We start from the raw sequence: 53,139 nt of genomic DNA on the forward strand, positions 1-53,139 counted from the left end.
AGCCTCAATTTTTGACATATCTAAAATATCATTAATTAAACCAAGCACATGCCGACTATTTTGTAAAATAACCCCAATACCATGGTTACGTTCATGGGGTTTTATATCACCGAGCATTATACCGTCCGCATAACCAATTATAGAGGTCATGGGCGTGCGAATTTCGTGGCTAATATTAGCAAGAAAACGGCTTTTCGCTTGGTTAGCATCGCGTAATTCATCAGCAAGTTGTTCAAGCTCTAATGTTCGAGAATGTACTTTTTCTTCTAAGTTTTTGGTCAGTTCAACATTATCATCGTGCAGTAGCCTAAATTTATCAGCAACAGCAAAAGCCAGTAACATAGCATCCATCGCCGTGCCGATTAGACCGAGCAAATATAAGTTAACCGTTGTAGCAGGCAACAAGCCAAGGTTAGTTAAATTACCAACCATATTTGGTAGCATCATCGCAAGGTAAGCCAACACAAAGTAACGCGCGGGTTTAAACCCTTTAAGCATACAGCGCACACCAATGTATAAACCCAAACACAGTGCAATACCCGTGACCACCGTAGACCAGTAGAAACCAAAACTTGGCCATAAAATACAAAAAGGAATACCGAGTGTCGCAATAACACCCACAGTCATTGACAGCTGTGCAAGCTTTGGAAAAGTCTCTTTTAATTTCAGTAGGTTATTATAAAATAATATATTTGTGAGTGGCGTTAGTGCGAAACCGAGCCAATGCAAATGAGGATTGTAATAGCCAAATAATTGGTCAGATATATGAAAAAAATGACTCCACGCGAACACCCATGAAGCAGTAAAGAGCGCATAATAAAGGTGAGTGACATCTCTGGAAACAAGGTAAATTAACAAATTATATAAACCAAGCGCAATGCCAACTCCAAAGCACAGCATCATCACCATATTCTCTACAGTGATAGTATCAAAATAACTCTGGTACGGCGTTAACACAAGTTTTGCAGGCGTATAAAAATAATCACTTTCAAAGTAAGTAATCAATACATACTGCTTTCCCTTTTCTAGGGTTAGCCGATTACCATAATGGAATGCAAACTGGTTTCTCTCGACACCTCCTGTAAGATAGTGCTGAACAGGTTTGCTAGGATCTGTTAGGTCATAGACACGACTTTCAATTTTCGATACAAGCGTATTGTAAGGATAGAGCACCAAATCTTCTCTATTACTTTGGTTATCTATCTTAACGATCAGCCAATAACTCCCGCCCACCGAACTAATGCGAGATTGAGGTGTTTTACTTGCCTGCCACTGGTTAATGTTAGCCGCTGACTGAGGAAACATATTATCCTTTGCCATGAGTACTTGCCCAACATCATGTAAATTCTGCTCAGCTGAGTCATCTGTATAAACATAAGTTTGCGCAGCATTGGCCGAAAACATCATGCTAAGAAGAAAAAGCAGACTGCCTACATAGAACTTAAATCTCATTCATCTATCTCAATTAAGCAAGAACAACTCGATTAAAAATGATAGGCAACATCGAAACCATAACGACGCCCCTCACCTTTGAAATCTTCTAACATGCCCAAGAACGAGCTTAAATCGAACTTCAGTTGGCTATGCTCAGTATCAAATAGGTTTTTCCCCCACAAGATAAATGACCAATTATCGACACCATATTTCACGTTGGCATTTACGATACTAAAACCTTCTTGGTGCGCATAAGGATTCATATTCTGATCAAAGTAAAAATCAGACTGATAATCGTAACTTAGAGAAGCCGTAAGTGGGTTGTTGGCTATATAAGTATCATATTGCAGGCTTGCGGCAACATTCCATTTAGATGTAAAAGGCAAGCGGTTATCAGTAATACTGTTTCCGAGTGGATCAACATACTCTTCAAATTCAGCATGCGGAATATAGCCTACAGTTAAAACCAAGGCTAAATCATTGTATGGCTGGTAATAAACTTCGCTTTCAAGACCATAAATAATTGAGTTACCGACATTTTCAAGCAATTGTACGGGTGGCATTTGCGGTGTTTCTGACGGCTGATTCATAAATACTTGCTGATCATTGTAATCATAATAAAAACCAGCCCAGTTCATTCTCAAGTTCTGCTTCGGCCACCATGATTTTAAACCCACTTCATGCGCATTCAGTCGCTCTTTGCCATAATTAGCTAAAATAGCTTGTTCTTCTGACGATAAAAACCCGCCATTATAGCCACCACTTTTACTCCCATTGGCAAACCGATAATACATATTAGTTGCATCGCTGAGCGCATAGTTAATGGTAAGTTGCCCTGTTACACCGTTATCAGATTGAGAGTCTACAACCTCATAAAAAGGCACATTAACTCCCTCTAGATTGGTAGGGTCTATCACAGTATTTAAGGTTGCCACGGAGTTATAATCGAGTGATTCGTAGTCGTACCTCAGTCCTGCACTTATTATCCAGCGTGTAGCAAACGGTACTTCTATCTGGCTAAAAAGCGCAAGGTTTTGCATACTAATTTCATTGTCGTAGATAAACGTTGCCGTTAAGTTGCTAGGTAAAATGCCGCGCAGATCGCGTAAAATATCGTTAAGATTGTCCTGTTCTATGTTTTCATCTGCAAAATAGACACCACTGGTGAGCGTGTAGTTTTCAAATTCATTTAGTAGCCTAAACTCTTGGCTAAATAGCTGAGTATCTAAACCTAACACCCCTTCGCATAAACGAGCTGGGGAGCCATCACAGTTAAATGCATGGCTGCGTTCTAAATCGTTAAAACTTGACAGTGAAGTAAACGTACTTTGCTCACTAAGATGCCAATTCACTTCCCCAATAAAGCCATAACCATCCGAGCTGTGTGGTGAATCGTTATTTACACTCACAGTAAAGAAGTCGTCACTGCCATCATTAAAACCAAAACTATCAAAACAACGCGTTGAGCCTGCTTCGCTAGGGGAACATAATTCACCAGTGAGTGGGTTAGCTACAATACCAATATTACCAACAGGTTGCACAATTCCATCCCAATCTTCGATGTGTGCTTGTAAGTACACATCAACCTTGTCCCATTGCGTTAAAAATGACACACGGGCATTTTTTTGCTCCATTCCCGCTTCGGGTGAATCACTGAAAATGTTTTCTGTGGAATAGTCATAATCTTGATAATTAACAGCAAAGCGTAGCGCACTTGTATCACTGACTTGCTGATTCCAAATACCATCAATACTGGTCGCATTATTATTGGCTATGCCAAGCGTTAGTGCGCCATAGCTATCAAACTCTGGGCGATTAGTACGGATCAGAATTGCCCCACCGGTGGAGTTACGTCCAAATAGTGTGCCTTGTGGACCTCGCAGTATATCGAGCTGGTCTATGTCATATAAATTAATAATTTGGTTATTGGCAGAGCCAACTGCAACGCCATCTAAATACATACCCACAGGTGAGGTGTTGGCCGTATTATAATCAAGCAAACCGACCCCACGTATACTTACAGCCGGTGGCGTCCCCTCAGCAGCGTTTTGAGTTATTTTTACATTGGGCGCAAATAAGGCGATTTCAGTCGAATCTTTAAAATGTTGATTCTTTAATTTTTGGCCACTCACTTGGCTGACAGCAACGCCCACATCTTCAATTGCTTGAGGACGCTTTTGCGCATAAACACTGATAACTTCCATGTCTTTTTCAGTCTCAGACCCATGAGCAACTTCGCTAGTTACTCCATTACCAAGCAATAATACGAGTAATGTTGGGCCAATAAGATAGTGACGCTTCATATTGGTCAGACCTTAAAAGAGGGAAACTTGTTAAATTCTTGTAATTAACGTAAGTATAGACCATATAAAAGACTAAAGTCGCATAATTCACACATAATTTGTGAAATATCAAACTATTTAGCCCTCATTTAATGCTCTTATCTGTTTTTTCAAATGCATACTCACCACTAATAATTTCTGGATAACCGCATAACGACCTTGAGGTTTGCATTCCGGCCATCACAGCCGCTTCAACACAGCCCGCATTAACACCTGTTTTAATCCAATCTCCTGTAATTCTTAAATTATTAAACATGGTACCATCCGTGGCTAAGCGGTATTGGCTAGACCCTGTCACCGACAAAACATAACGCTCACTCGGGTCAATATTTGCCCGCCAGTACTGTTGCTCGAATACAGGTAAAATGCTGCTTGGGTCATTAAAAAAAACTTGCCAATCAAACTGATTATTACTGTCGTAAGCGTTTGGCCATAAGGCTGACATATCAAGGTTAAATAAATTTTTCATATTCGCTTTAACAGCTTCTTTCATTTTAATTGGAAACTGATGATTTGTTGCTGCTGGGTAGCTATTGCAGCTCAGTGCACTACAAAAGTAAGCGATATTTACAGGGGCATTATGTTTTGGCCAGTCTTCTTTATCGATTAAATTAGCCATCGCTGCCCATGTATCAAATGGCTCAACAAAACCACTAAGAATTGGCTTCTCTTTACTCAGTACGCTGTAATCAAACCCTAACTGCTGATCAGTTTTATTTAGCCATACCTGACAAGCTTGCGTAGCAACACTTTTTACCTGCTGCGATTGCTTTGCTAAATTGCTATCTAACTCAATTAACTCACTGGCAAGGTGCTCAAGTGACGCAACTGATACGCCTAAAATAAGTATATCGAAATCGACCCCATGAGTTAATTTAATACTAGGGAGAGGTTTCTTAAACTGCTCTTCATACACCTCAGGCCAAGAAGTCCAGAAAGACTCTAGGTTTATTTGGTATTCCTGAAGTAAATGAGCCTGGCTTGGCTCAATCTGTGAAAAAATAGGTTCACTTGGCCAGCACGGTAAACCTTTAACGTCGACTAAAGGTTCATACTCTCCTACTGCCAGCTTAACTTGTTGGCATAGCTCAACCTTTGAAACGACCGCCTTACCCTGTGTGTCCTGACCGGCTTCAAGGTTGGTGAGTTGATGGAAAAATTTAAATTTCACACCCCGTTTTTTCAAAAGCTCGTAAACTGGTGCAAATATCACATCTCCCATACCTGCTTGCATTTTCCACATTACCCCGCCTTTATAACAAAGACCTATACGCAACATGGCAAGTGCAGCCACACCTGCTTCAACATCGGGTTTATTAAAATCACCATCTGGATAAGCAAAAACCAAATCGTAAAAGCCTCTGATTGGCGCAGAGTTCACACTATAGGCTTTATTCGCGCCATTTTTCTCAAGCCATTGTCGAAAGTCGTAACAATTAATAACGGCGAAACCATCACGATAAACTTTGTCTTTTATAAGCCCTGTTAGCATTGCAATCGCTAAATCTGCACTAATAAAAAGTCGACGTAGTTCTGGGCTGTCATCCAATAAGTCAATCACTTGGGCTTTAAACCAACGTTTCAGTTTTCGTACGATATACCAGATAACTAAACGATCGGCTTGTGTGTCGGTGTGCGTTGTTTGTTGCGAAGAAAATTGCAGTAAATGCGTCAATAGTGAACGAGGACTTGAGATAATCTCACCAGCATCTGACTCAATATCATTAATAAATTGCTTAGTACTACTTAGGGTATGATCAATATCAGTTTTAATTTTCTGATACATGTATTTAAGTAATGATTGATCCCGCGATTTTTTTGTCACCAATCTTGTTTCAGCGTGATGTTGTTCGCATATTTCTTCGATGTCTTCAGTCCACTTTTTTAACCAAGCCAAAGTCATGGTTACAAAATCCCAAACAGTGATGTCTAAACTTCCATCTGCTGGGTTGCCTGCAACTGTCGGAAAATCAATTGGCCACGTTTGCCACTCGTTATCAATGTACTCCTGCAGGGCAATAAAGCTATGGGGTTTAAATGCTTCTTGCCATGTAGCAAGTGGACGTGTAGCTGGCCTGTTTAATGAGTTATACACTCCTTGCAAAGTACGAAAACTATTTACATATGCACCAAACCAAACATGCAATCCATGCTCTTCAATACGCTCTGCAAAATGGCTATTGCGCCCACTCGCGCCCTTGCCACCTAATCGCCAACCTTGTTGATAAACTGTAATTTCACGCTTTTGTTGCCAATCAGCCTGTTCAGTTAAGTAAACTGCAGCTGTCATTGCAGCTACTCCTCCACCCACTATGGTAATTTTTTCTTTTTGCATACTCTTCCCTTACGCAGATAAAATTTCAGTTGCGCCAAGTTGATCAAAGTCCATGCTGACATAAAACGGTAGGTGTACAGCTTGCTTACCAAGAGCAATACCAAACATATCGTTTAGCGGAAAGCTCGCTAAAAAATTAACATTAAGGCTGTAATCATTTTTTAAAAGCGTTAGCTGATGAATTTTTTTTATCACTGAGGGTGAGTGGACAACAGCTTTATAAACAGAATTTTCCCCCTCACCATCAGGAAATTGTTTATATAAAATTTGGTCCATTTGAGGATGAATGAAACCATCAAGTAATTGCTTTAACAATGATAAATCAATCCCTGTGTAGTCATCACTTAAAACCGAGGCGACACGCTCTGCAAATTGCCCCACATTATCTAACAAACTCTCGGGCTTTTGCTTTATCACTCGCGTTATAGTGAGCAACTCATGCTGAGCTAACATGGAGTCAGGCGAAAACTTATCAAAACACTGCAAGGACACTGAGAATCGCCCGCTATCATCAATGTTACTGGGCATTTCATAGTCACACAGATATTTATTGTATCCCCATGTTTCACGACCATTGATCAGCGCATAAACATTATTCACACTAATAAATGCAGGGTACCAATACAGATAGCTAATATCGCCATGTAACATTTTAGCGACAGGCAACCAAATGATAATATCCGTTTCCTGCATCCAGCCATGTTCAGAAAAAGGTGCTGCAAGTGACGATATTTTTTCAATATCGGTGAATGTGAGTAAGCAGGTTTCCCCTAAAACATTAAACGTTGTCGAGTCATTGGCAAGTTTATTAAGCGTAAGATCGACATAATGCTGCATTTTTTGCTCAGAAGCGGAAACAAAAAAGCCATACATGTTCGCATTGAGCATCCTGCATGGAGGTTTAGCTACAGGGTTAGATAAAAAGTGGCTGTATGTTTGATTTGTAGACATAGTAATTACTTTAATTATTATTTAGTAATGACTATAGACCAGATTTTCTAATTAGGTATTGATTGCGCTGAGCTTGTCTCATTTGCAAGTAAGTGCGAGGTAAAATACTTATAAGCATTTAAATCAAAATTTTCAGATAAAGCATTCATAAAGCCATGCGCATATTCAGTTATACTGCACTCTACCCTGTCCTTTTCATTTAAAGCTGCCACCACAGGCGCAATATCAAAATGCGCTTCGCTGTGTGGAAAAATAAATCGACAAGGTATATTCGCATTCAACGAAAGGTGGTGTCTCACTTGCGAAGGATAAAAAGCAATGAGCTGCTTTATAAAAGGGTTATGTAGTTCTGCTTGTGCTCGCCACGCTGCTGATGCTCCCGCGCTAAAAGCAATAATCGTTGTAGGACGTTTTATCGTTGTTAATGTAAAGTGGACACGCTCGAAATAGGTGTCATGCCCACACTCATTCAAAAAGTGCTGATATTGGGCTGATTCATTTGTTGGCAATTGTATTTGCCCCATATATGGGTCGCACATTCTAACTCGATTTCTAAGCTGCAAGGCAAGCTGTGTTAAATGAGCTGTTTTACCAAAAATATCTGTTACCAAGAGGTAATTCATGAATCTACTTCTATTATTAAATATTATTTTTGTTGTCCCGATTAGAATACGCCTGTTTCAAAAAAACATCCAGCTATATTAAGCCTGGGCAAGCTATCCCCTTCAAATTGATATGGATTAACTTGAAAGACTGTAGAGACCTTTGCTGACTACTGCATAAAACTAATTAATAAATAAAGATAATCCTGTTGCTTTTGACATATTGAATAATTACTCTAACTGCCGATTTGTACCCAATAAACATCATTTAAACACTTACAAGGAAGTTAAATATGAAATACTTACTTTTACTCTCTACATTAGCATTGGCTGCATGCAGTTCATCACCATCACGTATAGATACGAGTAATACCATGGACGTGATTGCTTTAAGTGAAGCGAGTGCGCCAGACAGTGTTAAAGGCATATTTAAATTTCATATTAAAGCCGCCGGAAAACACAGCGGTGACGTTTTTTTAAATACTGAAGAAGATTACCGTGATAGAAGGTCAATTACAGTTGTCTTAAACTATAAAGTTGTACCTGAACTCACTAAAAAATATGGTGAATCTCCGGAGACATTTTTTATTGATAAAGAAATAGAAGTCACGGGAGAAGCAAAACGCGTGACAATAGACTTCATCTCACAAGGACGAGCTACAAATAAATACTATTACCAAACTCATGTAGACGTATCCTCAGTTGAGCAAATTAAAGTACTTAATTAACAGCAAACATTTAAAAGACAAGTAAATACGTCTATTTGCTTGTCTTTGTATAGCTTGAGTAAACGAGCACTTCCCTTAAAAATAACGCAGTTATAGCACTACATTAAAAGCCACTATTTAAAGTAGATTTTTTAAAAATAAAGCTTGCATAAAAAACATTCGTGAAGTAGTCTAGTTGTCTGGTTTTTAGAAACCTCGCGGTTAACCCCTTACCTTGATCCAGTAATTCCCGCATATTCGTATAAATACTTGCGACGTCGTGTTACCAAATGACAATTTGATGAATTTCAAAATTATCACCAAACTGTCACAAACTTAGTCAACACTGTACGCAAGACAACAAATGTCAGACTGTATTTTTTAACTGCCTTTAAAGCTCTACAGAATCTGACAAACAGAAAGAGTGAGTTTTATTATGTCATATAAATACAATGGATCCCTGATCCAAATTGCACATCCTGTGCAGTCAATATCGGTTAACAAACAGCGTGTAATTTTTAGTGACACGCAAGGCTTGAAAAACGCCATTTTCCAAAAGGCCAGTGATGCCCGCCAATTTGTGAAATGGCTAAAAGCCAACTAAACCGAAAAACGCCAGCTCTGCTGGCGTTTTAGTTTTTACTTCTCTGCATTGAGCTAAAACCCTGCTACACTTATATTTTTAACTATTAATAGGTAGTAAGATGCGCCGTGCCTGTGTTCTTTTACTATTCTTTTTTTGTGCAGCTTCATTCGCCGAAAAACAAACAAAAACCATTCAATGGGTAGTCGTTGATTTCGCACCCTATTACATCATGAATGACCGTTATGAAGGTACTGGACGGGACGAAAGTGTTATGAAAATGATAGAAAAAGCGTTACCCGATTATCGATTCACACATACCCTTTATCCGTCGAGTCGTGTGATACACGAACTTTCGAATCCACAAAACAATTACTGTATGTTGTCGTTGTATCAAAATGAGCATCGTAAACAGCACATTGCTTTTAGCTCTCATACCTCAACAATTGGATTATCCCCATCAATAGCCATACGAAAAGAGCTAATTAAAGCGCTCGATTTAGACCCCAGTAAAGCAATTTCTTTAAAAGCTCTGCTAAATGATAACCACCTTGCACTTGGGGTATCTATGAGCCGCTCGTTTGGTAAAAGTATTGATGACGTGATAAACACCAATCATGATGCCAATATAATATTTCGCCCAGGCAGTGATACTTTAGCGAGCCTTACTTACATGCTAAGTAAAAAACGCATTGATATTCTATTGGGTTATCCAAGCGAGCACTATTATCTAGCTCATTCAATGGGCTTCGAAGACAAACTAACACAACTCACTCTTACGGAGGCACCCAAGTTAAGTGAGGGGTTTATTGGTTGCACCAATAATGAACAAGGCCGGCACATTATTAGCCAATTAGATGTTGCATTAGAAAAAATCGCACATACACAAGAATATCACGATATTTTAGTGCGCTGGTTACCTGATAATTTAAAACCAATTTTAGAGAAAAGGCTCAAGGATAGAAATGAAAGTGCCGCTCATTAAGCGGCACTTTTAAAACAATGTTACTTACGAACACCTTCAATAAATAAACCAATATCCACATGTGTAGATGCAGGTCCAAGGTTGTAATCAATGCCGTAGTCAGCAAGTTTTAGGCTTGTTTCACCTTCAAAACCAACACGGTAACCCCCCCATGGATCTTTACCTTCACCTATTTTATCAATTTCAAAGGTAATCGTTTTAGTGACGCCATTTAAAGTGAATTCACCCGTTACATCAGCTTCATCACCCTCTTCGTCAAATTTAATTGAAGTACTTTTAAACGTCGCTGTTGGGTGCTTATCTACATTTAAAAAGTCTTTACCACGTAGGTGCTTATCACGTTCAGCGTGGTTAGAATCAATACTCTTTGTTTCAATCGTTACATTGATTTTAGAGGCATCAGGCTTTTTATCATCGTAGCTAAAATCACCTGAAAAAGTGTTAAAGCGGCCATGCAGCCAGCTATAGCCTAAGTGTTTAATCTTAAAAGTAACGAATGCATGGGCACCGTCTGTATCAATCACATAGTCTGCTGCATTCGCATTTGCAGTAGAAAATAACGCCGCACTTAATGCCGTGCTTAAAAGTAACTTTTTCATATTAATCATCCTTTAGTGGTTTGATCATTCTAGTTAAGGTTTTATCTTTATCGATAAAATGATGTTTTAGTGCCCCTAATGCATGTAAAACAACAACACCTATTAGCCCGTATGTGGCATAAAAGTGAATTTCACCTGCAATATCTTCTTGATTAGCAATTGAACCTGGCAACGCGGGTACAGCAAATAAATTAAATACGTCAATAGCACGTCCATCTGCTGTCGAGATTAAATAACCCGTTATAACAATGACGATAAGTAATAGATAAATTATTTTATGTACTGAGTGAGCAATAAAGTTCATGGTTTTAGTATTAGATACCGGTTCAGGTTGTGTACCGAGTAACCGCCAACCAAAACGAAAAAGTAAAACAGCAGCTAAGGTAATCCCTACACTTTTATGTAAATCAAGGGAGCCTTTATACCAAGCATCATAATAAGTTAGCTCAACCATATAGACACCCAAGCCAAACAGGCCAAACACCCCAAGAGCCATTAACCAATGAAGTGCAATTGCTACCCATCCGTAGCTGGTTTTAGTGTTGCTTAACATACTCTTTTCCGAAAATCGCTATTCCTACTGATAGAATAGCCTAGCTTATTTGCAATTAAAATAGCGTTAAACAAACATCATCTGTGCATTTACGCACATATTTATACAGCGATATAACTTCCCTTGAATAGAAAGTGTTAATGGTTTTTGTACCAAAGCGTTTTGTCTCTGCATTTACTACATTCACCAACTAAGTGATTTTTGAGTACATGCAACGACACTTTATTACATTTGCCACAGCTTAACTGCGCTTCAACCCATGCTCTTGTTCCTGGGTCAAACCTTAAACGTGCTATTGTTGCAGAATACACAGACACGAAAAATGGTACACAAAAGGTCAGTCCTAGTTTGAGCCAATGAACATCGGCTAATTTCATACTTAGAATGAGATCGCCTTGATTAATTATGTTTAAGAAAATCCCCACAATAAGGGCAGTCTTAAAACCGGTAACTAAGGTTCTTTTGTTAAATGCGACCTTTAAAAATAGAATTGATTTGATCACGATATGCTCTTGTGAGTTTAAAGACTCATTAAATGACCTTTAAAACACAAAAACTATTCCTAATGATTTATTATAAAAGACTGACCGCTTTTATCATCACAACTTAGAACGATAATTAGAGGGCGTTTTTCCAAAAAACTGTTTAAAGGCACTTTTAAAGGAGCTTTCAGATTGATAGCCCACCATCTCTGAAATCGATGTTAAAGAATACTGTGTTTGACTAATTAACTGCTTTGCTTTGAACATCCGTCTCGCCAGCAAGTACTTCATTGGTGTAACGCCTACCGACTCTTTAAAGCGCGCTGTAAATTTTGAACGAGACATATTACATACCTCAGCTAAAGAAGCTAATGTCCAATTTAGTTCTGGGCTTTCATGAAGTAAACACAAAACTTTATTTAGACTGCCACTGTTGAGCGCTGCGATAAAATTCTCTTGTTCTTTATTATGTTCTATATAACAACGAATAATTTGAATAAACAAAACATCTGTCAATCGGTCAATAAGCACCTCTTTTCCGAGGTTATTATTAGCACTTTCACTTGTTAACATTTTAATTGCGGCGTTCAACCAACTATAGCTATGCCGATATTCCTGCGTGATGTGAATCAACTCTGGCAATGAGTCAACAAATGCATGATTAGAGTCACGATCAAACTCAAAATAACCGCAAACAATATTAAATTGACCATCACTCCCTAAGAATGGATTTTCACCCTTGTGAATTTTTTCAACGACCTGCGCCGCTGGTAGGCAATCAGAACTAGGATTATCTAATAACTGATGTTCAGTACCATGAGGTAAAATAACAGCATCCCCTGCCAGCAACTTTATCTGCTCATCACGGCCTTTAATATTTAACCAGCAACTCCCTTTATCAATTATATGAAAAGCAGCTTTTTTACTTGAGGCTACGCTCAATCCCCAAGGTGATTGAAAGCACTCTTTAAAATAAACACTTCCGCGTAAATGAATATCTCTTAAAACTACACTTAATGCATCCATCAACATTTGCCTGTCATTACACTCGATATTCAAATAGTAAGCTTTTGAATACGCAAGTGAAACAACTTAAAGCGCTATAGCACTAATTGTGGACGCTAAGACATTAAGAATTTCTCGTTTAGTAGTGATAATAAATGCGCTAAAACAAGTAAACAAAAAGGTGTAATTATGAAATTTAGTATTAAACAGTTAAGTGTCGCTATCACAATGAGCGTATTGAGTATCTCAACAGCTTATGCTGATGGATTACCAAACCCTGGTATGGAGTATTCTCGAGGTAATACGGCTGTCGTTATTACTGATCCACAAGTGGATTTTTTAAGCCCTAAAGGTGTTACTTGGGGTGTGGTGGGTGAAAGTGTCACGAAAAATAACACTGTTGAAAACCTCGAATCTTTAATGAAGACCGCTAAAAAGAAAGATATTCCTCTGTTTATCTCTCCTCACTACTACTACCCACATGATCATAAATGGCAACATCAAGGTTCATTAGAAGTGCTTATGCACAATATCAACATGTTTGATCGTAAAGATGCATTATCACTTGATGGATTTAAAAATTCAGGGGCTGATTGGCTACCAAAATATAAAAAATACATAAATGATGGTGAAACGATAGTTACCAGCCCTCATAAAATGTACGGCCCTGATTCTAACGATCTTGTCTTACAGCTCAGAAAAAGAGGGATCGGTAAAGTAATACTTGCAGGTATGTCATCTAATTTATGTACAGAATCTCACTTAAGAGAACTTATGGAGCAAGGCTTTGAAGTACAAGTTGTTTCAGATGCAACCGCAGGTGCAATTCTGCCAGGCATGAATGCTTATGAAGCTTCTTTAATTAATTTTCGGATGATTGCAAATTCAGTTCGAAATACCAAAGAAACAGTAAAGCTAATGACAAAAATCTAATCAAACTTTACTTGTAGCGAAAGTTCAAAAGGCGATACTTTTAAAAATCGCCTTTTTTAAAATCATTCATCATTTTTTATATTAATTAATCTCTTTGCGGCAGCATAATCTGGGCGAAAAAGAGTTTACTTTATAGTCTAGAACTTAAGCCGATAAAACCAATCACTATGAATTACTCTTTAATACTCGGATAATTCACTTTCAGCTATAAGACAGATCACTCTTGCACGTTTACAATCCGCTCTATACCTGTACTATATTTTACGAAATCATCTTCACCAAAATTTTCTGCAATCTTCACGTCAATACTCTTGCTATGCATCGTAGAAAGAAATCTAACCAAATATATTCCTGGCTTGCTTACCTTATAAGCATAAGAGATATCATATTTTTCACGAGGTCCTATATCAATAAAAGGCAAAGCAATTTTATTTTTACCTTGATATCTCGAATGCCCTAAATACACGGGTTCGTTGTAGGTAACGTGTCCATCTTTAAAGTCCATTTTTGCAACTAAAATAGAATTATTATCAAGCAAAACTCGAACATCCTCATTGCCAATGTTTTCCAGAGTGATGCCTATTGCTAAAACAACTCCTCCCTCTGTCATAAATTGTTGTACATTAATATTAGTTAGTGCGCTAGACGCTAGGTTAGTTTTTTGTCGGAGCTCAACAACCTGAAGTTCAGCAATACTTTCTTCTCGTTTAATCCACGTACCATAAACAGCCCAAGCAGCAACACAGATAGCTGCTAGCATAAGAAATATCTCTTTTACTACTGTAACTTTTTCAATGGCTTTCATTTAAATCTCTTAGCTTCATTGTAGTGTATCTCGTACGTACCAAATTCTAAATTAACATCATTTAAGGACTCACATGAACTATAGATTTCAAACACAAGAACTAGCTAAAAAAGCTTAGTAAAAGACTAAAGATAGATTCAGAATTGCTTCCTATGGGGCTAACCTTGAACTCTATTTCAAGCCACTTGTTTGACTTAAAGCTTACAGCTATTCGCTTTCTTCCACCAAACCAACATAAATCTGGCTACTGGCATCTACCTGAAAGCAGCTGATCAGGTTTTCTTTCACCAGCTCTAACATGGCGATAAAGCTTACCACAACACCGCTTCGCCCCTCTTCAATGGTAAAAAGAGTGTGAAAAGGTAATTGTGATTGAGCTTCTGAAAGTTTATCTAATATAAGACTCATGCGTTCACGGGTTGACAAGGCCTCTGCGGTAATATGGTGATGCTCAAATGTTTTCGCCCGTGCCATAACGTCACTTAACGCAACTAACAAGTCCTTCATATCAACATCAGGTAGCAAGGCATTCTGCTCAGCAAATTCTGGCACCAGCGCTTCGGCAACAAAGATATCGCGGCCTTCGCGAGGGATTTCATCAAGATTTTCGGCGGCTTTTTTAAATTGCTCGTATTCTTGTAAACGTCTTACAAGCTCAGCTCGTGGGTCTTCTTCCTCTTCAAGCTCTTCATGTTTTGGTAGTAATAATCGTGATTTTATTTGTGCTAATAGCGCCGCCATTACGAGGTATTCACCTGCTAGTTCAAGCTGAAACTCGCTCATCATTTCAACATAACTAACGTATTGCTCAGTAATACTAAAAATAGAGAGCTCTAGCACATCCAATTTATGTTTTTTGATTAAATACAGAAGTAAATCAAGTGGCCCTTCAAAGGTCTCTAAAATGATTTCAAGCGCGTCGGGTGGAATGTATAAGTCTTCAGGCTTATCGACCACCGCTTTGCCATGCAAAAAAGCCAGTGGCAGCTTTTGCTGTACTGGCTCTTGTAAATTATCTGTCGCATCAAGCGGTTGGCTAGTCAATGAAGTCTCTACTCAAATGGTTTAGTATCACCACAACCGACACGTAGAATTTCGATATCATCATCCGACAAATCAATCACTGTGGTTGCTTGCTCAGGAAGATACCCACCATGAATAATTAAATCAACTTGCTTTTCAATACGCTCGCGAATTTCATCAGGATCAGCTTCGGTATATTGCTCCCCTGGTAAAATTAAAGAACACGACATTAACGGTTCACCTAATTCAGCCAGTAAAGCACAGGTAATTGGATGTTCGATAACACGAATACCAATGGTTTTTTTCTTTTCGTTTAATAAGCGCTTTGGTACTTCTTTAGTGCCTTTAAAGATGAACGTATATGGCCCTGGGGTGTTATTTTTAATTAATCGAAACAGCTGATTATCGACACGAGCATAAGTTGATAGCTCCGATAAATCGCGGCAGACCAAAGTAAAGTTATGGTGTTTTTCAATACCACGAATACGTTCGATGCGCTCTTTCGCTTGTTTATTACCAATGTTGCAGCCAAGTGCATAACCCGAATCGGTTGGGTATACTATAACGCCGCCTTGCTTAATAATATCAACCGCTTGGCTAATTAAGCGTGGTTGCGGATTATCTGGATGAATATGAAAAAACTGACTCATTACACGCTCCTATTGCCCTTCCCATGCTTGCCAAACCCCTTGGCAATCTTTTGGTAAGTATAAGTTTTTACCTAACTCCAACCAGCTGGTCGGAAAATGAAAATCTGAACCTTGCGACGCGAGTAAGCCATATTCACGACTAAGCTCTCCTAAAAACTGGCGCTCACTGGGTGCTTGTTGTGGTTGTGCCACTTCCATGGCATCGCCACCTGCGCCTTTAAATTCAATAATTAACTTACGCAGCCACTTATTCGACATTTGATAACGCCCAGGGTGTGCAAGTACGGCAACCCCGCCGGCTTGGTGAATTGCAGCAATTGCCGTTTGCATATCGCACCAACTACTTGGTACATAGCCTGTTTTGCCTCGCCCTAAGTATTTTTTAAATACCCCCGGGAAGTTTTTAGCTACACCACGTTCAATTAGTGCACGGGCAAAATGCGCCCGTGTGATTTGTGCATTCTCGGCAAATGTTTTAGCTTGCTCATAAATGCCATCAAAACCATTTTTGGCAAGACGACGACCTATCTCTGTTGCTCGCTCTTCACGCTTGGCTTGTTGCGCGTGTAATAGTGACAGCAGTGATTCATTGTCATCGTCAACATTTAAACCAACTATATGAATTTCAAAGCTTTCCCACTTTGTTGATACTTCTACACCAGCAATCAATGTAAGCGGTAAATTATCATCTGCAATGACTTGGCGCGCAGGTTTTATCGCACTTAACGTGTCGTGATCGGTAATTGCAAACACATCAATGTTTTTTTCAACCGCGCGGTGTAACAATTGCTCGACTGATAGCTGACCATCTGAGTATGTGGTGTGGCTATGTAAATCGTATTTTATCAAAGGGAAAGACTGCTTAACGTAAGTTCTTGAATCAATGATGTGAGTATAACAAAATTTTTATAGTAATTGTGGTAAATTAATACTTGACAGTATCGGCACAGGTACGCTTTACTGTATGCACTTTCAGACACGTTAAATAAGCAACAAAAATGAACAAAACAATTCAAATCACAATTTGGTGGTGGCACTCGTAACTAGCGGGTGACGAATTGTCGTGTCTAACGATTTCTAAACCCGCTCATGTAGTGGGTTTTTTTATATCTAAATTTTAAGGTTTTATAATGAATTACATAGCAACTCTTACACATCACTGGTGGTGGCGCCTGGCTTAGCGGGACGGTAAGGGTCTATCTAATTTATAGGCATCTTTATACGAACCCCGCCAAGCATCGCTTCGCGGGGTTTTGTTTTTTAAAGAGTTTTTGGGAATGAGGGAGAATGAGGTTTGATTTTTAGTCATATAACAACGACACCGGGTGAAGTAACCAGTATCACTCAAGTGCGTGACTACATAAGTAGCCCACTTGCGTTATACAGTTTACTCGATAAGCCTAATTCACTGCTGTTAGAGTCTGCTGAAATTGATTCTAAAGACAGTGTAAAAAGTCTAATTTTGGTTGACTCAGCGCTACGACTTGTTTGCCAAGGCAAACAGGTCACACTCACAGCACAGTCAAATAACGGCAAACAATTACTGCCTTACTTACAAAGTCATGTGCAAAATTGCTCGGTAGAGCTTGTAGAAGACACATTAAGGTTAACCTACGATGAGATTGCCAGTGATACCGATGAAGCCAGTAAATTAGTGGCTGATAACGCTTTTAGTGCCCTACGCAGCTGCATTAATAGTATTAAAAGCACCACAGACAATCCGTTTTCTGTGTTTTTAGGCGGTGTATTTGCCTACGACATGGTTGCTAATTTCGAATCCCTTTCTGATGTGCCTGACGGTGAAAACAGCTGCCCAGATTACGTTTTCTACTTAGCTGAAACGCTCGTTGTCATTGACCACCAAGCGAAGACAACTGAGCTGATTGGCAATGTGTTTAATGGCCCAGATGTACATGCAAACTGCTTTGAAGTCGGCCAACAGCTAGAGCGTTTAAATGCTGTATGTGACAAAGCCAAAAGCTACCAGGGGCAAAAGCAAACAGGCTCAAACCCAATTTCTGTTGATGTTAACGACGAGCAATACTGCGAACATGTCATCAAATTAAAAAAGAACATCGTTGATGGCGATATTTTCCAAGTTGTTCCATCACGTACTTTCTCTCTTGCCTGCCCTGACTCACTTCATGCTTACAGCCAACTAAAACTTCAAAACCCAAGCCCATATATGTTTTACATGCGCGATGAAGAATTTGTGTTATTTGGTGCATCACCCGAATCAGCCCTCAAATATTGTGTACAGAGTAAACAAGTCGAGGTATACCCCATTGCCGGCACTCGCCCTCGTGGTAAGTTTGCTAATGGGCAAATTAACCCAGACTTAGACAGCCGTATTGAACTTGAACTTCGCAACGACCAAAAAGAGCGTGCTGAGCACCTGATGTTAGTTGATTTAGCGCGAAATGATGTTGCCCGTATTAGCGTACCAGGCACACGCCACGCTAAAGAGTTATTAAAAGTAGACCGCTACTCACAAGTGATGCATTTAGTTTCACGCGTTGTGGGTACTTTAAAACCTGAACTCGATGCGCTACATGCTTACCAAGCTTGCATGAACATGGGCACCTTAGTGGGTGCGCCTAAAGTACGCGCTGCTGAATTAGTTCGTCAAACCGAACAAAAACGCCGCGGCAGTTATGGGGGTGCAGTGGGTTATTTAACCGGTGATGGTGCCATGGATAGCTGTATTGTTATTCGCTCTGCCTTTGTTAAAAACGGCACAGCCTACGTGCAAGCAGGTGCAGGTGTGGTGTTTGATTCAGATCCACAATCAGAAGCTAATGAAACCCGCGCTAAAGCACAAGCTGTGATCACTGCGATTCAATCGACTTACGAGGCACAATAATGACGATAACATCAGCCTATAAAATTTACTTTTTAGATAACTTTGATTCATTTAGTTATAACTTAGTCGATGAACTTTCTATGTTAGGGTGCCAGTTAGTGGTATACCGTAATAACATCAGTGCACAAAGCATCTTTGACAAAATGTGCCAAGAGACAGTACCTGTATTATTAGTGCTTTCACCTGGCCCTAGCGCACCATCTGATGCAGGTTGTTTAATGGAACTCATTGAACTGTGTAAAGGCCGCTTCCCGATGCTGGGTATCTGTTTAGGGCAGCAAGCACTAACACAAAGCTACGGTGGGGTTATTGGTCATGCAGGCGAAACTGTGCATGGCAAGTCATCAATTATTACGTTGACTGAGCACCCAGTATTCGCGGGTATGGGCGATAAAATGCCGGTTGCTCGTTACCATTCTTTAATGGCAACCAAAGTCCCTGATGAGGTGGAAGTTATTGCCTCTTATGAGACTATTCCAATGGCAATTTACCATCAACAAGATAATGCCCTTGGCTATCAGTTTCATCCTGAGTCAATTTTAACGCCAAATGGCGCATTGCTATTACAGCAAAGCATTGAATTTTTAACCGCACGCGTGCAGTAGAGGAATAACATGGAAGCAACAACTCAAACCCAGTTAAACCAATTATTAGCAAAGCAAGATTTATCGTTTTCGCAAGCAACTGCATTGTTTGATGCCATCATGAATGGCCAGCTTAATGATATTGAATTAACTGCTGCACTTATCGCCCTAAAACTAAAAGGTGAAACGAGCGATGAAATCGCCGGTGCGGCGGCATCAATGCGCGCCAATGCGGTGCCATTTCAAACCAGCAAAACCTTACTTGCCGACAGCTGTGGTACTGGTGGTGATGGTTCAAACACCATTAACATAAGTACCACTGCTGCTATTGTTGCCGCCGCTGCGGGTATTAACATGGTCAAACATGGTAATCGCAGTGTGTCGAGTAATTCGGGATCAGCGGATTTACTAAAAGCCTTGGGTATTAATATTGATATGAGCCCAGAGCAAGCTGCCTATTGTTTAGAAAATACAGGGTTTGCATTTTTATTTGCACCGCATTATCACAGCGGTGTACGCCATGCGATGGGCGTGCGTACGGCTCTTAAAACCCGCACTATTTTTAATATTTTAGGGCCACTAGCCAACCCTGCTGCCCCTGAGGTGCAATTGCTTGGCGTTTATGATGCTTCGCTGTGTTTACCAATGGCCGAAACCTTAAAAACCCTTGGTACAAAACGCGCTATGGTGGTTCACGGTGCAGGCACTGACGAAATTGCCTTACACGGAACAACCAAAGTGGTTGAGTTAAATAACGGTGAGCTGAGCGAATACACGCTAACAGCAAGCGATTTTGGTCTTGCAAACTATTCACTTGAACAACTAGCGGGCCAAGGCCCAGAATATAATGCAAAAGCAAGCTTAGCGATTTTACAAGGTCACGGTGACGAGGCGCATAACGCAGCCATTATAGCCAACGTTGCGGCACTTCTTTATTTAACCGGTAAAGCAAGCGATTTAAAACTAGCCGCAGATCAGGTAAGTGAATTATTAGCATCAGGCAAAGCGATGGACACATTGAACGCAATTATTGAGGTAAGTCATGGCTAACGTGTTAGACAAAATTGTTGCCGACAAACGTATTGAATTAGAACAAAGAAAAGCACAGCGCCCGCTTGAGTCTTTCATCGGAGATGTTGTGCCAACCAAGCGAGACTTTGAAGCGGCGTTAGCAGCAACAGGCACGCAATTTATTTTAGAATGTAAAAAGGCATCTCCGTCAAAAGGGCTTATTCGCGAACCATTTAATTTAGACGAAATTACATCGGTTTATAAAAAGTACGCAACCTGTATGAGCGTGCTTACCGACGAAAAATACTTCCAAGGTAGCTATCAGTACCTTGAGTACGTGCGCAGCCAAGTAGAACAGCCGCTTATCTGTAAAGACTTCTTTATTGATGAGTACCAAGTTTACTTAGCACGTTTATCGGGTGGTGATGCTATTTTATTAATGCTCTCCGTCCTTGATGACGAACACTATTTAGCGCTTCATAAAGTGGCTGATTCGTTAAATATGTCGGTGCTTACTGAAGTCAGTAATGAGCATGAAGTAAGTCGTGCACTTGCACTTAATGCAAGCCTTATCGGTATTAACAACCGCGACCTTCGTGATTTAAGTACTGATCTTGCAACGACAGAGCGCTTACGTCAGCTTATCCCAAATGACAAAGTGGTTATTTCTGAGTCGGGCATTTATACCCATAATGATGTAAAACGCCTTGCACCATTGTGCGATGGCTTTTTAATCGGTAGCTCACTGATGGCTGAGCGTGACCTAGAAGCCGCGTGTCGTAAAGTGATTTTAGGTGAAAATAAAGTGTGTGGTTTAACCCGCTCACAAGACGCGATGGCAGCCTACACAAGTGGTGCTGTGTATGGTGGCTTAATTTTTTATCCTAAGTCGCCACGTTATGTCGATATCGACTGCGCTAAACAAGTAACGCAAAGTGCCCCGCTCGCGTATGTGGGTGTTTTTGTCAATGCGCCTGTTGAACAAGTGGTTGATTATGCACAAAGCTTAAAATTAGCTGCGGTGCAATTACATGGTGACGAGAATAGCGAGTATATTCAAAGTCTCAGAAAGCAATTACCACTTGGCTGTGAAATTTGGAAAGCCCAAGCTGTTAAAGGCGAGTTACCTGAGCCGCTTGAAGGGGTTGATCGCCATTTATACGACACTTACAGCAAAAGCCAAAAAGGCGGCACAGGCGAAGCATTTGATTGGTCTGTGCTTGAGACGGCAACCGTGCCGTTTATGTTAGCCGGTGGTTTAAATCCAGATAATATTCATGCAGCGCTTTATCGCGGTGCCAATGGCCTTGACCTAAATTCTGGCGTTGAAGCGTCAGCGGGTAAAAAGTGTCAAACAAAATTACAAAATGCGTTTTCGCATATCAGAAATTATTGAGGTTAGAATGCAAAATCCAGCTTATTTCGGTGAATTCGGTGGTATGTTTGTACCACAGCTGCTTGTGCCAGCACTCAAGCAACTGGAAGCAGAGTTTAATAAATCACAAAACGATCCAGCTTTTCAGGCTGAGTTCGAAAAACTTTTAAATGAATACGCAGGTCGCCCTACGCCATTAACACTGACACGTAACTTAGTTAAAAATCCTAAGGTAAAACTGTATTTAAAGCGTGAAGATTTACTGCATGGTGGTGCGCACAAAACCAACCAAGTACTTGGTCAAGCACTACTAACCAAGCGCATGGGTAAAAAAGAAGTGATTGCAGAAACAGGTGCCGGCCAACATGGTGTTGCAACGGCCCTAGCCTGTGCCCTACTTGGCTTAAAATGCCGTGTTTACATGGGTGCAAAAGACGTTGAACGTCAGCAACCAAACGTATTTCGCATGAAACTAATGGGCGCAGAGGTTATTCCTGTCACAGCGGGCTCTGGCACCTTAAAAGATGCAGTCAACGAAGCACTGCGTGACTGGTCAGCAAATTATAAAGACGCTCACTACTTACTAGGCACTGCAGCAGGCCCTCACCCATTCCCAACCATGGTGCGTGAGTTCCAAAAAATGATTGGTGAAGAAGCAAAACAACAAGTGCTTAAAGCTGAAGGTCGCTTACCGGATGCGGTGCTTGCTTGTGTGGGCGGAGGCTCTAACGCCATTGGTATGTTCACAGACTTTATTGATGAGCCAAGCGTAAAACTAATTGGTGTAGAGCCAGCTGGTAAAGGCTTAGATACCCACCAGCATGGTGCCACCTTATGTAAAGGCACAAAAGGCATTTTACACGGTACTTATACCTACATTATGCAAGATGATGATGGCCAAATTGAAGAGTCTTACTCTGTATCAGCTGGTCTTGATTACCCTGCTGTTGGCCCACAGCATGCTCACTTGCATGAAACAGGCCGTGCAGAGTACGTTGGTATTACTGATACTGAGGCACTTGAAGCATTTCAACTACTGGCCAAGAACGAAGGGATTATTCCAGCGCTTGAATCAAGCCATGCCCTCGCATATGCCCTTAAATATGCCGAGCAACAAACCGAAGACACTATTTTAGTGGTTAACCTAAGCGGCCGAGGCGATAAAGATTTAGCTCACGTACACAGTGTATTATCAGAAGGAGGCGCACTATGAGCCAGACTAACCGTTACGGACAACTGTTCGCCACATTAAGCGAAACTAACCAAGGTGCCTTTGTACCGTTTGTTACTATTGGCGATCCTAATAAAGCACTGAGTGTAGATATTATCAAAAGCTTAATTGATGGCGGTGCCGATGCCCTTGAGCTAGGTATTCCATTTTCAGATCCGATTGCTGATGGCCCGGTGATCCAAGCGGCCAACATTCGTGCACTTGATGAAAACATCAATACCCAAGATTGCTTTGATATCATTAAACAAGTGCGTGAGTACAATGCTGATATTCCAATTGGCCTATTATTGTATTCAAACCTGGTGTTTAAGCGTGGCATCGAAAAGTTTTATCAAGATGCTAAAGAAGCGGGTGTCGATTCAATTTTAGTGGCTGACGTACCACTACATGAGTCAAAGCTATTTCGCCAAACAGCAATGAAAAATGGCATCGACCCAATTTTTATTGCAACGCCTAATGCTGATGATGACACTTTACGAGAGTGTGCGTCATACGGTCGTGGTTACACATACCTTCTTTCACGCGCAGGTGTAACAGGCACAGAAACCAAGGCGCAAATGCCAGCAGATTCATTAGTTAAAAAGCTAAAAGATTACCATGCTGCACCGGCTTTATTAGGCTTTGGTGTATCAACACCTGAAGATGTTAAATCAGCACTCGAGTCAGGGGCCGCTGGTGCGATTTCAGGCTCGGCCGTTGTTAAAATCATCGAGGCAAACCTGGATGACCAAGCAGCGATGCTTACTGGTTTAAAAGAGTTTGTAGCCAGTATGAAAGCAGCTACTAAGTAATTTATCATATAAAAAAGGGCCTTAAAGGCCCTTTTTTGTGTTTAACTGATTATGAGAAGTAATTAATGATGACGGTGGATGCCTTCTTTAATTTCTTCGATAAACTTACGGTTAAAAGCCTCTAAATCAGCAGGGCTTCGGCTTGTAACTATACCCTCATCAACACACACCTCTTGATCAACCCAATTAGCGCCAGCATTAATTAAGTCGGTTTTAATACTTGGGTATGACGTTACTGTACGGTCGCGTAATTTGTTAACTTCAGCTAGTAACCATGGGCCGTGGCAAATCGCGGCAATGGGTTTGTTTTTTCCGGCACTGAAAAAACCATCAACAAACGCTTTCGCATCGCTATTCTGGCGAAGTGTGTCTGGGTTAAATAAGCCGCCGGGTAATAATAACGCGTCATATTCAGCAGAGTCTGCTTCGCTGACTACACGGTCCACACTGACTCGTTCACCCCATTGGTTTTCATCCCAGCCTGTAATATCACCACGTTCAAGTGACACAACCTCTACCAAAGCGCCTGCTTCGAGTAAAGCACTACGCGGTGACAATAGCTCACTTTGCTCAAACCCATTAGTTGCGAGGATGGCAATTTTTTTACCATTAAGTTGGCTGTTTAAATCTGACATGTTATCTCCTTATTTAGGTAAACCTAAGTTAATTACAGCAGACAATATGCCAGAGTTAACCTCATGAAATTAAAGAGCTAATTTAAAAGTTTTGATTATTAGCTCTGTAAAATATACAACACCCTTGCAAATACTGCTTACAACACATCCTTTAATGCCTTTGCAGGCTTAAACACAGGTTTGTTAGCGCCTTCGATTTCGATTTCTTCCCCTGTTTGTGGGTTGCGCCCTTTACGTGCTGGGTAATAACTTAGGGCAAACGTACCAAAACCATTGATTTGTACTTGGTCACCTTCAGAGAGTGACTTTTCGATGACATTTAACAGGCTGCTGAGTGCAGCTTGTGTGTCTTTTTTTGTTAATTCACTATGGGCAGCCATTTGTGACACTAACGCGGCTTTATTCATAAAATGCTCCAAAATACGCCGCTTAATCATCTGAGGTTAAGCGGAAAAAGATAAGGTAAAATAACCCAAACACCGGTTTAGACCAGATTTGCTCGGGAGGCTAAGCTTTCAGGGCAGCTAAGTCAACCTTGTATCTTGAGCAATAACTTGATACAACCCAGTATCTTTTTAAATTAGAGCATTTATAAATCTATGCATGCGATTATTGAATACATCCCGCTGATTTTGTTTTTTGCGGTTTTCAAATTAGTTGATATTTATTGGGCAACAGCATTGCTGATGCTAACTACCTTAATTCAGGTTGCTTATTGTTATTTTAAAGACGGCAAAGTGCCAACCCGTCACTGGGTGTTTTTTGCCATCGCGGTGGTATTAGGTACTCTCACCTTAGTTTTTCATGATGAACAGTTTGTGAAATGGAAGGCCACCATTGTGTATGCCATCTTAAGTGCTACCTTGTTAGTCAGCCGCTATGTGCTTGGTAAAAACTTGGTAAAAAAGGCACTTAGCTCGATTTTAGAAAATGTCTCTGAGAGTAAACAAGAAATCAAGGTACCGGAAACACTGTGGAACAAACTTAATCTCTTTTGGGTTGCAGTAACCGGTGGTATATCAGCTCTAAACATTTATATTGCTTATAATTTCTCACTCGATTTTTGGGTTAATTTTAAAGTATTTGGCTTAATGGGGATTACCTTTGTGTGCGTACTAGCCACTATCATCACGCTCTTCAAATACTTACCTGAAGATGATGAAGAGAAAGATTCAAAGCAATCTTAATGTCATAAATCTGTCGTCTTAGCTTGTTAGCGTATACAAAAAACACGCTGAGACGACATTGAACGCTAACCATTACCGCTGGTTTGAATTTACCCTCATATTTGTTTCTTTGCCGCTTTTAGGCTTCTTGCTACGCGCCTACCTGGCTAACTGGCTTATACCTGCCCTTATTATTTTAATGGCCGTGTGCAGCATGTTGCTTTTGTCTGATCCTCATTTCAAACGCTTAAGGTTAACCAGCTTAGGTGAATTTAGTGCAGTCAAACGTCGCTTGTTTAGCTTCTTCTTTTTAGGAGCACTATTCTCAGGCATGTTTTACGGCATCATGAATCAAGAAAACTGGTTTTCGATGCCCAGAAATTCTTTTTATGATTGGCTAATGTTGCTATTACTCTACCCAATTTTATCGGTGATGCCACAAGAGCTTATTTTCAGAACCTACTTTTTCCACCGCTACAAACGCATTATGCCAAGTAAAACCGTGCGTATCATTGTCAGTGCATCGGTGTTTGCGTTAGCTCACATTGTCTATGCGAATGTATTGGCCGTACTGCTGGCATTTTTAGGTGGGCTATTATTTTCTTACACTTATGCGCAAAGCCGCTCGACCTTTGCGTGCGTTATTGAACACAGCTTATGGGGGCTTTGGATGTTTACTTTGGGGCTAGGTGATGTTTTAGATGCAGGGGCTATTTAGCGAATATAAAAAAGCCGCGGCTAAGTGCGCGGCTAAATATTGAGCTGGCTTTTAAAATCCGAAAATACTAAATGCAAAAAACTTCGTTGCGACGGTATTTACAAAAATGAGTAATAAAATTGCAGGGATAAACGTTGATAGCGAAAAGTTCACATACTTCTCTGTAAAGCTACCGATATAGCCGTCACAGCCTTGGCTTAGCTCTGCTGATAGGTTTGCTTTTTTCCAGCGGTACATTACGAATAAACACACCATTAAGCCATTAAGCGGTAAAATTGTGTCGTAAAACACATCATATACAATATCAAATAAACTCTTATCTGCGCCGCCATAATTAACAAATTTGGTTAATGACTCAACCATACCAAATGACATAGTACACAGCACAGTTAATACGCCTGTTGATAGGGTTAGGATAGCCAACGCTTTTTTACGACTAATGCCTTTACGATCACTTAAGGTTGCTGTAGGTACTTCGACAATCGATACAAGTGACGTAATTGCCGCAAAAAAGACCAATAAAAAGAATATAAACGCAACAATTGATGCACCCAGGTAGCCAATATCAGCTTGTAATGCTAATAAGATTTTTGGTAGGTATACAAAAATCATTGATACTGATGAGTCTGATAACGTACTTGGGTCGGTATTTGGATTGAAACTAAAAATAGCTGGAAGCACCATTAGTCCGGCAATAAATGCAACAAGCGAATCAGTTACCGCAACCATTTTAGCACTACCAACAATGTCGTCTTTCTTAGAAATATAAGATGCATAAGTCATTAAAATACCCATACCTAACGACAATGAGAAAAATGCTTGGGCTAAGGCACCATTTAGTACACTGGCATTCATTTTGCTAAAATCGGGTACGATATAGTACTTTACACCCGCCATCGCGTTATCAAGCGTTAACACATACACGACAAGTGCTGTAAGTAACACAAATAAAGCTGGCATCATAAACTTAGCCGCTTTCTCAATGCCTTCTTTTACACCACCAACTAAAATCAGATTAACAATGATAGCAACCACTGCCATATAACCAAATACGGTATAGCTATTAATAAAGGTGCCAAAGTTATCTGGTTGGGCCAAGGCATCTAGATTACCGAATGCAGTTTGTGATAAATAACCAAAAATCCACACAGTAATCACCATATAAAACACAGCAATCATAAATGGCGTTAATACCGCTAAGAAGCCCGCAAAGTTCCATTTAGGATCATTGCCCGCTAATAATTTATATGAACCAAGCGGATCTTTTTGCGCTTTACGACCCATTGCCATTTCAGCCATCATTACAGGTAAACAGATAAAAATGACAAACAGTGCATAGACTAACAGGAAAGCACCACCGCCGTTTTTTGTAGCTGAAACAGGAAAACCTACTAAGTTTCCGATACCTACAGCAGAACCGGCTGCCGCTAAAATAAAACCGAGGCGGGAGCTAAAATGCTCGCGTTTTTCGCTCATTTAAAAACCTTATTATTATTTTCTCAATCAAGCGACTCTACCAGTGTTATACCGCGTATTTCAAGCTTTATAAGTTAAAGTTATATGGGTTTGTGTAAAGATTATTACGCAAATAATCTCTCGTCTACTCAGCAGAATATGCTACTATTTTTTCAAAATAACATTGAGAACACATTATGCTGTATATGATTTATTCAACAGACGTTGAAAATAGTTTGGAAGCACGTAAATCTGCTCGCCCTGCTCACTTAGCTCGCCTTCAAGAGTTAGACGATCAAAATCGTTTATTTACAGCAGGCCCACTACCAGCCATTGATAGCGAAGACCCTGCTGAAGCAGGTTTTACAGGTTCATTAGTGGTTGCTGAGTTTGATTCATTAGAAGCAGCAAGGGAATGGGCAGCAAACGACCCTTATATTGCAGCTGGCGTTTACGATAATTCAGTTGTAAAGCCATTTAAAAAGGTCTTTGGTTAATTTTTAACTAGAGTGAACTTTCCTGCTGCAATAATTCAGTGTTTGTTCACTGCTTGTTAACTAAGATCATCTCGTTAAATCACATAATTTAACGTTTTTACTTGAGTTTTAGTTACTTGGTTAATTAAACTAAATGGGTCTGGTTTAGGAGTTTCCCGTCATGCGCGTATTATTAGCCTTCAGTTTTAGCCTACTATTTGCACTTTCGAGCTTTCAAGCAGCTGCAAGTAACAAGCAAGCTGATGAGGTCAGTAAAAAGCAAGCAGTGTTGATTGCAAAAAAAGCGGAAGACGGTAGAACCCTCAAAATCACAGAGCAAGAAAAAGTATATACCGTTAGAATATTAAAAACGAACGGACACGTGGTCGATATCCATGTGAACAAAAAGACTGGCGAAGTGAAAAAGGATTAAAAATGCGAATTTTAGTAATTGAAGATGATTTACACTTGGCAGACAATTTACGTAATGCCCTTGAGAAAGAGCGCTACAGTGTAGATCTTTGTCACGATGGCGAAGCTGGTTTATTTCATATTACAGAATACCCTCTTGATATGGCAGTAGTCGATTTAGGCTTACCAAAAGTAGATGGCATTGAACTGATCACAAAAGCACGTGCACAAGGTATTACTATTCCTATCTTAATTTTAACGGCGCGTGACCGTTGGCAAGATAAAGTAGAAGGTTTAGATGCGGGCGCTGATGATTATCTTACTAAACCGTTTCATGTTGAAGAGTTAATTGCACGCTGTAACGCACTTATTCGCCGTAGTGCGGGTAAAGCAAACCCAGAAATGACCGCTGGTCCAATCAAAATTCATACTCGCTCTCAGCAAGTATGGGTAGATGACAGAGAGCTTAGCCTTACAGCATATGAATACAAAGTACTTGAGTACTTAATGGTTAACCCACAAAAAGTGATCTCTAAGTCAGAGCTAACTGAGCATATTTACGACCAAGACTTTGATCTTGACTCAAACGTAATTGAAGTATTCGTACTTCGTTTACGTAAAAAGCTTGACCCCGACGGTACACTAAATCCTGTAGAAACATTACGTGGTCGTGGTTACAGGCTTAAAAGTCAGTGGTAGCATCGCAAATACCGCTTAAAGTAAGACAAGGATTTATCCTTGTCTTTGTTTTATTAGTTGCCTTACCGATTTTGTTTTTCTCAATTGGTAAGGCTTATTACGCCTCCTTGGTCGAAGCGACCGAAAAAACGCTCGAAGCCCATTTATACTCACTTATTTCTGAAGTCGACTTTACAGAGCGCGGCATAGTGATGCCAAGCACCATTCTCACACCAGAACTCAACAGACTAAACTCAGATACTTACGCCATGATTTATCGTGGGGATTTACCTGTTTGGTACTCTGAATCAGCAACGAATATTAATTTTATTCCAGACGAATTCGAAGCCCCAGCTGGTTCAGCAGATTTTCGCCGTGTTGAATATAATAATGTGGTTTATTGGCAGCTTACCCTGACCGTTATTCTAGAAAACATAGATCAATCCGAACATGCACGGTTTATTTTGCTAAAACGTAATGATGCGCTACTAAGGCTAATGGATGGATTTAAACAAACATTGGTTAACTGGATGTATGTTATGGGCGTGGCAATCGCCGCATTAATGGCCATCGGTTTTGTTTGGAGCGCAAGACCCTTGCAACGTTTAGACAAAGAGATCAAATCTATTGAGTCTGGCGATAATCAGCAAATTAAAGGCCTTTACCCAGTTGAGCTACAAACAATTAAGGCAGATTTAAATTTATTACTTGAGTCGCAACAACGTCAAAAGGAGCGCTATCGTGCCTCGTTAAGCGATTTAGCACACGCGTTAAAAACCCCATTGGCTGTACTGAAGTCCAGCCCACTTGCTAATGATGCTGACGCTCAAGAGCAGTTAGATCGCATCAATGTGATGATCGAACATCAATTAAAGCGAGCCGCCACTGGTGCGTCTGACACATGGAAAAAACAGACTCTCGTGAAGCCCATTATTGATTCAATTTTGAGTGCCATGTCGAAGGTTTATCGTGACAAAGATATTATTTTTACTTGTGAAGTAACAGAGAAAGATTACTTCTTAGGTGACAAAACTGACTTAATGGAATTGTTAGGAAACCTAATTGATAATGCCTGTAAAGCATGCCGCTCACAAGTCGACATCAAAGTTTTGCAAAGTAAATCTTTGACAATCAGTATCAGTGATGATGGACCTGGCGTGCCCGTTGACAAGCGTGAATCATTATTAACAAGAGGCACCCGATTGGACACTTATGAAAGTGGTCATGGTGTTGGTATGGCTATCGTGTCGGACTTAGTAAACTCTTATAATGGCCACTTAACAATTGGTGACTCCGAAAAGCTTGGTGGTGCTGAGTTTATTTTAGAGTTTAACTATCGTGATAAAAAATAATATGAAACACCCGATATTGACAGTTTTTTTAGGATTTATATCATTTCAAGCATTCTCTATCGATGCTCAAGAGCAATGCACGTTACACGGCAATACACCTGCTCAAACAAAGCAATATATTCGTTGCTTAGATAAAGTCATTGCGGATTTGGAACGCGAACAAAAAATGTGGGTGAATAAACTGACTCTAGATCTGGAAAAGATAAAAGAAGATACAGGTAATAGCCAACTATTACCTATATTTTTACGCAGTGTAAAAAACCAAGCCAGCTACCAAGAGGATAGTTGCCGTTGGCGTTACTTACAGAAAATGCCAAATGCAACTAAGGCAGCTATCACCTACAAACAATGTGAAATCAACATACTTAATCAGCACCTAAGTGTGTTAAAGCGCCCATTAAAGTAAGAAGGCGCATCAGCGCCTTTTAGTCATCTAATTTAAGCTCTTCACCGTTTCCTAGTAAAGTTGCGAGCCAACGCCCTTCTTGGCTTGTTTCGAGGGCTATTTTAACTATCATAGTTAATGGTACGGATAACAGCATTCCAACTGTTCCCATCAACCAACCCCAAAAGATTAAAGACAAGAATACAACTAACGTTGATAAACCCAAACCTTTACCCATAAATTTAGGCTCAACGATGTTACCCATAACCGTATTTATTACTAGGTATCCACCCGCAATAACCCCAGCAACAAGCGGGCCTTGTGTTATTAAAGCTAATAATACCGCCGGTACGGCCGCAATAATCGACCCAATATTAGGGATATAATTGAGCATGAATGCCACAACCCCCCATAACACAAAGTAATCAACACCAAGTGCCCACAACATAGAACCAGCAAGCAGGCCGGTACCCAAACTTACTAACGTTTTTATCGCTAGATAAGAATTAATTGAATCTAAAAAACGATCAACTTGCTTCATTTTCATTTCAGGGTCATCTAATGCCATATGTACTTTTTTGCTTAGCATGGGCCCTTCAAACAGCATAAATACTACCGTGAGAATAATGAGAAACATATTTGCCATTACCCCACCAAGGCCAGTGAGCATATTTGTAGCCACATCAATCATTTTACCGGGGTCAAATAAAGAAATAATCTGCTCTTTATCAATCAGGATGTTATAGCTGGCAGCCACATTAACAACCCACACAAACTTTTCTTTTAACTGAGCTTTGTATTCAGGTAGGTTCTCTGAGAAATCTGTCATAGATTGGCCGACTAATCCGGCAAGGCTTATCCCCACACCTACAATCATCATCATGACGAAAATCACGGCAATAACCTTGGGAATACCATATTTGGCAAAAAAACGGATCAGAGGATTACATATAATGGCAATAAAAGCTGCCAAAACAAAAGGGATTACAATTACACTTGCAGCTTTAATACCTGCTAAAACAACAACTAAAGCAGCAAAGATAACTAAACTTTTATTTACACCAGTCAAACTCGACAAAATAAAATCCTTGTGAATTATTTTCTCCAGTGTAAGTCAAATAGACTCTAAAAGAAATCTCTACAGAACTGGCACAGTTAATGCCTACTTTGTACACATTATTTGAACAAACTATGACCTTAAGTTACCATTGAGCAGTCGTACTTAAAAGGAGCTAGGGATGACGCATTTATCAGAGCAAGAGTTGTCTTTTTTTAATAGCCTGTTTGAGGCTGAACAAAGTATTGATGACCCTATCAACACTAAAATGTCATTAAATCTCAACCTACCAGATAAACTGAGTGGATTGCTGAAAAATGCCAAGCTAACACTATTGGCAGAAGTAGGTATATACCAATTGTGGTTTCCATTAGAGTTCACGACAGATGAAAGAGGCCAATTAACGCCGGTTCTTAGCGCTCCCGAAGTAATTGATACAAAAGGAGTTGAAAGGAGTTGGCGGACACCCGACCTTGACCTGCAAACAGAAAAGTATGTTATTTTATCACTATCGAGTACTGGGCTACTATTACAACCAAAACATGCAGAGGCTGTCTTAGAGCAAGAAATTACACTTGCTTTTAACTTACCCAACCAAGAACATGTGATGATTAGAGCTAAACCAGTTAGAGCAACCAGCAAAGGCATTGCCGCTAAAATTATTAAAGTATGTGAAGGCCAAGATGCAATGCGTCAATACTTATTCGACATTCACAAACATCATCACGCAAAGTTATATGAACAAGGAAATATAACGACTGAACTCATCTAGTTGCATGACATGCTGCGCTTCGATAAGCTCGCTTTTTTGCAGCAAATCCAAATAAGGTATTTTATGAGTTATCCTATCGGAACCCCTGGTACACCTTGGAATGATGAAGACAAAAAAGCATGGCTTGCGCTTCAATCAGTAAAGCGTAGCTACTCAGATGATGTTGTATCACAGCTAGATTCTTTAACAGAAAAGTTCGATGTTGAACGCTATGGTACGCTTGACTATGACATTAATAGCTATCCACTTTTCATTTTAAAAAGCAAAAATTGGCTAAATAACAAACCATGCGTGTTAGTAACAGGTGGCGTACACGGTTATGAAACGAGTGGCGTGCACGGCGCATTAGCATTTGCCAAAAAAGCAGCTACCGATTACCTTTCACACTTTAATATTTTGATTGCACCTTGTATTAGCCCTTGGGGTTACGAAACTATTAACCGTTGGAATCCGACTGCAACTGATCCAAACCGCTCTTTTTATCAAAATAGTCCTGCGCAAGAATCAGCAGCAATCATGCAGTACCTAGCTGATAATTCAATTGCACCTTACGCACATATTGATCTCCATGAAACAACCGACACTGATAATAGCGAGTTTCGTCCAGCGCTTGCAGCCCGCGATGCCAAAACACATGACAATTGGAATATACCAGATGGATTTTATCTTGTAGCTGACAGCGAACGTCCTGAACATGCATTCCAAACGGCAATTATCAAATCAGTTGAAAAAGTTACCCACATCGCCCCAAGTGATGAGAATAATCAGTTGATTGGTGTGCCGCAAACTCAGTTTGGTGTGATTAATTACGAAGCAAAAAAGCTCGGCTTATGTATGGGCTTAACTGATGCAAAATTTGTTACAACAACTGAGGTTTACCCTGATAGCCCTCAAGCAAGTAGCGAAATTTGTGTCGATGCTCAAGTAGCGGCAATTACAGGTGCTCTTGACTACATTGTTAACAAAAAGTTATCCAACCTTTAAATACCAAACAATTAAATTATTCATTTAAAACAAAAAAGCAAAACAAAAACCCAGAAAAAAGCATAAAAATAGAATTTTTATGCTTTTTTTGAATTGTACAATAAATAGCTAGACAGGTTCTGTGAATTGTATAAAATTCGCGCTCTTTTTAATTCGAAAGGGAAGCAAATTGGAATTTAAGAATCACTATGGCAGTGTCAGTATCATCACTGAAGGTTCAATTATTATTGGACAATTTTCTGGTAATATAAACGCACGTTTAGTCAACAACTTCGCTACGGGTTTAAAAAAGCATGTCAGTGCTTTAGCTGGGCGTCCGTGGGCTTACATTAGTCATTCTACACACCTACTTGCAACGACTCCTGATGCAGAACGAAGTTTTGCCAATTTATTTCGCGCTTTACAGGGTACAAACTGTATTGCCACAGCATATATGTTCAGTTCTTCAATTGTACTTAATCAAATGAAACGTATCATTGCAGAAGCTGAAGCTCCAATACAAATTCTTGATTGTTTATTTGATGATTTGCAAAGCGCCAAAGCCTATGTTTTAAAACAACTTGAATTCGCTGAAATGGCTTGTTAACAAGCCATTTCGTCGTCTAATTTGTATTAATTTTTATAGAACTTTGTCTCTTTGGTTATCGCTATACTTGCATCTTCTAGTGCTTGAATATGAAAGCTAATTGGCGTTACCTTTGACTTTAATTCATACCCATCAGCAACCACGGTAACAGGCACCCTCTTCATTTGACCTGCATCAATCGTTATCGCTTCTGGCACCTGTAGGTTTGCTTCTTCTATACCAGTAATACCAATTGAATAGCTCAAACTATGCTGAGTTTTATTGATGATTGACAAAGTGTATGGGTTTTCAACCAGCCCTTCAAAGTTAACACGATACAAAGCATTACGGTCACGAATAACTGATGCTTCAATGGGCGTGCGCATAGCGACCCAAACAATCATAGCAACCACAAATAAGGCCGTTAAACCGCCATATCCAAGTAGTTTTAATCTAAATGGGTTTGTTGTTTTTCCTTCCATTTGCTTTTCTGAAGCGTACTTTATTAGCCCCTTTGGATAATTAAATTTTTCCATGGTACTGTCACACGCATCGATACATAAGCCGCAGTTTATGCATTCATATTGCAAGCCGTTGCGTATATCAATACCGGCTGGACATACTTCTACACACAGGTTACAGTCAACACAATCACCTAAGCCTAATTCCCTTGGATCAGCTTTACGTTTACGCGCACCACGAGATTCTCCTCGCTCTTGATCATAGGTGACTACCAGCGTGTCTTTATCAAACATCACAGACTGAAAACGTGAATATGGACATGCTACCGTACACATTTTTTCGCGCAGAAAACCGGCATTGCCATAGGTGCAAAATGCGAATAAGAAAACCCAAAAGCTAACAAGCCCTGACATATCAAGAGTGAATAAACTCATGTATAAAGACTTAGCAGGTATAAAATAAGCCATAAATGACATAGAAGTGAGTAAAGAGATGACAAGCCAAACAGCATGCTTGGTTATTTTCTTTTGCCACTTACTTGCTGACCAAGGGGATTTATCAAGTTTGATTCGTTGGTTACGGTTGCCTTCGACTTTATGTTCAACCCAAGTGAACATAAGCATCCAAATTGTTTGCGGGCAGGTATAGCCACACCAAACTCGGCCTAACCAGTTCGTCACAAAAAACAATGCAAAAGCACCTGTCATAAATAACATGGCTAAAATCATAAAATCTTGAGGCAACAGTGTTAACCCAAACAAGCTAAATTTTTGTGTTGCTACGTCGAGTAAGACGGCTTGACGCCCATCATACTGAATCCACGGAATGGCGATAAACGTCAACATCAGCACCCAGCCTAAGTAACGGCGGATACGTTGGAAGTGCCCTTTTTGCTCTCGGATATAAATCGGCCCTTCTTGGTTGTAGGGCTTGATGATTAAGTCTTGCTCTTTAATATCAAATTTCATTTTGCTACTTACTTCTATGTCGGTAATAACCTTACAGAGCAACTATCAGGCCAACTAAAAATAAAATTAAATAATTGATATTAAAGAATATTTTTACATTTAGGGCATTTAAAACCGCGAAATATCACGAACAACCGCGTTATTTCGCGAAATTACGTTTTATAGCCAGCTTTTTCATTTTTGATCTAAGAGTACTTTCGGGTAAACCAAGCAAAGTAGCAGCGCCATTTTCACCTGATATTTGGCCGTTACACCGCTTTAGTACCTCGCAAATATGCTGCTTTTGTACAGCAGCAAGCGAGACAACTTGCTCATTTGTTTGCTCGTTATTCAGAGGTGCAGAGAGTTGTAGCAAAGCTTGTTTTGATAAAATAGCTTCACGCTCGAGGATATTTTGTAGCTCACGAATATTGCCAGGCCAATCATAATTAGCCAACTTAGTGAGCGTTGCTTTGCTAAGCCCCTTTAGCTGTTTACCTAAGCGCTTGTTAAGCTGAGTGATTATGTTTGCCGCGAGAAGTGGAATGTCTTCCTTGCGCTCACGCAGCGCAGGAACACGAATAGGAAACACATTTAAGCGATAATACAAGTCCATTCGAAAGCTGCCCTGCTCAACCATTTGCCATAAGTTTCGATTAGTTGCGGCTAATACTCGGATATCGACTTTTAAGGTTTGGCTACCACCCACGCGCTCAAACTCTTGCTCTTGTAGCACGCGCAGTAACTTACTTTGCGCTTCTAATGGCAGCTCTGCCACTTCATCTAAAAATAGCGTGCCTTTATCAGCCAGTTCAAAACGCCCTTTTCTGCGCTCATTAGCACCTGTAAACGCCCCTTTCTCATGACCGAATAACTCTGATTCTATTAAATTTGCAGAAAACGCTGCGCAATTTACTTTAATAAATGGCTGCTCAGCGCGGCTACTTAAACGGTGTAGGTTTCTTGCCACCAGCTCTTTACCGGTGCCATTTTCACCTAAAATCAAAACCGTACTGTTCGTTTGACTCACTAGGGTTATTTGCTCAAGCATACTTTGAAACGAATGACTTTGCCCGACTAAACCCGACCCCTGCCAGTCTTCATTTAATTCAGAAATAAGATAGGCATTCTCAGCTTGTAATTGCTCAGATAAGTGCTGAACTTGGGCTAGAGCATCGCGCAATGCAACTTCAGTTTGTTGCTGTTTTGAGACATCGCGAAAAATCGCGACAGCACCAATCAAGGCGCCATTTTTGTAAACAGGTGTTGAAGTATATTCAACGGCAAAATAGCTACCATCTTTACGCCAGAATACCTCATCATTTACATGGCGGTGTTTACCATCAAACATGGTACAGTATATTTGGCATTCATCTGCAGGGTATGGTGAGCCATCTTTACGAGTATGGTGATGATATTGGTGAATTTTTTTACCTAGAAGTTCTTCTGCTTTCCAGCCAGTCATACGCTCAGCAGCTGGATTGACGAATACTGCATTACCCGATAAATCAAAGCCGTAGATGCCTTCACCTACAGCATTTAATAAAAGAGTTGGATCATTTAAAAATTCTTTAATCATAGCAAAACGTCTATTCGCGAAATATCACGAGACATTATCGCAACGAATAATCATTTAAACAAGCTATGAAAAAAGCCAAAAGAGCACTATAAAAATGCTCTTACTAATTAAAAAGTTACATCGCAGGAACTAAGCGGATTTCCCCTTGTGCTACTTGCAGATCGAGTGGCAACTTACTTAGTAAAGCTATTTTCGGGTCACTCGTATTAAGCTTGTAAACAGGATTGACCGCTAAAAACCCATTAATTACTTGCATGGCTTGATCATCAAGTAAACTTAAGTTCCCTTTAAAGCCAGCGGTATCTACATGGGTATCTAACAATTTTACATTACGTAAAAACACGGCTTTTTTCTCACTGTCATAAAAAGGGCTACCTTCTATTTGCAGCTTTAGCCGTACTGGGTATTTAAGTGCAAACGCATTAACAACAGCGCTTGAATCGGCACCTAACACAATAACATCACGTTTTTCGGGACCGACATTGACACTTAAATCGTTAACTGCAAATTCTACAGGTAAGCCCATTAATTTTATTTGTTCTTTAAATTTTGGTAGTTGGTTTGATAAAGCCGCTTCAATTTCTGAATTCGTGAATGAATAAACCGAAATGCCTTGCTCTGTGCTTTTACATGCCCCTAACAATAAGCAAGTTAAAAATAGTAAAATTCTCATAGTCTTCCCCGAAAAAAGCCGCTAGTAAGCGGCTTCATAAATAGTCGTTATTGTGCAAATATTGCTTTAAGCCTTGCTAGTGTGTCAGGTGAAACTGAACCTCCACTGACCGCTAAAAGCTGTTTTAAATAGTAATAAATATCTGCTTGCTCTCCACGGTGCTTATCATCAAGCATTGCTACTTGCTCTGTCATGCGTAGCTGACTATCGGCAGATTCTACACCAGCTAAAATTTCAATACGTGTTAGCAATTGCTGCGCGTTTAATACTGTTGTCAATGGCGTTTGGAACTGAGTAGGGATATCAGTATCGTCCTCAAGCGCTGTAAATAAAGCATCGAGCTTAGATTGCTCTGCTTGTTTACTCATTTGCGCTGTTTTTGCATTAATTGCCGCCTCTAACCGAGTAACACGAGTTGATAACGCTTTCGAATAATCAAGCCCTGCAAGCTTAGCAGCTAAGTCTTTAAGCTGAGCAAGATGTACCACTGTTTCAAGTGCAGATTCAAGCTCAGTTAACAGCTCTGCGACAACTTCGTCATTTTGTTGCTGCACTTGCTTTTGCTGTTCAAACTCAGCACTGCGCTTGGCAAATGTTTCGTCATTAACACGTCTAAATTGCTGCCATAAAGTGTTTTCTGCTTTCATTCCTGCAAAGCCAATCGTTTGCCAAGTTTGTTGAAGTGCTTTGAGCTCTTGGCACGCTGATGCTAAATCATCGCTTTGAGATAACTGTGTTGCTTGCTCTACCAGCGCTGCTTTTTGCTCAGCATTTACTTTATGAAACGCCACTAGCTGAGCTTGCACTTGTGACTGCGCCGCTTTGAATTGTGCTTGCAACTCACGATACGTTTTAGGGTCAACATTACCAGCAGAACGCCATGCTTTAGCAATCCGATTAAATTTACTTTCAAACTGCTTCCAATCAAACTCATCAGACTGAGTATCCTGCTCATTTAGCTGTTGCATTTGCGTGATAATATCAACACGCTGTGATTTAGCTTGCTCACGTTGTTGCTCTTGCTCAGCGAAATATTCACGACACGGCGCAAACAGTAACTCTACTAGCTGATCAAATTGTTCACCTTGGCGTTTCTCTTCTTCTGTATCAAGACGCCCTAACTCATTCCAACGTCGACGTAACTGTTTAACTTGCTCTGCACGCTGTTTAGGGTCAGTACATTCTGTTGCCGCTAATTCACTTACTTCTTTAAGTAGTGCTTCACGCTTTGGCGCAGATGCGTATTTTTGCCAATCTTTCGCTTCCGCTAATTGTGATTCAAGGTCAGATTTAAGTGAATCAAGTGGTTGCCTATATGACTCGCTGAGTGTGTCATATAGCTCTTCAAAGCCTTTAAAAACACCAAACGCAATATTAAAACGGCCTTGTTCAATCAAACGTTTAACATCTCGTGCTTTTCTCTTAGCTGCTTGCTGGTTTTTAGCAAGTTTAGTCGCAAGTGGCGCCATCGCTTCTTGCCACATGTTGACACGTTCTGTTAGTGCCGCATTTAAACTACCTTGTAATCGCGTAGGGATCTTAGACAATTTTTGACGAGCATTTTTTTGCTCTGTTTTAAACTCTCGCTGCAGCTCATCAAACAGTGCTTCATCACCACTTGGTTCAATCGCAGATAAGGTTTCAAACGCTTGTTTGTATTCAGCTATCGAAGTAACAAGTGTTGGTAATTGCTCTACCTGCTCAAACAAATTCTCTAAGCGTTTTTTAACATCTCGAACATTTTGGTTATCAGTTAGTTTTGTCTCAGTAAGTGCCTCTTTTGCTTGTGCAACTTTCGCCTCTAGCCAATCTTGTTGGATTTGTTCAGGCTCTTCCATCCCAAGCTGTAGAGCATTCTCAATTTCTTCTGATAACGCTTCAAGTGTTGCCAGTGCAAGTACTTGACGTTGCTGCTCCAATAATAATTGTTGAGCAATTTCATATTCATTACGAAGCGAAGCCAGGTGAACATCTAACTTTTGAGTGATCGCTATGTATTTTTTATCAAGCGCTTTAACTTGTTCTTCATTCAACCACTTAAGTTCAATCGCTTGCCATTGCTGTAACAAATCAGCATGTTGTTGAGATACCAGTTGAAAATCAGTTTTATCACGTAATGCATTCAGTTTCGCCAACACAACACGTGTGTCTGCCTCCACCTTAGCCGGCATTTCAACAGCTAAACGCTCATTTTCAAGATGGGTGTTTAGCTGCTGCTGAGCTTGTCCTTTGGCATGCTTTAATAATGGTTTAGCCAATTGATGATTGATTACCAACTCAACAAGCTGAGCTTGTAATTCTTCGCTGCCTTCTTTAAATGCTTTATCAATCAAGTTAGCATTGGCTAAACGCTTTAATAATTTAACCCGAACCTGAATTTCTTTTTCTGCAAATGCTAACTTCTCAAGTGTTTTAACTGGTGCATAACGCTCGATAAATTCATTTTTAATATTGGCATCTAATTGGCCATCTGTGCTTAAAACAGCTTGATTGATATGGTGCTCTGCTAGCTCTTTCAGAGCTTGATCTTGCTTATAAACCTGCCACCATAAAACAATATCATTCACTTTATTCAAGGCTTTTTTACGGATTTCAGCAGAACTGTCTTCAAGTGCAATACTGTTTAAGATATTAGCATCACGTTCTCTATCAAGGCGCTCAACGGCTGCCAAACGAATTTGGTTTTTAGGGTGCTTCCATTTTGGAGTAAACAGGTGTTTAAAGATCATTTTCACTAAACCTAGCTATTTCATTTTCTGATGCGAATTCTTTTTGCAATTGAGCTTTGCTCTTTTGCACCATTTCACCATTTTCACCAATGGTAAATTGCTCATTGGTTTGCGAAACTTTAGCTTGGTAAAGCATCACGAGCTGAACGGTTTGTTGTTTTTGCTCTTCAGTTAATGGCGTGCCATCAGGCCACTTGCCTGTTGAGGCGCCGTACTGGAGACGCTCAAATACGTCTGGGGTGATATTTTTAACTATCTGATCAATATTCATGTTACTTTTTCTTTTTCAAAACTACTAAATAGATGCGGCTTACGATATACCAAACAAAACCTACAGCCATTGCCGCTGCATAGGCATACCACTCAAGAGACTTTGCTTCGGGGTGCATAAAGTAATAACAAAAAAAGCCCCCTAAAAATAAAATCAGCGCGAGGAAAGAGTGATTCATAAACTTTTGTTGTTTACGAATGCGCGTTTCTTTTTGCATTTGTTGCATTTGTTCATTGCTAAGATCGGTAACTTGGCATTCACAATGCGGACATTGCTTATGTTTATCAGATATTGATTTTGCACACTGCGGGCAACTAATAATCGCCATATCTTTCTCCATACTACGCATAAAAAAGGCGCCTTTAGGCGCCCTTTATTGTACTCGTTTTATGAGCCGATGTCTTATTTGAATTTCATTCAATTATGAAGATTCGAAAACTACAATCATCAAACTCGTCTAAAAATACATTTTATTCTTTTTCTTTAGCCTTTTGTGCTAAACGCTTTTCCCAGAAGATCGCATTTTTGATGCCTAACTTAACTGGATCAAAGGTAATTTCACCACCCGCTTTCTTTTGATCTTCATAATCACGTAAACAGTTAAGTGCAGGTTTTGCGACAAAGAAGATAGCTAAAATACCAACAATATTAATCCAAGCCATTAAGCCAACACCAATATCACCAATAGCCCAAATATAGCCAGAGTTATTTACCATACCGTAAGCAACCATGAACATGATAACCACTTTAACAACAACTAACGGAATGCTACCTTTAAAGTAACGATTTAAATACGCTACATTGGTTTCTGCAATATAGTAATAAGCAAGGATTGTAGTAAACGCGAAGAAGAACAACGCAATACCAACAAATGCTTCACCAAAGCCGCCAAATACGCTAAATAGTGCCATTTGGGTAAAGGCTGCTGAACCTACTTCCGTTGCTGCATCAACGTTTTGCACTATGAATTGACCTGCAGGTAACTCACCCACAATATTATACTGCTTCGTGATAAGGATCATTAACGCTGTTGCAGTACACACAAAGATTGTGTCCACGTAAACAGAAAATGCTTGCACTAAGCCCTGTTGAGCTGGGTGATCAACTTCTGCGGCAGATGCTGCATGAGGGCCTGTACCTTGACCTGCTTCGTTTGAGTAAATCCCACGCTTTACACCCCAACCAATTGCCGCACCAAAGCCAGCTTGAGCTGTGAATGCATCAGATAAAATCATTGAAAAAATACCCGGTACTTTATCCAAATTTATAAATACTACGATTAGGGCTAGTACGATGTAACCTAATGCCATAAATGGCACTACAATTTGTGTGAAGTTAGCAATACGCTTAATACCGCCGAAGATAATAAACGCAAGCACGATTAGGATGATAGCCAGCGCCACTAATTTGAAGCTACCCACTTCGCCAAAGCTGGTGCTAACCAGTGTACCTTCACCAAATACTTGCGTAAATGCATTACCTACCGCATTTGCTTGTACGCCAGGTAAAAATACGCCACAGGCAACAATGGCTGATACAGCAAATAATACAGCTAACCATTTTTGCTTTAAGCAACGGTCAAAATAATACGCTGGACCGCCTCGATATTGACCATCTTCTTCAGATTTATAAATTTGCCCAAGGGTAGACTCTGCATAGGCTGTACTTGCTCCTAAAAATGCCACCACCCACATCCAGAAAATAGCACCAGGTCCACCAAAGCCAATTGCCGCAGCAACCCCAGCAATATTACCCACACCAACACGGCCAGATAATGAAACAGCTAGCGCCTGGAATGATGAAATACCGGTATCTGAGTTATTGGAGCTTAGCAATAACTTACACATTTCTTTGAAATGTCTAACTTGAGCGAAACGGGTTAAAACGGAATAAAATAGACCTGCACCTAGACATAAATAAATGAGTGCATTACTCCAGATTATGTCATTGACGGCACTTACAAGAGCTTCCATGGATATCCTCTATGATGATATTTTTTATTGTTAGTTACGATACTCTGCGTGAGCTTGTGAGAATACGCGACATATATGTGTGAGAAATATTAATAAAACTTAATAACGTCTCAGCGAAACGTATTGAATATTAACTTAAACACCCCATCTTTGTTAACAGTTAATTTTCAAAATGACGTGTACGTGACATTAATTAACATTCATTGTGCCATTCGTAAGCATCGCTGAAACTCTTATCACTAGATACAATTACGGGCATCAGTTTTGCTGATGCCCGTAATGTGCGTTATCTTAGTTTATCGACCACGTTCACGATGGCCGCTAACGTATCTTGACCAAATTGATACGAACGGCGGTCTGACCAACCGTAATCAGGATCTGGTAAATCATCGTTATCTTTAAATGGCATCTCTACCGTATACGCTAATGCATTAAATTCATGGGCAACAGCCGAAGAACCTACCGTTAAGTTAGCCTGGCCCGGCTCATCTTTTGGATAACCATGCTCGTCTTGGAACTCTGGCGTCACAGTTAAAAGCGCGGCTTTAAAGCTATCTTCTAACTCTTTTAAGCGATCATCGTAGCCTGGGATACCTTCACTACCGGCAACAAAGTTATAAGGGATCGCTTCGTCACCATGAATATCCAAGTGCATATCAAGGCCCGTTTCGCGCATCTTGTTGAGCACCAAGAATACTTCTGGGCTATTTTCCATGCTCGGTGTTTGCCACTCACGGTTTAAGTTAACGCCTTTCGCGTTTGTACGAAGGTGACCACGCACACTGCCATCAGGGTTCATGTTCGGCACGATATAAAATACTGCTTTAGACAAGAGTGCTGCAGCATGTGGGTCTTCATCGTCAAGTAGTTTATGAAGTAAACCTTCAACATACCACTCAGCCATTGTTTCACCTGGGTGTTGGCGTGCAGTGACCCAAATGATCTTTTTATCATCACTTGGGATACCCACACGCAATACACTCATGTCGCGACCATCAAGTGTTTCACCTAACGTTTCTAGTTCACATGCATGCTGGCTTTGTGCCCATGCAAGTAAATCTAAGTGACGGTCATAGCTATATGGGGCAAAGTAAGCAAAGTACATGCTGCCACATTCAGGTTCAACTTCAAAAGATAGCGTGCCATCGGCATACTCAGAAGGAACACGGAACCACGTTTGACGGTCGTATGATGCAACAGCGTGATAACCTTCCCAGCCATCAGGATACGCTGAGTTTTTTAGGTTATTTATGTGTAATTTATGGTTTTGAAACGGTGTTGTTTCAAGACGAAAGTGAAACCACTGGAAAAAATCAGACTGATTGTCTTTATTAATTTCTAATTGAATATTCAGTGGATCAACGGCTTCAATAACCTTGATATTACCACTGTCAAAATTGCTGGTGATTTTCATTCTATAAACCTATTGGTTAAAAATAATTCTTAGCTATTCGCTTGTTAGTTAAGAATTAAGTCAACGCTCTTGTGTAGAACGTTTTGTTAGTAATATGATGTAGACGTAGCACAGCCTATCACATGCAGAAAATTTGCAAACACTTTCACGACTAAAAAAGCCAGCATAATGCTGGCTTCTAGATTCTTTAATATTTAGCTATTAGCGAGGTAAGCTTGGGAAAGTTACTTCAGCCATGTCACGCATACAACGTACAACCTGACAGCTATAACCAAACTCATTATCGTACCAAACGTAAAGCACAACACGATTGTCATCTACGATTGTTGCTTGTGAGTCAACAACACCTGCGTAACGGCTACCCACTAAGTCTGTAGAGACGATTTCAGTTGAGGCTGTGTAATCGATTTGGTCACGAAGATCAGAGTAAAGTGCTGTTTCACGTAAGAACGCATTGAGTTCTTCAACAGTTGTACCTTTTTCAAGGTTTAAGTTCAAGATAGCCATTGATACGTTTGGTGTAGGAACACGGATTGCATTACCAGTTAGTTTACCTTCAAGCTCAGGTAACGCTTTAGAAACCGCTTTTGCAGCACCCGTTGACGTGATAACCATGTTAAGTGCAGCAGCACGACCTCGACGCTCAGCTTTGTGGTAGTTATCAATTAAGTTTTGGTCATTTGTGTATGAGTGAACAGTTTCAACGTGACCGTTCTTGATACCAAACTTATCGTTAAGCGCTTTTAATGTCGGTGTAATAGCATTGGTAGTACAACTTGCTGCACACACAATTTTATCTTCAGGTTTGATATCTTGGTTGTTTACACCGTATACGATGTTTTTAATATTGCCTTTAGCAGGTGCAGTTAATAATACTTTTGCAGCGCCTTTCGCTTCTAAATGCTGACCAAGGCCGGCTTCGTCTTTCCAGATACCTGTGTTATCAACAACAAGTGCATTGTCGATGCCGTAAGCTGTGTAATCAACTTCGCTTGGTGAGTTAGCGTAGATAACTTGGATGTAACTACCGTTAGCTTTAATTGCATTACGCTCTTTATCAATGGTGATAGAGCCATTGAATGGACCGTGAATAGAGTCACGACGCAGTAAGCTTGCGCGCTTTTCTAGGTCGCCGTCTTTACCGCCACGTACGACGATCGCACGTAAACGTAAATCAGCATAAGGGCCTGATTTCTCAATTAATAGACGCGCTAATAAACGACCGATACGACCGAAGCCATATAACACAACATCACGCGGCTCTTTACGCTCTGCATTAGCGATTTCTGCCAACTCGTCAGTTAGGTACTCTTCAACTGAACGACCTTTAGCTGCATCATTAAATAAATAACCATACGCTAGTTTACCAATATCGATACGTGCTGAGTTTAAGTCCATTTTGCTAATCGCTTCAAGAAATGGGAAGCTTTCACGTAAACGTAGTTTTGTACCTTCAAACTGAGCAACGGTCTTATGTGCTTTGATGATATCGATTGTACTGGCATTAACGAGAGGACGGCCATATACAGCAATTTCGATACCACGACTACGGTAAAGCTTACCAATAATTGGTTGCATGCTTTCTGCGTAGTCTTGACGTTCTTGCCAGCTGCTTGTGTATTCTAACTCGTGAGATGAGGTCATTTTTTTTACCTAATTAAACAATTTTGAACGGATAGCCATAAAAATGCACTGTGATTTGAGAGCAGCACATCTCTGGCAGGAGTATTCTAATTTAAACTCAGATGATTCTCCACTGTTACAGATCAATTCATTGCGCTAGAATAAAGTAGTATTTATTAACTTGAGGTTAAGGAATGTTATTAAGAGCAAGCCTGCTGCTTGGTTTATTGGCATTAACTGGGTGTGAAGATCCGCTAACACTGGCCAAAGTGTGTGAAGAAACCCCTGGCTTTTGTAGTGATCTAAATAAAGATAGCCACTGTAAAGAGCAACGCAAAGACGTCATCATGCAACGTTATATTGAATATAAGTCGCCTACCGATGAAAATAAGTATCAGCTTTTAAAAGGCTTTGAAAAGTATGACCAATGCGTGTCGTTAGCCGCAAAGATTGAGCATATAAAACTTAAAGAAAAAACAACCTCACGCGTTGAAGGCCACTTGACGAGCATTAAGGAAATGACCCGTATCTTCCAGGATACTAAAGATACCAAACACCCAGGCCTTCTTTACTATCACTGGTCACGCAATAATGACCAATCGGCGTTAACCAAGTTGCTTGCTTTAGAAAATGATAAAAGTGTCACTGAAAATGCTGAAATGCAATTTTTCCTTGCCAGTTATTATGTAAAGTTTGATGATGAAAAAACCATCGACTTGCTTTACAAAACACTAGAACTCAATAAAGCAGACGAAACCCCAAATTCTGAGATCTACCCAACTTTAGTCAGCTTGTTTTATAAACATGAGAAATACAAACACGCATATACTTTCGCACGGGTTGCACAGTTATCTGGCTACGAAAATGTTGATATTTTACCAATCGAACATAAGTTAACAGCCTCAGGTAAGAGCCTAGATAGCTTAGATGATTTAGCACAACAAACCTACGACAGTATCCAAGCAGGTAAGTTTGTGTCCCCTCGTGACTTTTAAACTGCAAAAAGAAATAAAAAAGGCAGCTAACGCTGCCTTTTTTCATTTTGATTTGCTTGTGCCAACTTCAACGCGAGTTTTTAACTTCTGACCGGGTCTAAAAGTTACTACTCGGCGTGCCGAAATAGGGATATCTTCGCCTGTTTTCGGATTACGGCCTGGACGTTCTTTCTTATCTCGAAGATCAAAGTTACCAAATCCAGAGAGCTTAACCTGCTCACCTTTTTCTAGCGCTGAGCGGATTTCTTCAAAAAACGCTTCAACTAAATCTTTGGCATCTTTCTTATTAATCCCGAGTTTTTCAAATAGGTGTTCAGCTATGTCGGCTTTAGTAAGCGCCATATCTAGTCCCTCAACGATGCGTTAAATTGTTCGGCCAGTGCGGCCACCACATTATCAACTACCTGATTGATATCTTTCTCTTCGAGCGTTCTATCAACCGCTTGTAGTGTTAGAGCAATCGCCAAACTCTTATAATTTGGCTCAATACCTTTGCCCTTATACACATCGAATAAGTTTAGGTCAACCAATTGATTTCCGCCAACTTTTTCTATGACATTTAAAATATCGCCAGATTTTACGTGATCTTCCACTAAAATCGCGATATCACGGCGGTTTGACGGGAATTTCGACACAGCCACAGCTTCTGGTAATTTTCTTTTTTCTAATGCAGACATTTCGATTTCAAACACAAATGCTGTGTTATTGATATCTAGTGACTTTTGCACTTGTGGGTGCACTGCACCAAAGAAGCCTACTTTTTTACCATTAACATAAATAACCGCTGATTGGCCTGGGTGTAAGCCATCAGACTGCTCTGCTTTTATCTCAAAACGTGATGAATCGTTGCTAATCGCTAAAAGTGCTTCAACATCACCTTTTAAATCATAAAAATCAACGCTACGTTTTTCTTGAACCCAATGTTCACCGTGAGCAAGACCAGAGATAACACCTCCGATCACAGCAACTTGGTTTACACCATTCTCAGCATTCTCGTCGCGTAAGAATTTTAAACCATGCTCAAATAAACGTACACGGGGTTGCTGACGGTTTTGGTTATACACTAATGATGCTAATAAACCCGGCATTAAGCTGACACGCATAGCTGACATTTCAACTGAAATTGGGTGTGGCAATACAAGTGCATCACTTTGCGGGTGTAAAATTGCTTGTGCTTTTGGATCAACGAAGCTGTAGGTAATTGCTTCTTGGTAACCACGTGTAACAAGCGTATTACGGAATTTAGTGACCGCAACATGCGACTCATCATGGTTAGTCATTTTTAACTTAGCAGTTGGTGCAACGTTAGGAATGCTGTTATAGCCGTAAACACGCGCAACTTCTTCAATTAAATCTTCTTCAATACGAATATCAAAGCGATAGCTAGGTACGTCAGCGCTCCATACGCCATCAACAATTTTTACGTCTAAACCTAAACGCGTTAGGATGTCAGTGACTTTTGCATCATCAATATGGTGGCCAATTACGCGGTCTAAACGCTCACGACGTAAACGTACCTCTGTCACTTTTGGTAATTTGTCAGTTGCGACGGCTTCAACAACAGGGCCTGCTTCACCGCCAACAATCTCAAGAAGTAATGCTGTCGCACGTTCCATTGCATCTTTTTGCAGCGCAAAATCTACACCACGCTCGTAGCGATGTGATGCATCTGTGTGTAAACCGTAGCTACGTGCTTGACCCGCAATAGCGACAGGGTTGAAGAATGCACTTTCTAATAAAATGTCTGATGTTGCTTCAGTTACACCAGACTTTTCACCACCAAAAATACCCGCGATAGCAAGCGCTTTGTTGTGATCAGCAATCACAAGCGTAGACTCGTTTAGTTTAGCTGTGTTGCCGTCAAGCAGAACTAACTCTTCACCCGCGTTTGCGCTACGTACTTTAATACCACCTTCAATCGCATTTAAATCAAATGCGTGCATTGGGTGACCTAGCTCTAATAACACGTAGTTTGTTACATCAACAACAGGGTCAATTGAACGAATTCCACTGCGACGAAGCTTTTCTACCATCCAAAGCGGTGTTTCTGCCTCAAGGTTAATACCTTTGATTACACGGCCTAAATAACGAGGGCACGCTTCATCATTGACAAGCTCAATTGATACTTTGTCATCAATCGTTGCAGCAACTGGTGCAATTTCAAGTGTATTCACATCAACACTGTTAAGTACGCCCACTTCACGCGCTAGACCTTTAATACCTAGACAATCACCACGGTTTGGTGTTAAGTCAACATCAATAATGTTGTCATCAAGGCTTAAGTATTCACGTAAGTCTGTGCCGACTGGTGCATCACTTGGTAATTCCATGATGCCATCGCCTTCTTCGCTGATACCTAATTCAACGAATGCGCACAGCATACCGTGTGAAGGTTGACCACGAAGTTTGGCTTTTTTGATTTTGAAGTCGCCAGGTAATACAGCGCCAACAGTCGCAACCGCTACTTTTAAACCTTGGCGACAGTTAGGTGCACCACACACGATATCAAGTAGCTCATCACCACCTACGTTTATTTTCGTTACACGTAATTTATCAGCGTCAGGGTGTTGACCACATTCAACCACTTCACCAACAACAACGCCTGTGAACTCAGCCGCTGCAGGCTCAACACCGTCAACTTCAAGACCAGCCATTGATAACTGTTCCGAAAGAGCCTGTGTGTCGATTGCTGGGTTAACCCACTCTCTTAACCACTTTTCACTAAATTTCATTTTATATCTTCACTCTTAACGGAACTGGTTTAGGAATTTTAAATCGTTTTCGAAAAATGCACGTAAGTCGTTTACGCCGTAACGCAACATAGTCAAGCGCTCAACACCCATACCGAATGCAAAGCCTGTGTATTTTTCTGGATCAATACCCACTGATTTAAGAACGTTAGGGTGAACCATGCCACAGCCTAATACCTCTAACCACTTGCCGTTTTTACCCATAACATCAACCTCAGCTGATGGCTCGGTAAATGGGAAGTAAGAAGGACGGAAACGAATTTCCATGTCTTCTTCAAAGAAGTTACGTAAGAAGTCGTGCAGAATACCTTTTAACTCAGTGAAGCTTACATCTGTATCAACCATTAAACCTTCCACTTGGTGGAACATTGGCGTGTGTGTTTGGTCGTAATCGTTACGATAAACACGACCTGGAGAGATGATACGCAGTGGTGGCTGCTCAGTTTCCATGGTACGGATTTGTACACCACTGGTTTGTGTACGTAACACAAGCTTAGGGTTGAAATAGAAAGTATCGTGATCAGCACGTGCTGGGTGATGCTCAGGAATATTTAGCGCATCGAAGTTATGAAAATCATCTTCAACTTCAGGACCTGATTTAACCGCAAAACCTAGCTCACCAAAAAAGCTTTCAATACGTTCAATAGTACGAGTTACTGGGTGTAAGCCACCTGTTGGCATAACACGACCTGGTAAAGTTACGTCGATTGTTTCTGCCGCTAGTTTCTCTTCAAGAGCCTTACTTGCTAGTAACTCACGCTTTTCGTTAATGGCTGTTTGTACTTCTTGTTTTGCTTGGTTAATCACTTGACCCGCTTCTTTACGCTCTTCAGGAGCAATCTTGCCTAGCGTTTTAAGTAAGTTGGTGATTTCACCTTTTTTACCAAGGTAATTAACCCTGATATCTTCTAATTGCGCGATTTCATTCGCACTGGCTACAGCCTCGAGTGCTTGCGCTAAAATATTTTCTAAGTTCATTGAGTACCTGGTCTTTCACAGAAGGATTTTGTAATAGCTAATGATAACTGAAAGCAAGGACTAGATTCTAGCCCTACTAAAGCTTTAACGTTGATTTTATAAAAGGAATTGTTAATTTTCTTTGCGCAGCCATAGAGGCATGGTCAAGTTTATCTAAAACATCGAGTAGTGCGCGCATATCGCGGCTTAGTCGCGTTAATAAAAAGCGCGCACATTCGTCGGTCAGTTCAAGACCACGCATGTGAGCACGGCGTACAAGTGCTTCAGCTTTGTCATCGTCACTCATTGAGCGTATTTGCAATGTCGTGCCCCATTTCAAACGCGATACAAGATCAGGTAGATTGATATGCAGCATATCAGGTAATAGATCGGCAGTGACAACCAAGTATTTACCTGGCTCGTTAAAGCGATTGAAAAAGTTAAATAAGCCTTTTTCCCACGCATCATTACCAGCCACTAAATGAACGTCATCGATACATAAAACATCAAGAGTCTCCAAGCCATCAAGAACCATAGGCCCGTAATCAATCACCTCTCTCATAGACAGTAACATCGTTGACAAACCACGTTCTTGGGCGTCAATACAGGTTGCGTACAACAAGTGAGACTTTCCAGAATCACCTAAACCACATAAATAAGTATATTGGAATTTACTGCTTAGTTTTGTAAATGCATCTTTAAGATGACTAACCTCAAGAGAATTTTCGCCACCAAAATAAGACGTAAACGTTTCATCATCAGGTAACGTAACCGGCAGTGCCATTTGCATAGGATCTTGCACTAGAATTAAAGCCCCTGCCACTGATATTCAAGTTCATCTTGATTAATGATTTGATAGAAATCTCGAGGGTCCTGATAGGCTTTAAAGGCACTATCAAGTTCTAATGCTTTTCTAAAATCGTTCATACTGCCTGTGTGATTAACATGGAATTGCACCATATCAGGTGTACGTAGCAAAATTTCTACACGGGTAACAACACTCAAAGTTGCTAATCGACGTTTTGCAAGTTCAATATCAACAAAATTATTAATACCCTTTAAATAAAATTTTGCTGATGCAAGTTGGCCAATCGTAGTTGGGTCTATCGCATACTCTAATGCTAAGCCTGAGGCTAAACTATCAACCATATCAGCAACAATCTGTTGCTTATCACCTACCAGACGATTAGTTTCGAAAAGATCGTCATTTGTAAAACGCCAATCAAGGATCCACGTTTCTGAATCTTGTTGTTGATACATTCTTGCAGTAATACTTCGCTCTGCACTATAACGACTCGACGCACGCTCTACTGGCTCAGAAAAGTTACCCCATACCTCAGGAATACCAACAATTGAGCGGTCTTGTAGATCAAGTAAAGGGACAACGACTGCTAAACCACGCTCACCTGCTTTATCGTAAATTAGCTGTTCAAGTTGCGGGTAGGATTCCTGTGTTACCAGCTCCCGACGCCAGTTATCTTCTATTGCAAGCCAAATAGCGACTAAAGGACGACGCGTGCCCCATAATGGCAAGCCAAGCTCCTTAATCAGCGCATTAATTTTGTTCGCTTCAAACTTAACGACCAGATTTAAACTACCATCTGCTTTTTCGTCGTATTCGAACTTGAGCATGTAATCTGATATGTCACGAGTACGCTGTTTAGCAACAGGATTTTGATCTGCAGTTGTATCACCACTGACCTTTACCAACACATTGAGCAGTGCTTCACGACTGGCAGCTAAGCGAGCATCACGTGATTTATCTGCAACTTTAAGGGTATCTTGATATAGATTAGTCACCTCAACAGCAAAAGTTGAAGCACTCGAAAAAAATAATAATAAACAAATAAGTAATCTAGACACAGGCCATTAGTTCTTGCTTTTAAACTGTTTTGATCCTAAATCAAAGCCATAAACAAAGCAAAGTTAATTTAATGAACGCCAGCTGACAAGTTCGTCGCCACGCTTAGAGAAGTTGTTGCGAGTGTGCCTTAAGAGTCAGAGAAAATAGCGCGCACGATGTAAAATCGCGACCACATACGAAAAAACCCGTTGCATTGCTGCAACGGGTTTCTCTAATTGGAGCCATGGTGCGCTACGCAGTAGGATGTCCTACTTTCACATGGCGAATTCCACACTACGCCTACAAGGATAGAAGTAGTAGGGTCTTGGTTGGGTGTTTTATTTTTCTACAGGCAACAAAAAACCCGACTCTTTCGAATCGGGTTTCTCTAATTAGGAGCCATGGTGCGCTACGCAGTAGGATGT

52 protein-coding genes (1 of these 52 cut by a window edge) are annotated in these 53,139 nt (G+C 40.4%); 21 read left to right on the forward strand and 31 right to left on the reverse strand.

Annotated features, from left to right (window positions below; all coding sequences use genetic code 11):
• The 5 genes from L3V41_RS14210 to L3V41_RS14230 all read right to left on the reverse strand — a co-directional run.
• Window positions 1-1,407, reverse strand: partial view of a 7TM diverse intracellular signaling domain-containing protein gene (locus tag L3V41_RS14210; protein WP_193988949.1) — the 5' portion only. 1,230 nt of this gene lie to the left of the window's left edge; the window shows 1,407 of its 2,637 coding nt (coding positions 1-1,407); it begins with the start codon at window positions 1,405-1,407; its stop codon lies off the left edge, out of view.
• Between the two features lie 77 nt (window positions 1,408-1,484).
• A complete protein-coding gene (locus L3V41_RS14215) occupies window positions 1,485-3,737 on the reverse strand; it encodes a TonB-dependent receptor (protein ID WP_237127969.1) in 2,253 nt (750 codons plus the stop codon).
• A gap of 124 nt (window positions 3,738-3,861) precedes the next feature.
• A complete protein-coding gene (locus L3V41_RS14220) occupies window positions 3,862-6,111 on the reverse strand; it encodes an NAD(P)-binding protein (protein WP_062568875.1) in 2,250 nt (749 codons plus the stop codon).
• A gap of 9 nt (window positions 6,112-6,120) precedes the next feature.
• The gene (locus L3V41_RS14225) at window positions 6,121-7,062 is read right to left on the reverse strand and encodes a hypothetical protein (protein ID WP_062568874.1); all 942 of its coding nucleotides are present in this window, start codon (window positions 7,060-7,062) and stop codon (window positions 6,121-6,123) included.
• A 47-nt stretch (window positions 7,063-7,109) separates the two neighbouring features.
• Window positions 7,110-7,685 (reverse strand): hypothetical protein, encoded by a 576-nt coding sequence (locus L3V41_RS14230; protein ID WP_237127970.1) that lies wholly within the window; start codon window positions 7,683-7,685, stop codon window positions 7,110-7,112.
• 272 nt (window positions 7,686-7,957) lie between these two features.
• Here L3V41_RS14230 and L3V41_RS14235 point away from each other — a divergent pair, with 272 nt between their 5' ends.
• The 3 genes from L3V41_RS14235 to L3V41_RS14245 all read left to right on the forward strand — a co-directional run bounded on the left by L3V41_RS14235 (window position 7,958) and on the right by L3V41_RS14245 (window position 9,939).
• A complete protein-coding gene (locus L3V41_RS14235) occupies window positions 7,958-8,392 on the forward strand; it encodes a hypothetical protein (RefSeq protein ID WP_237127971.1) in 435 nt (144 codons plus the stop codon).
• Window positions 8,393-8,807: 415 nt separating this feature from the next.
• Entirely contained in the window at window positions 8,808-8,975 is a 168-nt protein-coding gene (locus tag L3V41_RS14240) for a hypothetical protein (RefSeq protein WP_165381452.1), read from the forward strand.
• Between the two features lie 100 nt (window positions 8,976-9,075).
• On the forward strand, window positions 9,076-9,939 hold the full coding sequence (locus L3V41_RS14245; protein ID WP_062568871.1) for a TIGR02285 family protein: 864 nt from the start codon (window positions 9,076-9,078) through the stop codon (window positions 9,937-9,939).
• Between the two features lie 20 nt (window positions 9,940-9,959).
• Here the strand turns inward: L3V41_RS14245 and L3V41_RS14250 are convergent, their stop codons facing one another.
• The 4 genes from L3V41_RS14250 to L3V41_RS14265 all read right to left on the reverse strand — a co-directional run bounded on the left by L3V41_RS14250 (window position 9,960) and on the right by L3V41_RS14265 (window position 12,599).
• Window positions 9,960-10,538: a YceI family protein gene (locus L3V41_RS14250; RefSeq protein WP_062568870.1), complete on the reverse strand. Its 579-nt coding sequence runs from the start codon at window positions 10,536-10,538 to the stop codon at window positions 9,960-9,962.
• 1 nt (window position 10,539) lies between these two features.
• Window positions 10,540-11,091: a cytochrome b gene (locus tag L3V41_RS14255; protein ID WP_193988689.1), complete on the reverse strand. Its 552-nt coding sequence runs from the start codon at window positions 11,089-11,091 to the stop codon at window positions 10,540-10,542.
• Window positions 11,092-11,228: 137 nt separating this feature from the next.
• On the reverse strand, window positions 11,229-11,594 hold the full coding sequence (nrtS, locus tag L3V41_RS14260; protein WP_209438183.1) for a nitrate/nitrite transporter NrtS: 366 nt from the start codon (window positions 11,592-11,594) through the stop codon (window positions 11,229-11,231).
• A 96-nt stretch (window positions 11,595-11,690) separates the two neighbouring features.
• Window positions 11,691-12,599 carry an AraC family transcriptional regulator gene (locus tag L3V41_RS14265; RefSeq protein ID WP_237127972.1) on the reverse strand — a complete coding sequence of 303 codons (909 nt, stop codon included), beginning with the start codon at window positions 12,597-12,599 and terminating at the stop codon, window positions 11,691-11,693.
• A gap of 168 nt (window positions 12,600-12,767) precedes the next feature.
• Here L3V41_RS14265 and L3V41_RS14270 point away from each other — a divergent pair, with 168 nt between their 5' ends.
• The gene (locus tag L3V41_RS14270; protein ID WP_193988687.1) at window positions 12,768-13,511 is read left to right on the forward strand and encodes a cysteine hydrolase; all 744 of its coding nucleotides are present in this window, start codon (window positions 12,768-12,770) and stop codon (window positions 13,509-13,511) included.
• Between the two features lie 217 nt (window positions 13,512-13,728).
• Here the strand turns inward: L3V41_RS14270 and L3V41_RS14275 are convergent, their stop codons facing one another.
• From L3V41_RS14275 to L3V41_RS14290, 4 genes are all read right to left on the reverse strand, one after another.
• Window positions 13,729-14,316 carry a hypothetical protein gene (locus L3V41_RS14275; protein WP_237127973.1) on the reverse strand — a complete coding sequence of 196 codons (588 nt, stop codon included), beginning with the start codon at window positions 14,314-14,316 and terminating at the stop codon, window positions 13,729-13,731.
• A 207-nt stretch (window positions 14,317-14,523) separates the two neighbouring features.
• Window positions 14,524-15,360 carry a ScpA family protein gene (locus tag L3V41_RS14280; RefSeq protein ID WP_062568866.1) on the reverse strand — a complete coding sequence of 279 codons (837 nt, stop codon included), beginning with the start codon at window positions 15,358-15,360 and terminating at the stop codon, window positions 14,524-14,526.
• Window positions 15,361-15,368: 8 nt separating this feature from the next.
• Complete coding sequence (locus L3V41_RS14285; protein ID WP_193988685.1) at window positions 15,369-15,989, reverse strand: L-threonylcarbamoyladenylate synthase; 621 nt, start codon at window positions 15,987-15,989, stop codon at window positions 15,369-15,371.
• 9 nt (window positions 15,990-15,998) lie between these two features.
• The gene (locus L3V41_RS14290) at window positions 15,999-16,838 is read right to left on the reverse strand and encodes a PHP domain-containing protein (RefSeq protein ID WP_193988684.1); all 840 of its coding nucleotides are present in this window, start codon (window positions 16,836-16,838) and stop codon (window positions 15,999-16,001) included.
• 445 nt (window positions 16,839-17,283) lie between these two features.
• On the opposite strand from L3V41_RS14290, the gene L3V41_RS14295 reads away from it, so the two are divergent.
• From L3V41_RS14295 to trpA, 6 genes are read left to right on the forward strand one after another with little or no spacing between them, the layout of a single operon-like run.
• On the forward strand, window positions 17,284-18,852 hold the full coding sequence (locus L3V41_RS14295) for an anthranilate synthase component 1 (RefSeq protein WP_062568863.1): 1,569 nt from the start codon (window positions 17,284-17,286) through the stop codon (window positions 18,850-18,852).
• On the forward strand, window positions 18,852-19,457 hold the full coding sequence (locus L3V41_RS14300) for an aminodeoxychorismate/anthranilate synthase component II (protein ID WP_237127974.1): 606 nt from the start codon (window positions 18,852-18,854) through the stop codon (window positions 19,455-19,457). Before L3V41_RS14295 ends, L3V41_RS14300 begins: the two co-directional genes overlap by 1 nt.
• A 9-nt stretch (window positions 19,458-19,466) precedes the next feature.
• On the forward strand, window positions 19,467-20,486 hold the full coding sequence (gene trpD / locus L3V41_RS14305; protein WP_062568861.1) for an anthranilate phosphoribosyltransferase: 1,020 nt from the start codon (window positions 19,467-19,469) through the stop codon (window positions 20,484-20,486).
• Entirely contained in the window at window positions 20,479-21,843 is a 1,365-nt protein-coding gene (trpCF, locus tag L3V41_RS14310) for a bifunctional indole-3-glycerol-phosphate synthase TrpC/phosphoribosylanthranilate isomerase TrpF (RefSeq protein ID WP_237115133.1), read from the forward strand. Before trpD ends, trpCF begins: the two co-directional genes overlap by 8 nt.
• A 7-nt stretch (window positions 21,844-21,850) precedes the next feature.
• The gene (trpB, locus tag L3V41_RS14315; RefSeq protein WP_062565365.1) at window positions 21,851-23,035 is read left to right on the forward strand and encodes a tryptophan synthase subunit beta; all 1,185 of its coding nucleotides are present in this window, start codon (window positions 21,851-21,853) and stop codon (window positions 23,033-23,035) included.
• Complete coding sequence (trpA, locus tag L3V41_RS14320) at window positions 23,032-23,844, forward strand: tryptophan synthase subunit alpha (RefSeq protein ID WP_062568859.1); 813 nt, start codon at window positions 23,032-23,034, stop codon at window positions 23,842-23,844. Before trpB ends, trpA begins: the two co-directional genes overlap by 4 nt.
• Window positions 23,845-23,906: 62 nt before the next feature.
• Here trpA and L3V41_RS14325 read toward each other — a convergent pair whose 3' ends face one another.
• Entirely contained in the window at window positions 23,907-24,479 is a 573-nt protein-coding gene (locus tag L3V41_RS14325; protein ID WP_062568858.1) for a type 1 glutamine amidotransferase domain-containing protein, read from the reverse strand.
• 137 nt (window positions 24,480-24,616) lie between these two features.
• Complete coding sequence (locus tag L3V41_RS14330) at window positions 24,617-24,916, reverse strand: HU family DNA-binding protein (RefSeq protein WP_338053563.1); 300 nt, start codon at window positions 24,914-24,916, stop codon at window positions 24,617-24,619.
• Window positions 24,917-25,078: 162 nt separating this feature from the next.
• On the opposite strand from L3V41_RS14330, the gene L3V41_RS14335 reads away from it, so the two are divergent.
• Both L3V41_RS14335 and L3V41_RS14340 read left to right on the forward strand, forming a co-directional pair.
• A complete protein-coding gene (locus L3V41_RS14335) occupies window positions 25,079-25,666 on the forward strand; it encodes an inner membrane-spanning protein YciB (RefSeq protein WP_062568856.1) in 588 nt (195 codons plus the stop codon).
• Between the two features lie 58 nt (window positions 25,667-25,724).
• Window positions 25,725-26,363 (forward strand): CPBP family intramembrane glutamic endopeptidase, encoded by a 639-nt coding sequence (locus tag L3V41_RS14340; RefSeq protein ID WP_062568855.1) that lies wholly within the window; start codon window positions 25,725-25,727, stop codon window positions 26,361-26,363.
• Between the two features lie 51 nt (window positions 26,364-26,414).
• On the opposite strand, the gene L3V41_RS14345 is transcribed toward L3V41_RS14340, so the two are convergent.
• On the reverse strand, window positions 26,415-27,839 hold the full coding sequence (locus L3V41_RS14345) for a sodium-dependent transporter (protein ID WP_062568854.1): 1,425 nt from the start codon (window positions 27,837-27,839) through the stop codon (window positions 26,415-26,417).
• A 176-nt stretch (window positions 27,840-28,015) separates the two neighbouring features.
• Between L3V41_RS14345 and L3V41_RS14350 the strand changes: the two genes are divergently transcribed.
• The 5 genes from L3V41_RS14350 (at window position 28,016) to L3V41_RS14370 (ending at window position 31,141) form a co-directional block, all read left to right on the forward strand.
• On the forward strand, window positions 28,016-28,315 hold the full coding sequence (locus tag L3V41_RS14350; RefSeq protein WP_062568853.1) for a YciI family protein: 300 nt from the start codon (window positions 28,016-28,018) through the stop codon (window positions 28,313-28,315).
• Between the two features lie 160 nt (window positions 28,316-28,475).
• Window positions 28,476-28,727 (forward strand): PepSY domain-containing protein, encoded by a 252-nt coding sequence (locus L3V41_RS14355; protein ID WP_062568852.1) that lies wholly within the window; start codon window positions 28,476-28,478, stop codon window positions 28,725-28,727.
• Between the two features lie 2 nt (window positions 28,728-28,729).
• Window positions 28,730-29,404: a response regulator transcription factor gene (locus tag L3V41_RS14360; protein ID WP_062568851.1), complete on the forward strand. Its 675-nt coding sequence runs from the start codon at window positions 28,730-28,732 to the stop codon at window positions 29,402-29,404.
• Complete coding sequence (locus L3V41_RS14365) at window positions 29,398-30,735, forward strand: ATP-binding protein (protein WP_062568850.1); 1,338 nt, start codon at window positions 29,398-29,400, stop codon at window positions 30,733-30,735. The genes L3V41_RS14360 and L3V41_RS14365 overlap by 7 nt, the downstream gene beginning before the upstream one ends.
• A 16-nt stretch (window positions 30,736-30,751) precedes the next feature.
• Window positions 30,752-31,141 carry a hypothetical protein gene (locus L3V41_RS14370; protein ID WP_237127975.1) on the forward strand — a complete coding sequence of 130 codons (390 nt, stop codon included), beginning with the start codon at window positions 30,752-30,754 and terminating at the stop codon, window positions 31,139-31,141.
• Window positions 31,142-31,160: 19 nt separating this feature from the next.
• On the opposite strand, the gene L3V41_RS14375 is transcribed toward L3V41_RS14370, so the two are convergent.
• The gene (locus L3V41_RS14375; RefSeq protein WP_062568848.1) at window positions 31,161-32,198 is read right to left on the reverse strand and encodes an AI-2E family transporter; all 1,038 of its coding nucleotides are present in this window, start codon (window positions 32,196-32,198) and stop codon (window positions 31,161-31,163) included.
• 160 nt (window positions 32,199-32,358) lie between these two features.
• Between L3V41_RS14375 and L3V41_RS14380 the strand changes: the two genes are divergently transcribed.
• The 3 genes from L3V41_RS14380 to L3V41_RS14390 all read left to right on the forward strand — a co-directional run bounded on the left by L3V41_RS14380 (window position 32,359) and on the right by L3V41_RS14390 (window position 34,519).
• Window positions 32,359-32,949 (forward strand): hypothetical protein, encoded by a 591-nt coding sequence (locus L3V41_RS14380; RefSeq protein WP_062568847.1) that lies wholly within the window; start codon window positions 32,359-32,361, stop codon window positions 32,947-32,949.
• 63 nt (window positions 32,950-33,012) lie between these two features.
• The gene (locus tag L3V41_RS14385) at window positions 33,013-33,933 is read left to right on the forward strand and encodes a M14 family metallocarboxypeptidase (protein WP_237127976.1); all 921 of its coding nucleotides are present in this window, start codon (window positions 33,013-33,015) and stop codon (window positions 33,931-33,933) included.
• 169 nt (window positions 33,934-34,102) lie between these two features.
• Window positions 34,103-34,519 (forward strand): hypothetical protein, encoded by a 417-nt coding sequence (locus L3V41_RS14390; protein ID WP_062568846.1) that lies wholly within the window; start codon window positions 34,103-34,105, stop codon window positions 34,517-34,519.
• 26 nt (window positions 34,520-34,545) lie between these two features.
• Here L3V41_RS14390 and ccoG read toward each other — a convergent pair whose 3' ends face one another.
• The 9 genes from ccoG to L3V41_RS14435 form a co-directional block, all read right to left on the reverse strand.
• Window positions 34,546-35,928 (reverse strand): cytochrome c oxidase accessory protein CcoG, encoded by a 1,383-nt coding sequence (gene ccoG, locus L3V41_RS14395; protein ID WP_062568845.1) that lies wholly within the window; start codon window positions 35,926-35,928, stop codon window positions 34,546-34,548.
• Between the two features lie 139 nt (window positions 35,929-36,067).
• Window positions 36,068-37,486, reverse strand: coding sequence for a sigma 54-interacting transcriptional regulator (locus L3V41_RS14400; RefSeq protein WP_062568844.1), 1,419 nt, complete (start codon window positions 37,484-37,486; stop codon window positions 36,068-36,070).
• 115 nt (window positions 37,487-37,601) lie between these two features.
• A complete protein-coding gene (locus tag L3V41_RS14405; RefSeq protein ID WP_062568843.1) occupies window positions 37,602-38,159 on the reverse strand; it encodes a DUF1439 domain-containing protein in 558 nt (185 codons plus the stop codon).
• 47 nt (window positions 38,160-38,206) lie between these two features.
• Window positions 38,207-40,888: a DUF349 domain-containing protein gene (locus L3V41_RS14410; RefSeq protein ID WP_237127977.1), complete on the reverse strand. Its 2,682-nt coding sequence runs from the start codon at window positions 40,886-40,888 to the stop codon at window positions 38,207-38,209.
• Window positions 40,878-41,159, reverse strand: coding sequence for a DUF1315 family protein (locus L3V41_RS14415; protein WP_062568841.1), 282 nt, complete (start codon window positions 41,157-41,159; stop codon window positions 40,878-40,880). Before L3V41_RS14415 ends, L3V41_RS14410 begins: the two co-directional genes overlap by 11 nt.
• A 1-nt stretch (window position 41,160) precedes the next feature.
• Window positions 41,161-41,487 carry a hypothetical protein gene (locus L3V41_RS14420; protein ID WP_346656324.1) on the reverse strand — a complete coding sequence of 109 codons (327 nt, stop codon included), beginning with the start codon at window positions 41,485-41,487 and terminating at the stop codon, window positions 41,161-41,163.
• 142 nt (window positions 41,488-41,629) lie between these two features.
• Entirely contained in the window at window positions 41,630-43,132 is a 1,503-nt protein-coding gene (locus L3V41_RS14425) for an alanine/glycine:cation symporter family protein (RefSeq protein WP_062568840.1), read from the reverse strand.
• A gap of 286 nt (window positions 43,133-43,418) precedes the next feature.
• Window positions 43,419-44,546, reverse strand: a complete 1,128-nt coding sequence (locus L3V41_RS14430; RefSeq protein ID WP_062568839.1) for a M14-type cytosolic carboxypeptidase — start codon at window positions 44,544-44,546, stop codon at window positions 43,419-43,421.
• Between the two features lie 201 nt (window positions 44,547-44,747).
• The gene (locus tag L3V41_RS14435; RefSeq protein ID WP_062568838.1) at window positions 44,748-46,190 is read right to left on the reverse strand and encodes a glyceraldehyde-3-phosphate dehydrogenase; all 1,443 of its coding nucleotides are present in this window, start codon (window positions 46,188-46,190) and stop codon (window positions 44,748-44,750) included.
• A gap of 173 nt (window positions 46,191-46,363) precedes the next feature.
• Between L3V41_RS14435 and L3V41_RS14440 the strand changes: the two genes are divergently transcribed.
• A complete protein-coding gene (locus L3V41_RS14440; RefSeq protein WP_062568837.1) occupies window positions 46,364-47,164 on the forward strand; it encodes a DUF2989 domain-containing protein in 801 nt (266 codons plus the stop codon).
• 42 nt (window positions 47,165-47,206) lie between these two features.
• Here the strand turns inward: L3V41_RS14440 and ihfA are convergent, their stop codons facing one another.
• The 5 genes from ihfA to L3V41_RS14465 all read right to left on the reverse strand — a co-directional run bounded on the left by ihfA (window position 47,207) and on the right by L3V41_RS14465 (window position 52,734).
• On the reverse strand, window positions 47,207-47,506 hold the full coding sequence (gene ihfA, locus L3V41_RS14445; RefSeq protein WP_036969033.1) for an integration host factor subunit alpha: 300 nt from the start codon (window positions 47,504-47,506) through the stop codon (window positions 47,207-47,209).
• A gap of 2 nt (window positions 47,507-47,508) precedes the next feature.
• Window positions 47,509-49,896, reverse strand: coding sequence for a phenylalanine--tRNA ligase subunit beta (gene pheT / locus L3V41_RS14450; RefSeq protein ID WP_237115125.1), 2,388 nt, complete (start codon window positions 49,894-49,896; stop codon window positions 47,509-47,511).
• A 15-nt stretch (window positions 49,897-49,911) separates the two neighbouring features.
• Window positions 49,912-50,892, reverse strand: a complete 981-nt coding sequence (pheS, locus tag L3V41_RS14455) for a phenylalanine--tRNA ligase subunit alpha (RefSeq protein ID WP_062568835.1) — start codon at window positions 50,890-50,892, stop codon at window positions 49,912-49,914.
• A 76-nt stretch (window positions 50,893-50,968) separates the two neighbouring features.
• Window positions 50,969-51,679 (reverse strand): DnaA regulatory inactivator Hda, encoded by a 711-nt coding sequence (gene hda, locus L3V41_RS14460; protein ID WP_193988946.1) that lies wholly within the window; start codon window positions 51,677-51,679, stop codon window positions 50,969-50,971.
• Entirely contained in the window at window positions 51,679-52,734 is a 1,056-nt protein-coding gene (locus L3V41_RS14465; protein WP_062568834.1) for a DUF2066 domain-containing protein, read from the reverse strand. Before L3V41_RS14465 ends, hda begins: the two co-directional genes overlap by 1 nt.
• Between the last annotated feature and the right edge of the window lie 405 nt (window positions 52,735-53,139).

The organism is Pseudoalteromonas sp. L21, assembly GCF_021728035.1.
GTDB classification, from domain to species: Bacteria; Pseudomonadota; Gammaproteobacteria; order Enterobacterales; family Alteromonadaceae; genus Pseudoalteromonas; species Pseudoalteromonas arabiensis.

What these genes read in the sequence shown, in the direction of transcription:
- L3V41_RS14215 (WP_237127969.1), bottom strand. Translation starts at nt 3,737, where the DNA reads ATGAAGCGTCACTATCTTATTGGCCCAACATTACTCGTATTATTGCTT.
- L3V41_RS14220 (WP_062568875.1), bottom strand. Translation starts at nt 6,111, where the DNA reads ATGCAAAAAGAAAAAATTACCATAGTGGGTGGAGGAGTAGCTGCAATG.
- L3V41_RS14225 (WP_062568874.1), bottom strand. Translation starts at nt 7,062, where the DNA reads ATGTCTACAAATCAAACATACAGCCACTTTTTATCTAACCCTGTAGCT.
- L3V41_RS14230 (WP_237127970.1), bottom strand. Translation starts at nt 7,685, where the DNA reads ATGAATTACCTCTTGGTAACAGATATTTTTGGTAAAACAGCTCATTTA.
- L3V41_RS14235 (WP_237127971.1), top strand. Translation starts at nt 7,958, where the DNA reads ATGAAATACTTACTTTTACTCTCTACATTAGCATTGGCTGCATGCAGT.
- L3V41_RS14240 (WP_165381452.1), top strand. Translation starts at nt 8,808, where the DNA reads ATGTCATATAAATACAATGGATCCCTGATCCAAATTGCACATCCTGTG.
- L3V41_RS14245 (WP_062568871.1), top strand. Translation starts at nt 9,076, where the DNA reads ATGCGCCGTGCCTGTGTTCTTTTACTATTCTTTTTTTGTGCAGCTTCA.
- L3V41_RS14250 (WP_062568870.1), bottom strand. Translation starts at nt 10,538, where the DNA reads ATGAAAAAGTTACTTTTAAGCACGGCATTAAGTGCGGCGTTATTTTCT.
- L3V41_RS14255 (WP_193988689.1), bottom strand. Translation starts at nt 11,091, where the DNA reads ATGTTAAGCAACACTAAAACCAGCTACGGATGGGTAGCAATTGCACTT.
- L3V41_RS14265 (WP_237127972.1), bottom strand. Translation starts at nt 12,599, where the DNA reads ATGGATGCATTAAGTGTAGTTTTAAGAGATATTCATTTACGCGGAAGT.
- L3V41_RS14270 (WP_193988687.1), top strand. Translation starts at nt 12,768, where the DNA reads ATGAAATTTAGTATTAAACAGTTAAGTGTCGCTATCACAATGAGCGTA.
- L3V41_RS14275 (WP_237127973.1), bottom strand. Translation starts at nt 14,316, where the DNA reads ATGAAAGCCATTGAAAAAGTTACAGTAGTAAAAGAGATATTTCTTATG.
- L3V41_RS14285 (WP_193988685.1), bottom strand. Translation starts at nt 15,989, where the DNA reads ATGAGTCAGTTTTTTCATATTCATCCAGATAATCCGCAACCACGCTTA.
- L3V41_RS14300 (WP_237127974.1), top strand. Translation starts at nt 18,852, where the DNA reads ATGACGATAACATCAGCCTATAAAATTTACTTTTTAGATAACTTTGAT.
- trpD (WP_062568861.1), top strand. Translation starts at nt 19,467, where the DNA reads ATGGAAGCAACAACTCAAACCCAGTTAAACCAATTATTAGCAAAGCAA.
- trpCF (WP_237115133.1), top strand. Translation starts at nt 20,479, where the DNA reads ATGGCTAACGTGTTAGACAAAATTGTTGCCGACAAACGTATTGAATTA.
- trpB (WP_062565365.1), top strand. Translation starts at nt 21,851, where the DNA reads ATGCAAAATCCAGCTTATTTCGGTGAATTCGGTGGTATGTTTGTACCA.
- trpA (WP_062568859.1), top strand. Translation starts at nt 23,032, where the DNA reads ATGAGCCAGACTAACCGTTACGGACAACTGTTCGCCACATTAAGCGAA.
- L3V41_RS14325 (WP_062568858.1), bottom strand. Translation starts at nt 24,479, where the DNA reads ATGTCAGATTTAAACAGCCAACTTAATGGTAAAAAAATTGCCATCCTC.
- L3V41_RS14330 (WP_338053563.1), bottom strand. Translation starts at nt 24,916, where the DNA reads ATGATTAAGCGGCGTATTTTGGAGCATTTTATGAATAAAGCCGCGTTA.
- L3V41_RS14335 (WP_062568856.1), top strand. Translation starts at nt 25,079, where the DNA reads ATGCATGCGATTATTGAATACATCCCGCTGATTTTGTTTTTTGCGGTT.
- L3V41_RS14345 (WP_062568854.1), bottom strand. Translation starts at nt 27,839, where the DNA reads ATGAGCGAAAAACGCGAGCATTTTAGCTCCCGCCTCGGTTTTATTTTA.
- L3V41_RS14350 (WP_062568853.1), top strand. Translation starts at nt 28,016, where the DNA reads ATGCTGTATATGATTTATTCAACAGACGTTGAAAATAGTTTGGAAGCA.
- L3V41_RS14355 (WP_062568852.1), top strand. Translation starts at nt 28,476, where the DNA reads ATGCGCGTATTATTAGCCTTCAGTTTTAGCCTACTATTTGCACTTTCG.
- L3V41_RS14360 (WP_062568851.1), top strand. Translation starts at nt 28,730, where the DNA reads ATGCGAATTTTAGTAATTGAAGATGATTTACACTTGGCAGACAATTTA.
- L3V41_RS14380 (WP_062568847.1), top strand. Translation starts at nt 32,359, where the DNA reads ATGACGCATTTATCAGAGCAAGAGTTGTCTTTTTTTAATAGCCTGTTT.
- L3V41_RS14385 (WP_237127976.1), top strand. Translation starts at nt 33,013, where the DNA reads ATGAGTTATCCTATCGGAACCCCTGGTACACCTTGGAATGATGAAGAC.
- ccoG (WP_062568845.1), bottom strand. Translation starts at nt 35,928, where the DNA reads ATGAAATTTGATATTAAAGAGCAAGACTTAATCATCAAGCCCTACAAC.
- L3V41_RS14400 (WP_062568844.1), bottom strand. Translation starts at nt 37,486, where the DNA reads ATGATTAAAGAATTTTTAAATGATCCAACTCTTTTATTAAATGCTGTA.
- L3V41_RS14405 (WP_062568843.1), bottom strand. Translation starts at nt 38,159, where the DNA reads ATGAGAATTTTACTATTTTTAACTTGCTTATTGTTAGGGGCATGTAAA.
- L3V41_RS14410 (WP_237127977.1), bottom strand. Translation starts at nt 40,888, where the DNA reads ATGATCTTTAAACACCTGTTTACTCCAAAATGGAAGCACCCTAAAAAC.
- L3V41_RS14415 (WP_062568841.1), bottom strand. Translation starts at nt 41,159, where the DNA reads ATGAATATTGATCAGATAGTTAAAAATATCACCCCAGACGTATTTGAG.
- L3V41_RS14420 (WP_346656324.1), bottom strand. Translation starts at nt 41,487, where the DNA reads ATGGCGATTATTAGTTGCCCGCAGTGTGCAAAATCAATATCTGATAAA.
- L3V41_RS14425 (WP_062568840.1), bottom strand. Translation starts at nt 43,132, where the DNA reads ATGGAAGCTCTTGTAAGTGCCGTCAATGACATAATCTGGAGTAATGCA.
- L3V41_RS14430 (WP_062568839.1), bottom strand. Translation starts at nt 44,546, where the DNA reads ATGAAAATCACCAGCAATTTTGACAGTGGTAATATCAAGGTTATTGAA.
- L3V41_RS14435 (WP_062568838.1), bottom strand. Translation starts at nt 46,190, where the DNA reads ATGACCTCATCTCACGAGTTAGAATACACAAGCAGCTGGCAAGAACGT.
- L3V41_RS14440 (WP_062568837.1), top strand. Translation starts at nt 46,364, where the DNA reads ATGTTATTAAGAGCAAGCCTGCTGCTTGGTTTATTGGCATTAACTGGG.
- ihfA (WP_036969033.1), bottom strand. Translation starts at nt 47,506, where the DNA reads ATGGCGCTTACTAAAGCCGACATAGCTGAACACCTATTTGAAAAACTC.
- pheT (WP_237115125.1), bottom strand. Translation starts at nt 49,896, where the DNA reads ATGAAATTTAGTGAAAAGTGGTTAAGAGAGTGGGTTAACCCAGCAATC.
- pheS (WP_062568835.1), bottom strand. Translation starts at nt 50,892, where the DNA reads ATGAACTTAGAAAATATTTTAGCGCAAGCACTCGAGGCTGTAGCCAGT.